This window comes from Microbacterium sp. CFSPD4_SD4, from assembly GCF_057364585.1.
This window is the reverse complement of record NZ_JBNFOC010000006.1, coordinates 112,738-169,407: the sequence shown is the minus strand read 5'-3', so window position 1 is coordinate 169,407 and position 56,670 is coordinate 112,738. Positions and strand designations below refer to the sequence as shown.

Annotated in this window: 49 protein-coding genes and 2 pseudogenes (2 of these 51 cut by a window edge); 30 read left to right on the top strand and 21 right to left on the bottom strand. The window is 71.4% G+C overall.

What is annotated here, in order from left to right; translation table 11 throughout:
- The 7 genes in view from AC2W7E_RS11240 to AC2W7E_RS11210 are tightly spaced (at most 49 nt apart) and all read left to right on the top strand, a layout consistent with a single transcriptional unit that may run on beyond the window.
- Positions 1–240 carry the 3' end of a Gfo/Idh/MocA family protein gene (locus tag AC2W7E_RS11240; RefSeq protein ID WP_210677098.1) on the top strand. 747 nt of this gene lie to the left of the window's left edge, so the window shows 240 of its 987 coding nt (coding positions 748–987); the start codon falls outside the window, past its left edge; it ends in the stop codon at positions 238–240.
- Positions 241–243: 3 nt separating this feature from the next.
- Positions 244–1,404: a glycosyltransferase gene (locus tag AC2W7E_RS11235; RefSeq protein WP_210677099.1), complete on the top strand. Its 1,161-nt coding sequence runs from the start codon at positions 244–246 to the stop codon at positions 1,402–1,404.
- Between the two features lie 48 nt (positions 1,405–1,452).
- A complete protein-coding gene (locus AC2W7E_RS11230) occupies positions 1,453–3,234 on the top strand; it encodes an ABC transporter ATP-binding protein (protein ID WP_485989115.1) in 1,782 nt (593 codons plus the stop codon).
- Positions 3,231–4,322, top strand: coding sequence for a glycosyltransferase (locus AC2W7E_RS11225; RefSeq protein WP_485989114.1), 1,092 nt, complete (start codon positions 3,231–3,233; stop codon positions 4,320–4,322). The genes AC2W7E_RS11230 and AC2W7E_RS11225 overlap by 4 nt, the downstream gene beginning before the upstream one ends.
- The gene (locus AC2W7E_RS11220) at positions 4,315–5,475 is read left to right on the top strand and encodes a glycosyltransferase (RefSeq protein WP_485989113.1); all 1,161 of its coding nucleotides are present in this window, start codon (positions 4,315–4,317) and stop codon (positions 5,473–5,475) included. The genes AC2W7E_RS11225 and AC2W7E_RS11220 overlap by 8 nt, the downstream gene beginning before the upstream one ends.
- Positions 5,472–6,593, top strand: a complete 1,122-nt coding sequence (locus tag AC2W7E_RS11215) for a glycosyltransferase family protein (protein ID WP_485989130.1) — start codon at positions 5,472–5,474, stop codon at positions 6,591–6,593. The genes AC2W7E_RS11220 and AC2W7E_RS11215 overlap by 4 nt, the downstream gene beginning before the upstream one ends.
- 49 nt (positions 6,594–6,642) lie before the next feature.
- Positions 6,643–8,823: a glycosyltransferase gene (locus AC2W7E_RS11210; protein WP_485989112.1), complete on the top strand. Its 2,181-nt coding sequence runs from the start codon at positions 6,643–6,645 to the stop codon at positions 8,821–8,823.
- A gap of 19 nt (positions 8,824–8,842) precedes the next feature.
- Here the strand turns inward: AC2W7E_RS11210 and AC2W7E_RS11205 are convergent, their stop codons facing one another.
- Positions 8,843–10,504 carry a cell wall-binding repeat-containing protein gene (locus tag AC2W7E_RS11205; protein ID WP_485989111.1) on the bottom strand — a complete coding sequence of 554 codons (1,662 nt, stop codon included), beginning with the start codon at positions 10,502–10,504 and terminating at the stop codon, positions 8,843–8,845.
- Between AC2W7E_RS11205 and AC2W7E_RS11200 the strand changes: the two genes are divergently transcribed.
- The 6 genes from AC2W7E_RS11200 to AC2W7E_RS11175 are packed head-to-tail and all read left to right on the top strand — an operon-like array spanning position 10,479 to position 16,610.
- Positions 10,479–11,708, top strand: a complete 1,230-nt coding sequence (locus AC2W7E_RS11200) for a glycosyltransferase (RefSeq protein ID WP_485989110.1) — start codon at positions 10,479–10,481, stop codon at positions 11,706–11,708. The genes AC2W7E_RS11205 and AC2W7E_RS11200 overlap by 26 nt on opposite strands.
- Positions 11,709–11,710: 2 nt before the next feature.
- Positions 11,711–12,514, top strand: coding sequence for an acyltransferase (locus tag AC2W7E_RS11195; RefSeq protein ID WP_485989129.1), 804 nt, complete (start codon positions 11,711–11,713; stop codon positions 12,512–12,514).
- A gap of 51 nt (positions 12,515–12,565) precedes the next feature.
- Positions 12,566–13,861 carry a nucleotide sugar dehydrogenase gene (locus AC2W7E_RS11190; protein WP_485989109.1) on the top strand — a complete coding sequence of 432 codons (1,296 nt, stop codon included), beginning with the start codon at positions 12,566–12,568 and terminating at the stop codon, positions 13,859–13,861.
- A 49-nt stretch (positions 13,862–13,910) separates the two neighbouring features.
- The gene (glf, locus tag AC2W7E_RS11185) at positions 13,911–15,047 is read left to right on the top strand and encodes a UDP-galactopyranose mutase (RefSeq protein WP_485989108.1); all 1,137 of its coding nucleotides are present in this window, start codon (positions 13,911–13,913) and stop codon (positions 15,045–15,047) included.
- A 10-nt stretch (positions 15,048–15,057) separates the two neighbouring features.
- Positions 15,058–15,876: an ABC transporter permease gene (locus AC2W7E_RS11180; RefSeq protein ID WP_485989107.1), complete on the top strand. Its 819-nt coding sequence runs from the start codon at positions 15,058–15,060 to the stop codon at positions 15,874–15,876.
- Positions 15,876–16,610, top strand: a complete 735-nt coding sequence (locus tag AC2W7E_RS11175; protein WP_210677111.1) for an ABC transporter ATP-binding protein — start codon at positions 15,876–15,878, stop codon at positions 16,608–16,610. The genes AC2W7E_RS11180 and AC2W7E_RS11175 overlap by 1 nt, the downstream gene beginning before the upstream one ends.
- Before the next feature lie 28 nt (positions 16,611–16,638).
- Here AC2W7E_RS11175 and AC2W7E_RS11170 read toward each other — a convergent pair whose 3' ends face one another.
- The 3 genes from AC2W7E_RS11170 to AC2W7E_RS11160 are packed head-to-tail and all read right to left on the bottom strand — an operon-like array spanning position 16,639 to position 20,110.
- Positions 16,639–17,238, bottom strand: coding sequence for a hypothetical protein (locus AC2W7E_RS11170; RefSeq protein WP_485989106.1), 600 nt, complete (start codon positions 17,236–17,238; stop codon positions 16,639–16,641).
- A gap of 2 nt (positions 17,239–17,240) precedes the next feature.
- The gene (locus tag AC2W7E_RS11165; RefSeq protein ID WP_485989105.1) at positions 17,241–18,203 is read right to left on the bottom strand and encodes a glycosyltransferase; all 963 of its coding nucleotides are present in this window, start codon (positions 18,201–18,203) and stop codon (positions 17,241–17,243) included.
- The gene (locus AC2W7E_RS11160) at positions 18,200–20,110 is read right to left on the bottom strand and encodes a glycosyltransferase (RefSeq protein WP_485989104.1); all 1,911 of its coding nucleotides are present in this window, start codon (positions 20,108–20,110) and stop codon (positions 18,200–18,202) included. Before AC2W7E_RS11160 ends, AC2W7E_RS11165 begins: the two co-directional genes overlap by 4 nt.
- Before the next feature lie 146 nt (positions 20,111–20,256).
- Between AC2W7E_RS11160 and galE the strand changes: the two genes are divergently transcribed.
- Entirely contained in the window at positions 20,257–21,246 is a 990-nt protein-coding gene (gene galE, locus AC2W7E_RS11155; protein WP_485989103.1) for a UDP-glucose 4-epimerase GalE, read from the top strand.
- A gap of 10 nt (positions 21,247–21,256) precedes the next feature.
- Here galE and AC2W7E_RS11150 read toward each other — a convergent pair whose 3' ends face one another.
- Entirely contained in the window at positions 21,257–22,555 is a 1,299-nt protein-coding gene (locus AC2W7E_RS11150; RefSeq protein WP_231729425.1) for an O-antigen ligase family protein, read from the bottom strand.
- The gene (locus AC2W7E_RS11145) at positions 22,552–23,967 is read right to left on the bottom strand and encodes an O-antigen ligase family protein (RefSeq protein WP_338565784.1); all 1,416 of its coding nucleotides are present in this window, start codon (positions 23,965–23,967) and stop codon (positions 22,552–22,554) included. Before AC2W7E_RS11145 ends, AC2W7E_RS11150 begins: the two co-directional genes overlap by 4 nt.
- Before the next feature lie 68 nt (positions 23,968–24,035).
- Here AC2W7E_RS11145 and manA point away from each other — a divergent pair, with 68 nt between their 5' ends.
- The 4 genes from manA to AC2W7E_RS11125 all read left to right on the top strand — a co-directional run bounded on the left by manA (position 24,036) and on the right by AC2W7E_RS11125 (position 30,153).
- Entirely contained in the window at positions 24,036–25,163 is a 1,128-nt protein-coding gene (gene manA, locus AC2W7E_RS11140) for a mannose-6-phosphate isomerase, class I (protein WP_249521540.1), read from the top strand.
- Between the two features lie 154 nt (positions 25,164–25,317).
- Positions 25,318–25,635 carry a WhiB family transcriptional regulator gene (locus AC2W7E_RS11135; protein ID WP_025103032.1) on the top strand — a complete coding sequence of 106 codons (318 nt, stop codon included), beginning with the start codon at positions 25,318–25,320 and terminating at the stop codon, positions 25,633–25,635.
- An 82-nt stretch (positions 25,636–25,717) separates the two neighbouring features.
- Complete coding sequence (locus AC2W7E_RS11130; protein WP_485989102.1) at positions 25,718–28,774, top strand: glycosyltransferase; 3,057 nt, start codon at positions 25,718–25,720, stop codon at positions 28,772–28,774.
- Positions 28,771–30,153, top strand: a complete 1,383-nt coding sequence (locus AC2W7E_RS11125; protein WP_085607147.1) for a DUF5719 family protein — start codon at positions 28,771–28,773, stop codon at positions 30,151–30,153. Before AC2W7E_RS11130 ends, AC2W7E_RS11125 begins: the two co-directional genes overlap by 4 nt.
- 18 nt (positions 30,154–30,171) lie before the next feature.
- Here the strand turns inward: AC2W7E_RS11125 and AC2W7E_RS11120 are convergent, their stop codons facing one another.
- Entirely contained in the window at positions 30,172–30,597 is a 426-nt protein-coding gene (locus AC2W7E_RS11120; RefSeq protein WP_249521541.1) for a hypothetical protein, read from the bottom strand.
- 77 nt (positions 30,598–30,674) lie between these two features.
- Here AC2W7E_RS11120 and AC2W7E_RS11115 point away from each other — a divergent pair, with 77 nt between their 5' ends.
- On the top strand, positions 30,675–30,881 hold the full coding sequence (locus AC2W7E_RS11115) for a DUF3499 family protein (protein WP_025103036.1): 207 nt from the start codon (positions 30,675–30,677) through the stop codon (positions 30,879–30,881).
- A gap of 43 nt (positions 30,882–30,924) precedes the next feature.
- Here the strand turns inward: AC2W7E_RS11115 and AC2W7E_RS11110 are convergent, their stop codons facing one another.
- Positions 30,925–31,734 (bottom strand): RDD family protein, encoded by an 810-nt coding sequence (locus tag AC2W7E_RS11110; protein ID WP_025103037.1) that lies wholly within the window; start codon positions 31,732–31,734, stop codon positions 30,925–30,927.
- A 16-nt stretch (positions 31,735–31,750) separates the two neighbouring features.
- Here AC2W7E_RS11110 and AC2W7E_RS11105 point away from each other — a divergent pair, with 16 nt between their 5' ends.
- Entirely contained in the window at positions 31,751–32,743 is a 993-nt protein-coding gene (locus tag AC2W7E_RS11105; RefSeq protein ID WP_025103038.1) for a stage II sporulation protein M, read from the top strand.
- Between the two features lie 18 nt (positions 32,744–32,761).
- Here the strand turns inward: AC2W7E_RS11105 and AC2W7E_RS11100 are convergent, their stop codons facing one another.
- From AC2W7E_RS11100 to AC2W7E_RS11080, 5 genes are all read right to left on the bottom strand, one after another.
- Positions 32,762–34,069, bottom strand: a complete 1,308-nt coding sequence (locus AC2W7E_RS11100; protein WP_025103039.1) for a DUF58 domain-containing protein — start codon at positions 34,067–34,069, stop codon at positions 32,762–32,764.
- Positions 34,070–34,993 (bottom strand): AAA family ATPase, encoded by a 924-nt coding sequence (locus tag AC2W7E_RS11095; protein WP_231729611.1) that lies wholly within the window; start codon positions 34,991–34,993, stop codon positions 34,070–34,072. It lies immediately after the preceding gene.
- Positions 34,994–35,090: 97 nt separating this feature from the next.
- Positions 35,091–36,182, bottom strand: coding sequence for a DUF4350 domain-containing protein (locus AC2W7E_RS11090; RefSeq protein WP_485989101.1), 1,092 nt, complete (start codon positions 36,180–36,182; stop codon positions 35,091–35,093).
- 91 nt (positions 36,183–36,273) lie between these two features.
- Positions 36,274–36,915 (bottom strand): DUF4129 domain-containing protein, encoded by a 642-nt coding sequence (locus AC2W7E_RS11085; RefSeq protein ID WP_485989100.1) that lies wholly within the window; start codon positions 36,913–36,915, stop codon positions 36,274–36,276.
- Entirely contained in the window at positions 36,912–38,246 is a 1,335-nt protein-coding gene (locus tag AC2W7E_RS11080; RefSeq protein WP_485989099.1) for a glycerophosphoryl diester phosphodiesterase membrane domain-containing protein, read from the bottom strand. The genes AC2W7E_RS11085 and AC2W7E_RS11080 overlap by 4 nt, the downstream gene beginning before the upstream one ends.
- Positions 38,247–38,341: 95 nt before the next feature.
- Between AC2W7E_RS11080 and mtrA the strand changes: the two genes are divergently transcribed.
- The 5 genes from mtrA to hpf all read left to right on the top strand — a co-directional run bounded on the left by mtrA (position 38,342) and on the right by hpf (position 43,951).
- A complete protein-coding gene (gene mtrA, locus AC2W7E_RS11075; RefSeq protein ID WP_025103044.1) occupies positions 38,342–39,022 on the top strand; it encodes an MtrAB system response regulator MtrA in 681 nt (226 codons plus the stop codon).
- Positions 39,023–39,029: 7 nt separating this feature from the next.
- Entirely contained in the window at positions 39,030–40,709 is a 1,680-nt protein-coding gene (mtrB, locus tag AC2W7E_RS11070; RefSeq protein WP_025103045.1) for an MtrAB system histidine kinase MtrB, read from the top strand.
- Positions 40,706–42,424: an LpqB family beta-propeller domain-containing protein gene (locus tag AC2W7E_RS11065; RefSeq protein ID WP_485989098.1), complete on the top strand. Its 1,719-nt coding sequence runs from the start codon at positions 40,706–40,708 to the stop codon at positions 42,422–42,424. The genes mtrB and AC2W7E_RS11065 overlap by 4 nt, the downstream gene beginning before the upstream one ends.
- 91 nt (positions 42,425–42,515) lie before the next feature.
- Positions 42,516–43,163, top strand: a complete 648-nt coding sequence (locus tag AC2W7E_RS11060; RefSeq protein ID WP_485989097.1) for a ComF family protein — start codon at positions 42,516–42,518, stop codon at positions 43,161–43,163.
- 131 nt (positions 43,164–43,294) lie between these two features.
- Positions 43,295–43,951 (top strand): ribosome hibernation-promoting factor, HPF/YfiA family, encoded by a 657-nt coding sequence (gene hpf, locus AC2W7E_RS11055; protein WP_025103048.1) that lies wholly within the window; start codon positions 43,295–43,297, stop codon positions 43,949–43,951.
- 64 nt (positions 43,952–44,015) lie between these two features.
- On the opposite strand, the gene AC2W7E_RS11050 is transcribed toward hpf, so the two are convergent.
- Both AC2W7E_RS11050 and AC2W7E_RS11045 read right to left on the bottom strand, forming a co-directional pair.
- Positions 44,016–45,341 (bottom strand): coiled-coil domain-containing protein, encoded by a 1,326-nt coding sequence (locus tag AC2W7E_RS11050; protein ID WP_338565793.1) that lies wholly within the window; start codon positions 45,339–45,341, stop codon positions 44,016–44,018.
- 80 nt (positions 45,342–45,421) lie between these two features.
- Positions 45,422–46,036, bottom strand: coding sequence for a PadR family transcriptional regulator (locus AC2W7E_RS11045; RefSeq protein ID WP_485989096.1), 615 nt, complete (start codon positions 46,034–46,036; stop codon positions 45,422–45,424).
- Between the two features lie 188 nt (positions 46,037–46,224).
- Here AC2W7E_RS11045 and secA point away from each other — a divergent pair, with 188 nt between their 5' ends.
- Both secA and AC2W7E_RS11035 read left to right on the top strand, forming a co-directional pair.
- The gene (gene secA, locus AC2W7E_RS11040) at positions 46,225–49,038 is read left to right on the top strand and encodes a preprotein translocase subunit SecA (protein ID WP_485989095.1); all 2,814 of its coding nucleotides are present in this window, start codon (positions 46,225–46,227) and stop codon (positions 49,036–49,038) included.
- Positions 49,039–49,094: 56 nt separating this feature from the next.
- Positions 49,095–50,321 (top strand): pyridoxal phosphate-dependent aminotransferase, encoded by a 1,227-nt coding sequence (locus tag AC2W7E_RS11035; protein WP_062635128.1) that lies wholly within the window; start codon positions 49,095–49,097, stop codon positions 50,319–50,321.
- Here AC2W7E_RS11035 and AC2W7E_RS11030 read toward each other — a convergent pair.
- From AC2W7E_RS11030 to AC2W7E_RS11020, 3 genes are all read right to left on the bottom strand, one after another.
- Positions 50,212–51,492, bottom strand: coding sequence for a CpaE/TadZ family protein (locus AC2W7E_RS11030; RefSeq protein WP_485989094.1), 1,281 nt, complete (start codon positions 51,490–51,492; stop codon positions 50,212–50,214). The two genes, AC2W7E_RS11035 and AC2W7E_RS11030, sit on opposite strands and share 110 nt — an antisense overlap.
- Complete coding sequence (locus tag AC2W7E_RS11025; RefSeq protein WP_303708222.1) at positions 51,489–52,112, bottom strand: SAF domain-containing protein; 624 nt, start codon at positions 52,110–52,112, stop codon at positions 51,489–51,491. Before AC2W7E_RS11025 ends, AC2W7E_RS11030 begins: the two co-directional genes overlap by 4 nt.
- A gap of 381 nt (positions 52,113–52,493) precedes the next feature.
- Positions 52,494–53,105, bottom strand: coding sequence for a hypothetical protein (locus AC2W7E_RS11020; protein ID WP_126894370.1), 612 nt, complete (start codon positions 53,103–53,105; stop codon positions 52,494–52,496).
- 154 nt (positions 53,106–53,259) lie between these two features.
- Between AC2W7E_RS11020 and AC2W7E_RS11015 the strand changes: the two genes are divergently transcribed.
- Positions 53,260–53,646: an Rv3235 family protein gene (locus AC2W7E_RS11015; protein ID WP_485989093.1), complete on the top strand. Its 387-nt coding sequence runs from the start codon at positions 53,260–53,262 to the stop codon at positions 53,644–53,646.
- A 24-nt stretch (positions 53,647–53,670) separates the two neighbouring features.
- Positions 53,671–55,153: pseudogene (locus AC2W7E_RS11010) on the top strand (sensor histidine kinase).
- 58 nt (positions 55,154–55,211) lie between these two features.
- Here AC2W7E_RS11010 and AC2W7E_RS11005 read toward each other — a convergent pair.
- Complete coding sequence (locus tag AC2W7E_RS11005; protein ID WP_017203224.1) at positions 55,212–55,460, bottom strand: WhiB family transcriptional regulator; 249 nt, start codon at positions 55,458–55,460, stop codon at positions 55,212–55,214.
- A 230-nt stretch (positions 55,461–55,690) separates the two neighbouring features.
- On the opposite strand from AC2W7E_RS11005, the gene AC2W7E_RS11000 reads away from it, so the two are divergent.
- Positions 55,691–56,077, top strand: coding sequence for a hypothetical protein (locus AC2W7E_RS11000; protein WP_085607177.1), 387 nt, complete (start codon positions 55,691–55,693; stop codon positions 56,075–56,077).
- 15 nt (positions 56,078–56,092) lie between these two features.
- Here AC2W7E_RS11000 and bcp read toward each other — a convergent pair whose 3' ends face one another.
- Positions 56,093–56,566: a thioredoxin-dependent thiol peroxidase gene (gene bcp / locus AC2W7E_RS10995; RefSeq protein ID WP_102208316.1), complete on the bottom strand. Its 474-nt coding sequence runs from the start codon at positions 56,564–56,566 to the stop codon at positions 56,093–56,095.
- 9 nt (positions 56,567–56,575) lie between these two features.
- Positions 56,576–56,670: pseudogene (rsgA, locus tag AC2W7E_RS10990) on the bottom strand (ribosome small subunit-dependent GTPase A) (it continues 972 nt past the right edge of the window).

Here is a 56,670-nt window from a genome sequence, read left to right as displayed (position 1 = left end):
AACGGCACGATCCCCCTGGAATGGGAATCCGTGTCCTCTTTCCGCGGGGTCTCCGAAGGAGACGTCACGCGCTACGCGTTCGCCAAGCGCGAGCCGCTGCGCGTCGAGCATGAGGCCTTCCGCGATGCTGTGCTCGGGCACCAGACCGACGTCGTCACGATGGAGCAGGGACTGCGCACGCTCGCCGTGGTCGAGGCGGCGCTGGAGTCGTCTCGGACCGGCGCGGCGGTCGCACTCTAGGTGATGCGCCTCTCGATCGTCAGCCGCATCTTCGCACCGGAGCCGAGCGCCGCCTCGTTCCGGCTGCGTGCCGTCGCGGATGCCGCTGTCGGTGAGGGCCACGCGGTCGACGTGGTCACGTCGCGGGCGCCGTCGACCCTCGAGGGTGCGCCGGACGGTGTCGACCCTCGCGTCCGTGTCCGCCGCGCCCGCGTGCTGAGAGACCGCTCCGGGTACGTGCGCGGCTACCTCCAGTACCTCAGCTTCGACGTGCCGCTTGCCTTCCGCATGCTGCGGGGGCCGAGACCCGACGTGGTCCTCGTCGAACCGCCGCCCACCACCGGCACGGTCATGCGGATCGTGTGCGCGGTGCTTCGTCGCCCGTATGTGTACTACGCGGCGGACATCTGGTCGGACGCGGCCGGTCTGACCGGCGCGTCGCGACCCGTCGTCGCGGTCGTGCGCGCGATGGAGAGGTTCTGTCTTCGTGGGGCGCGTCGCGTCCTCGCCGTGAGCGACGGTGTCGCCGCGCGCCTGCGGGAACTGGGCGTGGAACGGATAGAGACGATCGGCAACGGCACTGATCTCAGCGACTTCGCGGTCGACGGACCGGACATGGGCGCGCCCGGGCCCTACTTCGTGTACACCGGTACGGCATCCGAGGTGCACGGCGCGGTGGTCTTCGCGGAGGCGTTCGCCGCCGTGTACCGAGACCACCCCGACGCCCGCATCGTCTTCATCGGTCAGGGGACGGACTGGCCTGTCATCACCGAGATCGCGGGCGGTCTGCCGTCCGGTGTGATGTCGGTTCTCCCGCGCACGGAGCCGAGCGAGATCGCACGATGGCTGCGGGGCGCGACGGCGGCCCTCGCCTCGGTCGCGCCGGGAAAAGGGTACGACTTCGCATTCCCGACCAAGATGTACGCGGCCCTGGCCTGCGGTACTCCGGTGCTCTACGCGGGCGTCGGGCCAGGGCGGGACTTCGTTCAGGCCACCGGGCAGGGGCTCGCCGCCGCCTACGGTGTCGAGGAGGTGGCGGCCGCGATGCGGCGGTTCCTGTCCCTCCCGGTCCGGACGGCAGAGGAACGCCACGCGGCGGCGCGGACGGCCAGGGAGGTCGCGGACATCGACGCCGTCGCGACACGGGCTGTCCGGGTGCTGGAGTCGGCGGCAGGGAAACGTTGAGGTTGATGTGATGAGGTATCCGGTGGTTCTGATCTCGGCGGGAGCAGCATGAAGCTCATATGGAAGACCTTGCGGTCGATCGTGCCGTTGCTGCCCGCACGCGCGCGACGGTTCCTCTGGATGTATGTGGTGTCGACGAGCGCCCTGGCGATCCTCGATGTCGCCGCGCTGATGCTGCTGGCGGTCTCCGTGACCTCCATGGTCCAGATGGAGGACGTGAATCTGCCGGTGATCGGCACGATCACCAGTGACGGCTACATCTGGATCATCGCGACCGTCGCGATCCTCATCATCACCAAGTCGGCGCTGGCGGTGACGCTCCAATGGTTCGCGACTCGACGGTTCGCGACGTTCGAGCTGGAGATCGGTGACCGCCTGTTCGATGCCTACATCCGGGCGCCGTGGACCGAGCGACTCCAGCGCAACACCTCGCAGCTCGTGCGCCTGGCGGACGTGGGAATCGCCAACGTCACCTCCGGCTTCCTGCTTCCCGTGCTCGGACTGCCGCAGCTGCTGTGCACATCGGCCGCCGTCATCGTCGTGCTCGTCGTGGCGAACCCCGTGACAGCGGTCGTGACGATGGTGTACCTCGGCTTCATCGCGCTGATCCTGTACTTCTGGATGTCGCGCAAGTCGGTGGAAGCCGGCCGGGTGAACCGCGACTACTCCTTCCGTGTCGCCTCCCTGATGACCGACATGGTCGCGGCTCTCAAGGAGATCACCCTGCGCAACATGGCGCCGGACGTGGCGAAGGTCGTGCATGACAACCGCATCCACACCACGCGCGCCCGAGCGAACCTCGGCTTCCTCGGCGCCTTCCCCCGGTTCGTGCTGGATGCCGCCCTGATCGGTGGCTTCCTCCTCGTGGGCGGCGTCGCCTTCATCGGTGGCGGTGCGGCTCAGGCGATCTCAGCGGTCGCCGTCTTCGCGGTCGCGGGATTCCGTCTCGTCCCGTCGCTCACCGGTTTCCAGGCCGTGCTCACCCAGGCCACGTCGAACGTCCCGCACGTCACCGCTGTCATCAGCGACATCGAGGCCGCGGAGGGGTACCTCGAGCGCGCAGAGCGGATCGGCCATGATCCCTTGGCGGCCGATCCCCGGCAACTCGTGCTGCAGGGCGTGGCGTTCACGTACCCCGGCAGTGACCATCCCGCGCTGAGCGGGGTCGATCTCACTCTCCCGATCGGCAGCACGCTGGCGCTCGTCGGTTCCTCGGGTGCGGGCAAGTCGACCCTCGTCGACCTCATCCTCGGCCTGCTGGAGCCGACCGAGGGCACCGTCCGCCTCGACGAGCAGAACCTGCATGACGTGATGGCGGCGTGGCGGTCGAAGGTGGGCTATGTGCCTCAGGACGTCGCGCTGTTCGATGGGACGATCGCCCAGAACGTCGCGCTGTCCTGGACGACGGAGCTCGACCGGGATCGTGTCGAGACGGCGCTGCGCCGAGCCCAGCTGTGGGACATCGTGAGCAAGCGCCCCGGTGGCATGGACGGCCGCGTCGGTGACCGCGGAATGTCGCTCTCGGGAGGGCAGCGTCAGCGACTCGGAATCGCTCGTGCCCTGTACAGCGATCCGCTGGTGCTGGTGCTGGACGAGGCGACGAGCGCGCTCGACACGAAGACGGAGGCTGACGTGACATCGGCGATCCAGGAGCTTCGCGGGGACGTGACGCTCATCTCCGTCGCCCACCGGCTGGCCACGGTCCGCGACCACGATCAGATCTGCTTCATGCGCGACGGGGGGATCGTCGCGAGCGGGACCTTCGACGAGGTCGTCGCCGGCGTCCCCGAGTTCGCTGTGCAGGCGCGCCTGGCGGGGCTCGTCCGTTGACCACACCGCTTCTGGAGGTCGTCATCGCGGTGCACGCCGTCACCCGTCCGATCGATCGGGCGGTGTCTTCGCTGCTGAGCGGCGAGCCGGCGTCCGGAGTGCGCGTGACGGTCGTGTGTCATGGCATCGACGCCTCCGAGATCGCGGCCGTCGTCGGTCGGCCGGAGAGCGCGTCGCTCCGATACGTCGAGTACCGCGACGGCGTGCCGAGCCCGGCGGGTCCGTTCAACCACGGCCTGCGGTCGGCGGAGGGGCAGTACGTGGCCATCATGGGTTCGGACGACTATGTCGAGCCCGGAGCGGTGCGCGCATGGACGGAAGCGCTCCGGTCGCGTCGTCCGGACGTCGCGTTGATGCGCCTGCGCCGTCAGGGCGGTCCCGTGCTGGCCAGCCCCCTCACACGGATCGGGCGCACTCGTCGACTCGACGCCGTGAAGGACCGCCTGTTCTATCGGACCGCTCCTCTCGCGTTGATCCGGCGTGACCTGCTGACGGATCGCGCGCTCTCCCTCACCGAGGGACTGCTGACCGGTGACGACATGGCGATGTCCGCACGGCTCTGGACGGAGGCACCCCGGGTCGACCTCCTCCACGACGCGCCGTGCTACGTGATCGGGGCCGACGCGGGTGATCGCATCACGGAGGCGTCCATGACGGTGGCGGAACAGCTGCGGGCTGTGGAGCTGCTGGTGGGCGACGGTTGGTGGCGCGCGCTCGCTCCTCGTGTACGGACGTCGCTGGGTGTGAAGCTGCTGCGCGTGCACGTGCTGGACGCGCTCCTCGGTCGTCCCTCGGTCGACGCATGGGCGCCCCGCGAGCGGGCCGACCTCGCGCGGGTCGTCCGAGCAGTCCTCGCCGATGCCCCGGCCGCTGTGGAGCCGCTCTCCCGTGCGGACCGCGTACTGATCGAGACCGCGTCCGGCGAACCCCCTGCGGAAGAGCTCGTGGCCGCCATCGCGCGGCGGAAGAACGCCGGCCGGCTCGACACGATCCTTCCGCGGCGCCTCAGGAGGATGTTCGACAGGGAGAGCACGCTGGTTCGCTTCGTGCTCTATCGGGTGAGAAGAGGAGGAGCCGAGCGTGGCTGATTCGATCCGAGGGCAGGACGACCGTCCCTGCGTGCTGGTGCTGTCGTTCTCCCCGATCCGGCGAGACGCGCGCGTGCTCAAGCAGGTCCGTCTGCTCGAGAAGGACTACCGCGTCGTCACGTGCGGCTACGAGGGGGCGCCGAGCGACGAGGCCGAGCACATCGAGATCCCCGCAGAGGCCCGCGTGGACAACCCGTACGGCAGATTCGTGTCTCTCCGCCAGTACTCCCTCGCGTACTGGCGTCTGTCCGGTGTGGAGTGGGCCCGGCGGGCTCTCGCCGCGCGCCGATTCGATCTGATCATCGCCAACGATGTGCAGGCTGTGCCGCTCGCGCTCTCCCTGAAGCCGGGGGACGGAGTGGTCGCCGATCTGCACGAGTACTGGCCGCGTCTGCACGAGGAGAACCCGGCGTGGATGCGCTGGATATCGCCCTACTACCGCTGGATGTGCCGCCGCTACGTGCGTCGCGCATCGGCCGTCACGACCGTCAGTGCTGGGCTGGCACGCGAGTACGAGCGGGAGTTCGGTTTCGTCGCCGAGGTGGTCACCAACGCCACCCCCTATGCCGAGCTCGTGCCTTCGGATGTGCGTGCCCCGTTGCGCCTCGTGCACAGCGGTGCGGGCCTGCGCAATCGCGACATCGGGTTGATGGTCGAGGCCGTGCAGCGGACCTCCGCTGACGTGACGCTCGATCTGTACCTCACGCCGAACCATCCCGACTACCTGGAGGAGTTGCGGGTGCGCGCCGGGGAGTCCGACCGCGTGCGGCTCCGGGAGGCCGTTCCCTACGACCGTCTCGTCTCCACCTTGAACGAGTACGACGTCGGCATCTTCGTCCTCCCGCCCGTGAACTTCAGCTATGCGCACGCGCTGCCCAACAAGTTCTTCGACTTCGTGCAGGCACGCCTGGGCGTGATCGTCGGGCCGTCGCCCGAGCTCGGGCCGTACGTGGAGGAATACGGGCTTGGCCGCGTCACGACGGGCTGGGACGTCGACGCGTTGACCGCGGCGATCGAAGGGCTGACGGAGGACGATGTGCGCGCCTTCAAGGCGGGGGCCGCGCGGGCAGCGCACGCCCTGTCCGCAGAGGAGGCCGTGGGCCCGTGGGCCGATGCGGTTCGGCGTCTCACGGGGAAGGGCGGGTGGCGATGAAGACCCTGCTGATCCTCTCCTTCTCCGACATCTCCGCGGACGCGAGGGTGCTCAAGCAGGTCACGGCGTTCCGCGACCGCTACGAGGTGACGACCTGCGGGTACGGTCCGGCACCGGAGGGCGTCGCCCATCACGTGCAGCTGCCGTCGACCGAGGAGGTGTGGCGATACTCCCGGCGCCTGCTCCTGCTCCGGCAGTACGCGCGTGCCTACCGGGAGAACGGGGCGATCCGCGCCGCGACGGAGGCGCTCGCCGACCGGCGTTTCGACGTGATCCTCGCGAACGACGTCGATGCGGTGCCTCTCGCCCTGAGCCTGCGACCGCGGGCGGGCGTCCATGCCGACCTGCACGAGTTCGCGCCGGCGCAGAAGAGCGAACTGCTGCGGTGGCGTCTGTTCGTCTCCCCGTTCATGGCATGGCTGTGTCGCACCGCGGTCACGCGCGCCTCGAGCGTGAGCACGGTCGCCCACGGGATCGCCCGCGAGTACCGGCGCCGCTTCGGCATCACCGCGAGCGTGGTCACCAACGCCACGCCGTACGTCGACCTCGAGCCGACGGCGGTGCACGATCCCCTCGCGCTCGTGCACAGCGGCGCCTGCTTCCGCAACCGTCATCTGGGCATCATGCTCGACGCGGTGGAGAAGGCACGGACGCCGGTCACCCTCGACCTGTACCTCACTCCGAACGACCCCGCCTACCTCGCCGAGCTCCGGCAGCGAGCGCAGGGACTGCCCGGCGTCCGTGTGCACGACCCGGTCCCGTACCCGCAGCTGGTCGCCACGCTGCACGACTACGATCTCGGCGTCTTCATCCTTCCGCCGGTGAACGCCAACTACCGGTGGGCGCTGCCGAACAAGCTGTTCGACTTCATCCAGGCTCGACTCGGCGTCGTGGTGGGGCCGAGCGCCGAGATGGCGGAGCTCGTGCGCGCCGAGGGCTTCGGGCTGGTGACGCCGGACTTCGGCGGCGACAGTCTCGCCCGTATCCTCGATGGGCTGACGCCCGAGCGGGTCGCTGCTCTGAAGCAGCGATCGAACGAGGTGGCTCGGCCGTTGTCGAGCGAGACACAGCTCGCGGGCTGGGTCGCCGCCGTCGATCGCCTCGTTCGGAACGAATGAGAGGCCCGGCCTTCGAAGGAGGTCGGCGCGGACTGCTAGCGTCGAGAGCATGAAGGTTCTCGTCGTCTCGACCTGGTTCCCCAGCGAGGAGGCGCCGCAGACCGGAACGTTCGTCGCCGACGACGTGGCGCTGCTGGCGGCCGATCACGAGCTGACGGTCCTCCATCTCGCACCGCCGAGCCAGGTGGCGGAGGAACGGACCGACGTCGTCGACGGCATCACCGTCGTGAGAGTGCCGATGGCGCCTTCCCGTGTCGACCATCTGCTCCGGGTCGCGCCGGTGCTCCGCCGCCATCTCGCGGCAGCCGAGGTGCTGCACACGATGGCGCTGTCGTCACTGCTGCCTTTCGCGACCGTCACGGTGCGCGTCCCCTGGGTCCACACCGAGCACTGGTCGGGTCTCATCGCGCCGGAGACCGTGCCCGCCGCGATGCGGGCGACGCTCCCGCTGACCGCGCGTGCTCTCGCGCGTCCCGATGTCGTCGTGGCGGTCAGCAGACGGCTGTCCGAGCGTGTATCGGCGACCCGTCGCGGACCGGTCGCCGTCATTCCGAACCATGTGGAGCCCGCGCCGCCCGAGGGGAGCCGTCGCCGTGACGACAGTGGTGTCCGTCTCGTCGCGGTCGGGGGACTGGTCGCGCACAAGGGCCCGCTGCTCGCCGTCGGCGCGCTCGCCGAACTCCGCAGTCGCGGAATCGACGCCTCACTCACCTGGCTGGGGGACGGCCCCCTCCGCGCGGAGATCGCCGAAGCCGCGGCCGCGGCCGGTGTCGCCGACCGTCTGCGGCTGGACGGAGCCGTTCCGCGGCAGGCTGTCATCGAGACGCTGCGGGAGTCGGACGTGTTCATCCTGCCGACCCGATCCGAGACCTTCGGCGTCGCCATCGCCGAGGCGCTCGTGGCGGGTGTGCCGGTCGTCGTCGGTGCTCGCGGTGCGCAGAGCGAGTTCGTGAGCGAGCCGGACGGGGTGCTCGTCACCGAGCGCACGGCGGCCGCATACGCGGACGCCGTCCAGCGTGTCATCGACCTCAATCGCGGACGAGGGCCGGCCGACATCGGGGCCGCAGCGAGAGAACGGTTCGCGCCCTCGACACGGAGGCAGGCGTATCTCGACGTCTACGCCGACGCGGGGGCTCCGCTCACGGGACGGCCGCGGGTGGACGTCGTCATCCCCGTGCACGAGCAATCCCGACCGATCGAGCGCGCCGTCGCGTCGGTGCTCCGCAACACCCTCGCCGTACGGGTCACCGTCGTCGCTCACGATCTCGACGCTGACCTCGTCCGGCGACGACTCGCGGCTCTCGCCGATGACGCCAGGGTGCGGGTCGTGGAGCATCGCGACGGCCTGCGTCGTCCCGCCGGCCCCTTCAACCACGGACTGGATCTCGCGACCGCCGACTATGTCTCGGTCATGGGCTCCGACGACGAACTGGAGCCGCACGCCGTGGACTCCTGGTACCGCCGCGCTCGACGTGACGGCGCGGATGCCGTCATCCCCGTCCTCGCCCGGGCCGGTGGAAGCCCGGTTCCCACTCCGCCGACCCGGCCGCTCCGGACGCGCCGACTCTCCCTCGTCCGCGACCGGCTGTCGTATCGGAGCGCGCCGCTGGGTCTGGTCGCGCGGGCGGCGTTCCCGGACCTGCGTTTCGATACGACGGTGGCAACCGGCGAGGACATCGGCTTCGTGACCGCCGTCTGGTCCCGTGCCCGGGGCGTGAGCTTCGATCGTCACGGTCCGGCCTATCTGGTCCACTCCGACGCCGAGACCCGCACATCGACCGCGACGAGACCTGTCGCCGATGATCTCGGTTTCATCGCTCCGCTGCTGGCATCCGACGATTTCCGAGCACTCGCGCGCGACGGTCGCGAGAGCGTGGTTATCAAGATCCTGCGCGTCAATGTGATCGGGGCCGTGCACAACCGGCGTGATGCCGTGCTGTCGGAGGCTGATCGCGCCGCTCTGGCTCGCGCCATCCGGGAGCTCCGCGGGGCCGCGCCCGCGGCCGAACGCCCGCTGTCGCTGATCGACCGCCGGCTCCTCGACCTCGCTGCCGACCCCGGCTCTTCGACCGCGGCGCTGAAGACGATGGCGAAGCGCCGGGAGAGACGGCTGGCACCGTCGTCGCTCGTGGCGCGGAGCCTCGCCGGCACTCTGCACCGGGAGGGTCCCGTGCGGATGGCGGCGGCGTCCGTGCTCGCCCTGCGGCGGCTCCGGGCAGGGCGCGGCTAGAAGGTACGCCGCCGCTTCCTCAGACCTTCGATGCGCGATAGCCGGCCGCGCGCGCGGCGGCTTCGGTGCGGAAGCAGTCCTCCGGGTCCGTCTTCGCATAGTCGCGTCCGGAGGGAAGATGGTAGATCCACTCGCCCCGGCTGTTCCGGTTGCCCTTGATCGGCGCCCAGGAAGGACATGTGGACACCGTCGCCGGGGCCGTGCGGTCCGGGTAGGGGACGCGCGGCGTCGCTGCCGCGGCTCGCGCGACGGTGGTGTAGCCGGGCTGGCTGCCGGTCACGCGCACCGAGAGGGTCTTGTTGACGTAGGACGTGGTGACCGAGAGCGTCGGCCCGGTCGCTCCGCTGATCGCCACGCCGTTCGCGAGCCACTGATACGTGAAGACCGTACCCGGCGTCCAGGACCCCGGAGCGGCCTGCAGCGTGTACCCGACCCGCGCCGTTCCCGTGATCCAAGGGGTCGCGGAGGAGAGACAACCGGTTCCGGCCGCGGCCGTGGCGGTGACCGACGCCGTCCCGCCCAGGATGACCCGTGAGGTGATGCCCAGCGCGGCGGAACCGGTGCGCACGGATTCGGGCAGGCAGGCGGGCGCCGTCACATAGAGCGGAGCACCCAGGCGTCCGGCCAGGGCGGCCCCGGAGAGGGCATCGGGGAAGGTGATGCCCGTGGCGAAGAAGGCGGTCGCGGCGCCGGTGCCGAAGTAGGCGGCATTGATCCCGGCCGCGACGGCGTACCGATCGGCGCCTCCGAAGCGTCGGACGCTGTACCCTTCGGCGCGGAACTGGTTCTCGATTCCCGTCGAGACGGACGCGGGTCCGCCGGCGATGGAGACGACGCTGGTGCCCAGATCGCGTAGCAGGGCGAGGGTGGCCGGCGGCAGCGTCGCCCTGGTCCCGTCCACGAGGATGACCGGGGCGCCGACCTTGCCGGCGGCGCCGGATGCGGCGAGGGCGTCCGCGAAGGTGCGTCCCGTCGCGATCATGACTTCGCTGGAGGGTCCGATGCCCTCGAAGGCGGCGCGACTGATGTTCCGGCTTGCGTCGTACCGGTCCGTACCGCCGCGCCGTGTCGTCGGGGCGATTCCGGCGAGCTGCGCCTCGACCCCGGACGCCACCGATCCCGGGCCGCCGACGACGACGATGCGCTCGGGGCGCAGACGCTGCAGCTCGGCCCGCACGGACGGATGCAGCTGATTCGTGGGTGTGAGCAGCAGGGGTCCGCCCTCGAGCGCGGCGGCCGCGGCGGCGGAGAGGGCGTCCGGGAAGTCGGAGCCCTTCGCCACGTACGCCACGGGAACCCCGGGTTCGTACCGGCGCGAGATCTCCACGGAGACTCCGTAGCGATCCGCGGCGCTGAGTCGCGTGACGCCATCGGGGAACGGTGTGATGACGGGGGCGGCGGCCGGGGCGCTCTGCGCGGCTGGCAGGGCCTCCGCGCCGTGGGGCGACGCGATGCTCGCGGCGGGGAAGAGGAGGGTGAGCCCCACGGCCACGGCGGTGGCGAGTGGGACGAGGGCGGTCTTCGACATGACGCTCCAGCGCGTGATGAGAGGGGGACGACGCGCGGCAGCGGAGCCCGGCCGAGGGCGCTCGGCTGCGCCCAGCATACGATGGATCGCGGCGGCGCTCCGCGCCGCCGTCCCGCGAAGGAAGGCGATGATGACGCGACTGCTGCTGTTCACGAACGAGTACCCCTACCGCACGGGCGACGTCGTGTTCGTGGAGAAGGAGATTCGCGACCTCGCAGCCGCTTTCGACGACGTGGTCGTCTTCTGTCACGCGCGCGACACGTCCGCCGGGATGGTGGATCTGCCGGCGAACGTGACGTTCGGATCGAATCTCTTCCTGCCGGCACCGGAGGACAGCCCGCGAGCGATCCTCCGGCCCCACGCCCTGAGGATGCTCCTGGCCGCAGCCTGGCGAGAGCTCCGCGCCGGGCGACTGCGGCAGCACGCCCTGCCGTTCCTCCTGGGCGCGCGCATCGGGCTCACCCAGGCGCATCGTCGGGCGGTCCGCGCGGCGATCGACGAGGCGGAGGACGTGGTGGCGTACGCCTTCTGGGGCATGGGTGGGGGACAGGCGCTTCCGTGGCTCCGCGGGGTGCGTCGTCGCGTCGCCCGGGTGCACGGGTACGACCTGTATGAGGAGCGCGCCGCCTCCGGGTACCTTCCCGCGCGCCCCTTCTACTACGGCAGAGCAGACCGCATCCTCACGATCTCGGAGCACGGCCGCGCATACCTCCTCGATCGTCTTCCTGCGCTCGACCGTGCCGACACGGTGCGGCTCAGCCGGCTGGGAGTGGCCGGCCCCGCGGCTCTCGTGCGCCCTGTGCGGGGCGAGGGACTCGTCGTGGTCTCGTGCTCGACCATCAGCGCCCTCAAGAGGGTGCCCTTGATCCTCGATGCGGTCGCCGCGTTCGCACGTGCGGACGGCCGCCCGATCGAATGGGTGCACTTCGGAGACGGGCCCGAGCACGAGGCGGTCGCCGCGCGAGCGGCCGACCTTCCGGAGAACCTCACCGTGACACTGCGCGGGAGCACGCCGAACTCCGACATCCTCGCGTTCTACGGCGCGCGGCGCGTGGACGTGTTCGTGAATCTCAGCACGACCGAAGGAGTCCCGGTCAGCATCATGGAGGCGATATCCTACGACATCCCCGTCGTCGCGACCCGCGTCGGCGGTACGCCGGAGATCGTGGGGGAGGAGCATGGTACCGGTCGGCTCGTCGCCGCGGACCCCGGCGCGGAAGAGGTGGCCGGTGCGCTCGCCGCCGTGGTCGACGCGGCGGAAGGCGAGTTCTCGCCGCGGGCACGGTGGGAGGCGGAGTTCGATGTGCGAGTGACGGGTCCGCGTGCTGCCGCCCTCGTCGCCGGGCGCGACGCGTGACGATGCCGCAGCGAGGCGACGTCGCCCCGGCGTCGGACGGTGTGGCGGCTCCGGCCCGTCGGTGGGCTCTGGACGTCCTCCGGATCGTGTCGGTCATCGGTGTCGTGGCGATCCATGTCTTCGGGAACATGGTGGGCAACGACGCCGTCCGTGGCAGCGGTCGGTGGTGGGGAGGGGTCATCGTCGACCTCGGCTTCGTCTGGGTGGTGCCCGTCTTCGTGATGATCAGCGGCGCGCTGATCCTCGAACCGCGCCAGTTCGCCAAGGGTCCTGCGGACTTCTACCGCCGACGCCTGCTCAGGCTCGGGCCCGCATTCGTCTTCTGGCCCCTGTTCTACGTGTTCGTCGTGAGCAGCGTCATGGCGGGTCAGCTCGCGGACGTGAAGGGCTTCCTGCTCGGGGTCATCGACGGCCGCAGCTACACGCATCTGTACTTCCTCTGGCTGATCGTGGGACTGTACGTCGTCGCACCGGTGCTCGCCGCGTTCCTCCGTGACGGCGGTCGGCGCCGCGCGCTGATCTTCGCCGGATCTGCGCTCCTCGTCACCGTCGGCGCACTGATGTCGGCGACCGTGCTGACCGCCGCGGGATACGAGCGCTCGCTGTCGCAGAGCGCCATGACGCAGTGGCTGCCCTACGTGGGGTTCTTCCTCGCCGGGTGGGCCTTGCGCGACACGGTTCTCCGCGGATGGCGCCTCGCAGCCGTGACGCGGTCGCCGTCGCTGGGACGGGCGCCGTCATCCTGCAGTACGGGTGGCAGGATCGTCTTCCTGTCGTCAACGCGCTGCGGCGGATTCCCTGGGTGAACCGGCTGGTGTGACGATCGACGCGCCCGAGACGGCCATAGACTAGAACCCATGCGCATTGCTGTCGTCGCCCTCGGCAAGATCGGGCTTCCCCTCGCCGTCCAGTTCGCGTCGTCCGGTCATGAGGTGATCGGCGTCGACGTCAACCAGACGGCCGTCGATACGATCAACGCCGGGATCGAGCCGTTCCCCGGTGAGGCGGAACTGCAGGAGAGACTGTCCGAGCTGGTCCCCGCCGGTCGGCTGCGCGCGACCACGGACTACGCCGAGGCGATCCCGGGTGCGGATGCGGTCGTCCTGGTGGCGCCGGTCTTCGTGGACGATGACACGTGGGAGCCGGACTTCCAGTACATGGACTCCGCGACGAGGTCGCTCGCCGAACACCTCACCCCCGGCACGCTGATCTCCTACGAGACGACGCTGCCCGTGGGCACGACCAGGGAGCGCTTCACGCCGATGCTCGAGGAGGGGTCGGGCCTCACGGAGGGTACGGACTTCCACGTGGCCTACTCGCCGGAGCGCGTGCTCACCGGGCGGGTCTTCGCCGACCTGCGCAAGTACCCGAAGCTCATCGGCGCGCTGTCCGACGAGGGGAACCGTCGCGCCCGCGAGTTCTATGAGGCGGTCCTGCAGTTCGACGAGCGTCCCGATCTCCCTCGCCCGAACGGCGTGTGGGACCTCGGCACGACGGAGGCGTCGGAGATGGCGAAGCTCGCCGAGACCACGTACCGCGACGTGAACATCGGCCTGGCCAACCAGTTCGGGCTGTTCGCCGCTGCACACGGGATCGATGTCTACAAGGTGATCGAGGCCTGCAACTCGCAGCCCTACAGTCACATCCACCGCCCGGGCATCGCCGTCGGCGGGCACTGCATCCCGGTCTATCCGCGGCTGTACCTGTCGACGGATCCGGATGCGGACATCGTCCGGGTGGCGCGCCAGCTCAACGCCTCCATGCCCGAGCGTCTGGTCGCGCAGGCCGAGGGCATCCTGGGCGACCTCACCGGTCTGCGAGCCGTCGTCCTCGGTGCGGCCTACCGCGGCGGTGTCAAGGAGACGGCCTTCTCCGGCGTCTTCCCGACGGTGAAGGCGCTCCAGGACCGCGGCGCGCAGGTCGTGGTGCACGATCCGCTGTACAGCGACGAGGAGCTCGCTCGCCTCGGCTTCGACGCATACGCGATCGGCGGCGAGGCGGATCTCGTGATCCTGCAGACCGATCACGCCGACTATCGCGAGCTCACCCCGGCAGACCTGCCGGGGGTGCGTCTGCTCGTCGATGGCCGCAACGCCACGGATGCGGCTCGCTGGGCGGGTACCCCCCGGATCGTGGTGGGCGCGGCAGCCTGACCGGCCCGGCGAGCCGACCTCCCAGGCGCGCCCCGATACGATGGAGCACATGGATCTTCTCGTCGTCGGGTCGGGTTTCTTCGGCCTCACCATCGCCGAGCGTGCCGCGGAAGCGGGCCGCACGGTGACCGTCATCGACCGCCGCTCCCACATCGGCGGCAACGCCTACAGCGAGGCGGAGCCCGAGACCGGAATCGAGGTGCACCGGTACGGCGCGCACCTGTTCCACACGTCGAACGCGACGGTGTGGGAGTACGTCAACCGCTTCACGTCGTTCACGAACTACGTGCACCGCGTGTACACGACCCACAAGGGTGTCGTGTTCCCGATGCCGGTGAACCTCGGCACGATCAACCAGTTCTTCCAGGCCGCCTACACGCCGGACCAGGCCCGTGCGCTCGTCAGGGAGCAGGCGGGCGAGTTCGACGTGAAGTCCGCGACGAACTTCGAGGAGAAGGGCATCGCGCTCGTCGGGCGCCCGCTGTTCGAGGCGTTCTTCCGCGACTACACCGCGAAGCAGTGGCAGACCGACCCGCAGAAGCTCTCCGGTGACATCATCAGCCGGCTCCCGGTGCGATACACCTACGACAACCGCTACTTCAACGACACGTGGGAGGGTCTGCCCACCGACGGCTACACCGCGTGGCTCGAGCGCATGGCCGACCACCCCAACATCGACGTGAAGCTGGACGTCGACTACTTCGACGAGTCCCAGCCGCTGAACAAGAAGGCCACCGTCGGCCAGGTCCCGGTGGTCTACACCGGTCCCGTCGACCGCTACTTCGACTATGCCGAGGGCGCGCTGAGCTGGCGGACGCTGGACTTCGAGCAGGAGGTGCTGGACGTCCGTGACTTCCAGGGCACCAGTGTCATGAACTACCCGGACATGGACGTGCCGTACACGCGCATCCACGAGTTCAAGCACTTCCACCCGGAGCGCAAGGACGTCTACGAGTCCAACAGGACCGTCATCATGCGGGAGTTCTCCCGCTTCGCCGAGCGCGCCGACGAGCCCTACTACCCGGTGAACACCCCGGCCGACCGCGAGGGCCTGCTGGCCTACCGTGAGCTCGCGAAGGGGGAGAAGGACGTGCACTTCGGCGGACGCCTGGGCACGTACCAGTACCTCGACATGCACATGGCCATCGGGTCGGCGCTGTCGCTCTGGAACAACACTCTCTCCTAGACTCGGAATCGTGAGTCACGCTGCTGTCGGGGCGCCCGGGACGCCCCGGCGCTATCTGCATTCGCTGTGGCTGCTGTCGGCCCGCGACCTCAAGGTCCGGTATGCGACGAGCTTCCTCGGCTACGTGTGGTCTGTTCTCGACCCGCTGGTGATGAGCGCGATCTACTGGTTCGTGTTCACCCAGGTGTTCCGTCGCGACGTGGGGGAGCAGCCGTACATCATCTTCCTCATCAGCGCGCTGCTGCCGTGGGTGTGGTTCAACAGCTCCGTGTCGGACTTCACGCGGGCGTTCAAGAAGGACGCCCGTCTCGTCCGCTCGACATCCATCCCGCGCTCCATCTGGGTGAACCGCATCGTGCTCAGCAAGGGCATGGAGTTCCTGTTCTCACTGCCGGTGCTGGTGCTGTTCATCGTGGTCAACGTCCTGTTCGAGAGCCATCCCGACCAGGTGGTGCAGATCGGCTGGGGCGTGCTCTGGGTGCCGGTGGCGATCCTCATGCAGACGGTGCTGCTCGTCGGCCTCGGCCTGCTGGTCGCGCCGCTGTGCGTGCTCTACACGGACCTCGAGCGCACCACGGCGCTCATCCTCCGGGCGATGTTCTACGCCACCCCGATCATCTACAACGTCACGGACCTGCCCGGTGTCTTCCAGACCCTCGGCGCCTTCAATCCGCTCGCCGGGATCTTCATGCTGTATCGCATGCCGTTCTTCCCGGACCAGTGGAACCCGTTCACGCTCACGGTCAGCGCCGTGATGTGCCTGCTCATCCTCGCGCTCGGCGTCTGGGCGTTCCGGCGTCTCGAGCGCCCCGTGTTGAAGGAGCTGTGATGGACGCCGCGATCGACGTGCAGGGCCTCGGTGTGCGCTTCCGCCGCAACCGTCGCGGGCAGCGCAGCTTCAAGGACCTCTTCGCCGGGGCGTCCCGGCGCTCGCGTCCCGGGGAGTTCTGGGCACTCCGCGACGTCTCCTTCACCGTGCAGCCGGGCGAGTCGATCGGCGTGGTCGGACGGAACGGTCAGGGCAAGTCGACGCTGCTCCGCCTCGTGGCCGGTGTGCTGCTGCCCGATGAGGGCTCCGTCAGCGTCAACGGCGGCGTCGCTCCGCTCATCGAGATCACCGGCGGCTTCGTCGGCGATCTCACCGTGCGCGAGAACGTCCGGCTCACCGCCGGTCTGCACGGGATGTCCAAGGACGAGGTGAGTCGCCGGTACGACGACATCATCGCCTTCGCCGAGCTCGCCGGGTTCGAGGAGACGCCCTACAAGCACCTCTCCAACGGCATGAAGGTGCGCCTCGCGTTCTCGGTGGTGTCGCAGCTCGACGAGCCGATCCTGCTCGTCGACGAGGTCCTCGCGGTGGGGGACAAGGCGTTCCGGGAGAAGTGCTACAAGCGCATCGACGAGCTGCTCTCGGACGGCCGCACCCTGTTCTTCGTCAGTCACAACGAACGCGATCTCCGTCGCTTCTGCGAGCGGGGGCTCTACCTCGATCGCGGCGCGCTGGCGCTCGACGCACCGATCGGCGAGGTCCTCGACCGGTACAACGCGGACTACTCCGCCTGAGGGTCGTGCGGCCTCGGCCCCTGCGTGGTCAGAGTCCGACGAGGCCCTTCAGCTGGGCGGTGGCGGTGCGGGCGGCGTCCACGCCTCCCGCGACGGCGGTGCCGTTCTCGATCGCGGTACGCAGCGCCGAGAGGCGCTGGGTGTACGTCTCGACCCCGGAGCGCCAGGCCTCCTGGATCGAGGAGGGCGGCAACGCGTCCCCCAGCCGTTGCGCATCCTGCTGGAGCGAGTCGACCACGGGCAGGGCATCCTGCCCGCTCGCGCCGGCGATGATGTCGAGGCCCCGGTCCGCGGAGGTGAGCCACCCGGACACCTTGTCGCGGAACACGTCCATCGTCGGGTCGCCCACCGGTGGCGCCGTCGTGATCGGGGTCGGGGCCGGCGAGGCGGATTCCGTCGGTGCGGTGGTTGGTGTGGGCGCGGGCGTCTCCGACGGGCTGGCGGTCGGGGACGGCGAGGCGCTCTCACCCGGCGTGGGGCCGCTGTCGCGCGGAAGGAGGAAGAACAGCAGCACGCCGACGATCGCCAGCCCCGCGACGGCCAGGCCGACGATGAGCCAGATGCGGCCGGTGCGCTTCGGCGCGGCGGGAAGCGGGGCCCACCGGAGTTCGGGCTGCGGTTCGTCCATCGTCACGCCTCCAGCGGGCTCATCGGCTCCCAGGAGCGGTCGCGACCGATGCGACCGCCGTCCCGGAGACCGCGGAAGAGGTTGCTCGTCCCGCGCACGGTGCGCTCGACGAACACGAGCCGGATCAGCTCCTTGAAGAACGTCGCGGTCGTCCCGAGTCCGAACAGGACCGGGTTGTAGACGCCGTGCACGCGGTAGTACTGCTTGATGAACGCCCGGTTGCGCATGATGTAGTACCGGTACGCGTTGCTCGACGCGTTCATATGCCGGATCCCCATGTCCCACTGCCGGATCTCGCGGGTGCGACGCAGGACGAACTCGTCCACGATCACGGCGGTGGTCAGGCGCGAGGCCAGCCAGCCGTACATCTGGTCGTCCCAGTAGATGAAGAAGCGGGGGTCGGGGAGGCCGATCTGCTTCACGATCGAGCGGTGGATGAACATGCCCTCGAAGCAGCCGCTGTTCATCTCCTTGTAGCCGGAGGAGCCGAAGCCGGCCGGTGCGAAGGGGATCGGGATGCCCATGCGCTCCGCGATGCGGTACTGCCAGTAGAACTCGCTGCCGTCGTAGTCGTAGCGGCGTCCCTGGATGCTCTTGAAGCGGGGCGCCCATGCCCCCATCCGGGCGAGACCGTCGGGGAGGACCTCGACGTCGTCGTCCATCATCCAGATCCATTCGGAGCCGAGGTCGTACGCGGTGCGCATGCCCTCGCTGAATCCGCCGGAACCGCCGGTGTTGACATCCAGGCGCCGGTAGACGAGGTCCGTGCCGATGTCGTCGCGGAAGGACTCCACGACATCCGTGGTGTCGTCCGACGAGGCGTTATCGATGACGACGACACGGCCCGGCTTCGGGTCCATCGCGGTGATGCTCGTGAGCAGCCCGGACAGCAGGTGCGACCGGTTGAAGGTCACGATGACGATCGCCGTGCTCGCGGGATCGAACGCGGACGTCTCGGCGGTCATGCCTTCTCCTCGAAGATCTGCTGCCAGGCAGCGGGCGAGACCAGCTCCGGCAGCGCCTCCCGGTACTGTCGCTGCAGCTCCGGCCACCGCCGTCGCAGCTCGGCGTGCAGACGGACCGTCTCGCGGAGCATCCGGCGGTACTTGGCGCGGTCGCGGGTGTAGACGTTCTTCCCGGAGCCGTCGGCGGCGCTCACGAGTGTGCTGTCGAAGTGCGGGACGCGCCACCAGTGCGCGTCGCCCTTCCCGAACTCCACCTCGGGCTGCGCGATGTTCGCGGGATCAGGGCGGTGGAACCAGTGTGAGACGAGGGTCTTCAGCGTGAAGATCCTCAGCTGCAGGCCCGTCGGACTGTCGAACTCGTTCTTCGGCAGACGTTTGAACACCTGCCGACCGCGGCGGGAGTGCAGGACCCGCGCCGGGTCGCGGTGGACGACGGTCTCCGGGTACTCGGCGGCCAATGCGCGTGCCGCGGGCATCGCGGTCGCGAGGTTCCGGCGCATGTGGTCGGGACCCGACAGCACATCCCGCAGGGCGCGTGCCCGGAGGGCCACCGGGTAATACTGCATCATCATGAGGTGCTTCAGGTCGACTCGGCGACTGTGCACGATCAGGCGCCCGCCATGCGGCACGTTCGAGTGCAGGAGACCGGCGACGATGCGGTTGCGAGCGTGGAAGTAGGCCTGCCAGTCGATCGAGTCGTCCTTGTTCACCCACGAGACATGCCACAGCGCGACGCCCGGCATCGAGACCGTGGGGAAGCCCGCCTCGCCGGCGCGGAGGCAGAACTCTGCATCGTCCCACTTGATGAAGGCCGGCAGGGAGAGCCCGACCTTCCGGACCGCGTCGAGCGGGATGAGGCACATCCACCAGCCGTTGTAATCGGAGTCCATCCGCATGTGCAGCAGCGGGGACTGCCGGAGGTTCGAGACCCCGAAATCGTGGGGCATCTTCTCCTGGTAGAGGTTCCGCCACATGAACGGCCCCTCGTCGACGACCTCGGCCCAGCCGTGGAGCTTCGGGCGGTCGAGGAGGTCGAACATGTGCCCGCCGACGAGGACGGGCGTGGTCGCGAACTGTCCGAAGACGATCGAGCGGCGCAGCGACTCCGGCTCGATGCGGACATCGTCGTCGAGGAGCTGGACGAAGTCGCTCTCGGGCCGCTGCAGGGATTCGTGCATGGCGCGGGCGAAGCCGCCCGATCCGCCGAGGTTGCCCTGACGGATGACCTGGAGGGTCTCGCCCAGGCGCTCGGCGACCTCGGCGTAACCGTCCTGGTCAGCGACGAGCTGCGTGCCCTGGTCGACGAGGAAGATGCGGTCGACGAACTCCAGCGCATCAGGAGAGGAGGCGAGTGCCCTCAGGGTCTCGACGCAGTAGTCGGGCTTGTTGTATGTCGTGATGCCGAGGGAGGCCTTCCCGGTGCGGGTGGGAGCCTGCTCGGTGGTCCACTCCGCGCCTTCGAGCACCGCCGGCTTCTCGTCCGCGACGATGTCGAACCAGATCCACCCGCCGTCGCTGTACTGGGTGAGGTCGAGGTCGAACGAGGTCGTGGCCTCGCCGGTCACCTCGCGGGTGGCCACGCGCTGGCGCACACCGCCGCCGTTGGAGCGGTAGACGAGGATGGTCGCCGGCCCCGTGGTCCGTACGGTGAGCTGCACCTCGCGGACGCTCGTCCAGTGCTGCCAGTACGACGCGGGGAACGCGTTGAAATAGGTGCCGAGGGAGACGCGCCGACCGGCCACGATCCGGGCGCGGTGCCGTCCCAGGATGTTGCCGAGATGCGCGCGGCTGGAGACCCGGACCGGTTCCTCCTCGATCACCGACCACGTTTCCGGATCCGCGTACAGCGGGAGCAGATCGGGGTCGCGATCGAGCGGGAAGACGACGTTCTGAAGGACGTGGGCCACAGGGAGGTTCTCCGTTGTTGATGCCGCGGCCGCTGCCGGAGGGCAGCGCGGGACTCGACGAGCAGTGAGTAGCCTACCGGTGGTCGCCTTCGGATCTGCGGAGAGCCGATCCCCTGCGCTCGGCGTGGCTGGCTAGACTGACCGCGATGAAGGTACTGATCACCGGCGGGGCCGGCTACATCGGATCGACCGTGGCGACGGCGTGCATCGAGGCCGGGATCCAGGTCGTGGTGCTCGACAATCTGTCCACCGGGCTGGCGGCTTTCGGCGAGGGACGCAACCTCTACGTCGGCGACATCGCCGACGCCGCCGTCCTCGATCGGCTGCTGGCGGACCACCCCGACATCGATGCCGTCGTGCACTGCGCCGCCCGTATCGTCGTGCCGGAGTCCGTCGCCGATCCGCTCGGCTACTACGACAGCAACGTCGGCAAGACGATCACGCTCCTCCGCCGCCTCCGGGACGCCGGGATCGGGCGCATCGTGTTCAGCTCCTCCGCCTCGATCTACGCGGGGGAGACGGGGGACGGGGTCGACGAGAGCGGGCGGCTCGCCCCCTCCAGCCCCTATGCGACCACCAAGGCGATGGTCGAGCAGATCCTCGCCGACGCCGCAGCGGCCGGCGACTTCCGCGCCATCGCGCTCCGCTACTTCAACCCGATCGGCGCCGACCCGCAGCTGCGGACCGGACTGCAGAACCCGACTCCGTCGCACGCGCTCGGCAAGATCATGCAGGCGCGGGCGGCGGGGGAGCCGTTCACGATCACCGGCACCGACTGGGCAACCCGCGACGGATCGGGCCTGCGGGACTACATCCACGTCTGGGACCTCGCGCTCGCGCACGTCGCGGCGGTGACCCGGTTCGACGATGTCGCGACGCCGGAGCAGCCGTATCAGGTGATCAACCTCGGCACCGGCGACGGGGTCACCGTCCGTGAGCTCGTGCAGGCGTTCGAGCGGGTGACCGGCGCCCCGCTGCCGGTCGTCGAGACCGAGCGGCGGCCGGGGGACCAGGCCGGCGCCTTCGCGGTCGTGGATCGCGCGCGCGACGTGCTGGGCTGGCGCGCGGAGCGCTCCGTCGACGACGGCGTGCGCGACGCGCTGGCCTGGGCCGAGAAGCTCCCGACGGTCCGCTGAGCCCGACGCCTCACTCCTGCGGGCGCAGCGTCGGGATGGCGCCCGTATGGGCGGCGTCGATGTTCTCCCGCCACGACCGGGACTGTCCGGCCCGCAGGGCGCACAGCACGAGCATGAACCAGCCTGCGTCCACGAGCGTGAAGCTCTCGAACATCGAGTCGACCGCCAGGGTCACCAGCGTGATCGGCGTCCACGCGTAGACGACCGAGCGGCGCACGCTCGCGACCAGCCACGAGCGGATCAGCGCGATGCCGCCGAGCAGGAGGAAGAGCACCAGACCCGCGGCGCCGAGCTGCAGCAGCACGTCGAAGAACGCGTTCAGCGCGCTCTGGTGGCGGTCGTCGAGCTGGAAGTTGATGAACGTGAACGGGTATTCTCCACGCGCCCAGTCGCCGAACCACCCCCACCCGGTGATCGGCTTGACCGCGACGAAGTCCAGGATCATGTTCCACAGCTCTGCGCGCATGGAGAAGTCCGAGCCGGCGTCGAGGAGGGCGATGATCTGGTGGCGCAACGCGAACGCCACCGTGAGGGCGAGCGCGACGAGCACCCCCAGGGCCCACTGCACGACGTTGCGACGCGCCGGCGGGGTGTGGCGGACGATGGTGAGGGCGACCGTGACCACCCCGACCGCGCCGGCGAGCACCAGCACGGTGGGCGACGCGGACAGGAACGCGAGGCCGCCGGCGAGGGCGACAGAGCCGACGGCGAGGGGCGGGTCGACCGACTGCGTGCGCCATTCGATCACGAACGTGATGAGGGCGAGCACGGCGATGAAGCCGAGCATGTTGCGACTGCCGAACAGGCCCTGGATGGGTCCGCCGGCCGCGAGGTTGCCCTGGATGCCGAGGAACGCGAAGGGGAGGTCGAGGAGGATCCCGGACAGGATCTCGACCCCGAGCGAGATGCCGAGGAGCACGCGGAGGGTGTCGCCCAGCGCCCGCACGGTCTGCAGGGTGTCGCGGACGTGCCCGATGGTGATGGCGAGGAAGGCGTAGCCGAAGAGCGACAGCCAGCCCAGGATCGTGTCGGAGCGGTCGGTCGTCCACAGCAGGCTCACGAGCGCCCACGCCAGGAACGCCAGCAGCGAGGACGGCGCGATCCGCAGCGCGGACAGCTCCTCCCGCCGCACCCACAGGATCGCCGCGCCGAGCAGGCAGAGCGCGGTGATGACGGTGGCGAGCGTGACCGCCGACGTCATCCGCTCGATCGCGAACGAGCCGAACACCGCCAGCAGCGCCGCGAGCGTGAACGCCCTGGCCATCTCCGCCGAGCCGAGGAGGCGGGCGAGGCGATGCCCCGTCGTCACGGCACCCGCCGCGGCGTCGCGCCGCGCTCGAAGACGAGGTCCCGTTCGCCGACGCCGACCAGCGGCACCGACTTGAGCTTGAAGGACAGGAGCACCAGGAGCAGCCAGCCCCACAGCATGATCGGGGTGGACTCCGTGAGCCCCTGCACCAGCAGCACGACGGTGAACAGGCTGGGCAGCAGCGTCAGCGGAGAGTAGGGGCGATGCGCGTCGAGATCCCATCGCGGCCGGTCGACGGCGAAGAACCAGGAGCGCCAGAGCAGGCTGCCGTACGCGACGGCCATCAGCACGAGGCCGACGATGCCGAGCTGCAGCAGCACGTCCAACCACATGTTGTGGGCGTGGAAGACGGTGATGCCGTGGTCGACGATCCAGCCGTCGAATGCCGGGTCGGTGGGCACCCAGGGGCTCGAGAACCCGTTGCCGATCACGGGGTGCTCCGCGACGCGCTCCAGGACCTTCTCCCAGATCTTGCTCGACCGGCCGGTCAGATCCGCGCTGCGGCCGAGCAGGCCGAGCAGCGGTTCGCGCAGCAGCCAGAGCACGAGGGCGCCCACGGCGGTCGACCCGATCGCGATGACGTAGATCCGGGTGCGCGCGCCCGGTGAGGCGGCGCGCCGCATGAGCAGGCCGACGAGGAGCACGACGGCGGTGGCCCCGGCGCACGCGAGGGCGGTGGCCGACGCCGTGCGGAACAGGAAGTACGCGGCCAGCAGCATCCACAGCGCGAGCGTCGTGCGCCAGCGCGACCTCGCCGCGAACAGCACGCCGAAGGTGATGAGGGCGAAGAGCGACACGATGCCGAGCAGGTTCGCGTTGCCGAGGATGCCCTGGATGCGCCCTCCGTCGAAGAGGTTGTCGCGGACCCAGTACCACTGCGGGTCGATCTTTCCCGGCGGGAGGTCGACGAAGTTCGGCAGCAGCGGGCCGTGCAGGACGAGCGAGACCCAGAGCTCGAGGGCGAGGGACAGCCCCAGGATCCACTTGAACGCGGAGGACAGCGCGCGGACGATCTCGTGCCACGTGAGCACGTGCGCGATGAAGAGGCCGTTCACGGTGACCGCGGCGAACAGGACGCCCGTCGCCACGGTCGGCACACGCCACTGCGACCAGACGACGGAGAGGAGGGCGAGGGCCGCGTAGCCGAGGGCCGCCCACGGCAGCCGGCGCCAGCGGAACGGCTGCGGACGGTTCCGGGCGAGCATCGGGATCCCGATCGCCAGCGTGGCCGCTGTGAAGAGCGCGAGCGTGATCGCCGCGCCGACCTCTCCCAGCAGGTTGTAGACCGCGGAGTGGGCGAACGCCACGAAGAGGACGGCGATGACATACCCGCGCAGCAGGAGGTGCCCCGTGGATTCGCGCTCGGGCGCGGTGGGCGGGGCGGCCACCGGGTGCTTGGTGTACTGGGCCATCGCGACTCAGGCTACCTCGACGGGCCCGGATCCGACCCGTCCGTCGCCCCGGGCTCTACGCTGGGGGCATGCTGCGCAGCCTCACGAACGTGCCCCGCGACTACGCCTGGGGGTCGCCGTCGCTCCTCGCCGAACTCGAAGGGCGCGTGCCGTCCGGGGCGCCGGAGGCCGAGGTGTGGTTCGGCGACCACCCGGGCGACCCCGCCGACCTCGACGGCGGAGGGACGCTGGACGAGGTGACGGGTGGCACGCTGCCCTACCTGCTGAAGCTGCTCGCGGCCGCGCGGCCGCTGTCGATCCAGGTGCACCCGACGAAGGAGCAGGCGAGGGCCGGCTGGGCGCGGGAGAGCGCCCTGCCGCTCGACGACCCGCGACGCAACTACCGCGACGACAACCACAAGCCGGAGCTCCTCGTCGCCCTCAGCGAGCGCTTCGAATCGCTCAGCGGTCTGCGTCCGGTCGCCGACACCCTGCGTCTCCTCGACGCCCTCGACGACGTCCCGGGGGTCCGGTCCCTGCGCGAGCGGCTCACGGGCGCGGCGGACCCGCTCGGAGACGCGATCGGGTGGCTGCTCGGGGGAGAGGCGCAGGCCGCGGTGGACGAGGTCATCGCCGCCGTCCGCCGTGCCGCGGACGGACCCGCGGGTCAGGAGCACCCGTCGCTGCGCGCCGTCGCCGCCATCGCCGAGACCTCGCCCGGAGATCCGGGGGTCGTGGTCGCTCTGCTCATGAACCATCTCGTGCTGCGTCGCGGCGAGGGCGTCTTCCTGCGGGCGGGCCTGCTGCACGCGTACCTCTCCGGTCTCGGCGTGGAGATCATGGCGGCCAGCGACAACGTGCTCCGCGGCGGCCTGACGCCCAAGCGCATCGACGTGCCGGAGCTGCTCGCGATCCTGGACACCACGCCCGGCGAGGTGCCGGTGCTGCGGCCGGAGGGCGACGAGGCCGTGACGACGTACTCCGTGCCGGTGCCGGACTTCGCCCTCCGCCGGGTGCGCCTCGACGGTGAGCCGATCGCCGTGGAGGTGGACGGCCCGACGATGGTGCTGGCCACCGGCGGTGCGGTCCGCGTGGCCACGGAGTCGGGAGCGGACATCGCGCTCCGGGTCGGTGCGGTCGCCTTCGCCGATGCCGAGGAGCGCCGCCTGACGCTCTCGGGCACGGGGGAGGCCTTCGTGGCCACCCCCGGGCACTGATCCGCGCGGGCGCGACACGCCGAGAGACGTCCATGAACCTTCAAGAATCGCTTGAGGGTTTACGATCCGCGACTTGACCGGAGCGAATGACACGGGTGTAATTAGGTGAGCACGGCCCGCCAGGGGGGCGGTTTTTGAAGGGTTGGAGGTCGAGATGACGGGATACCGTTCCGATGTGCCGGAGAACTGGTTCGTCGATCCGGTCAACCTCGGTGTCCCCGGGGTCCGCCGGTCCGACCCGGACGACGACAACGCCCTCGCGTGGCAGAGCGACGCCCTGTGCTCGCAGACCGACCCCGAGGCCTTCTTCCCGGAGAAGGGCGGCTCCACGCGCGACGCCAAGCGCATCTGCACCTCGTGCGACGTGCGCGGCGAGTGCCTCGAGTACGCGCTGGCCAACGACGAGCGCTTCGGCATCTGGGGCGGCCTCTCCGAGCGCGAGCGTCGCAAGCTCAAGCGCCGCGCCAGCTGACGCCTCTCCGCCGCGCGGCTTCGTGGGCGCGCCGGGAGCGGTGCGCTACCCGGCGTGACAGCGCGCATAGGCTGACCACGTCATGCCAGCCCGAGTTCATGCCCTCATCGTCGCGCGCCCCGGCCCCTCCGCACGCGCCCAGCTCCTCCGCACGCTCGACGCCGTGCGCGCCCAGACCGTCCCGCCCGCGGCCGTCACGCTGATCATGTGCGGCGACGCCGCCACCGCTCGGGAGAGCGAAGCGGTCGCCGCCATGGTCGAGGGCATCATCGAGGCGCGGCCCTCGACGTCCTTCGCCGAGGCCATCGACCTGGCGCGCCCCCGCATCCTCGACGGCTCCGCGATCTGGATCCTCGCGCAGGACACCGCGCCGCACCCGCGCGCCCTGGAGCGCCTCACCGGCATGCTGGAGCGCTCGCCGTCCGCCGCGATCGTCGCGCCGAAGCTCGTCGCCACCGACAACGACCGCGAGATCGTGTCCCTGGGTGTGAGCATGACCACCTTCGGCCGCGCGGTGGAGCTCGCGGCGGGGGAGCTGGATCAGGGCCAGCACGATCGGATGGACGACGCTCTCGGCGCCGACATCCGCGGCCTGCTCATCCGCGGCGAGGTGCGCGAGGCCCTGCGCCCCGACCCCGCCCTGGCCGGCGCGGACGAGGGTCTCGATCTCGGCGTGCGCGCTCGGCTCGGAGGCGGTCGGGTCGTGCTCGCCCCGGCGGCGCGGGTCTCCGCCGCTCCGGACGGTCCGGCGGCACTGCCGACAGGACGATCCCGCCGTGCCTTCGTCACCCGTCTCGCGCAACTGCATCGGCGTCTCGCTTACGCCCCGGCGGCCGCAGTCCCCCTGCACTGGCTGACCTTCCTGCCCCTCGCGCTCTGGCGCTCCCTCGCCCATCTCGTCGGCAAGCGGCCGGAGGCGGTGTTCCCGGAGTGGGGAGCCGCCCTCACCGCCATGCTCCGGTTCGGGGCCGTCGCCCGATCGCGGGCTCGGATCCGGTCCTTCCGCTCCTCCACCTGGGCGAGCATCGCCCCGCTGCGGGTCACGCCGTCGCAGTTGCGACGCCGGCTCGACGACGGGCACGGCAGCGAGCACGGAGCCGTCAGCGAGCTCCGCTTCTTCTCCGGCGGCGGGGCGTGGGCGGTCCTGGCCGCTCTCGTGGTGAGCATCGCCTCCTTCACCAGCCTCCTCGCCTGGCCGGCGCTGGGCGGGGGCGGCCTGCTTCCGCTGCGGGAGACGGTCGGCGCGCTGTGGCGGGACGCGGCCTGGGGGATGCGCGGGGTCGGTCTCGACGTCGTCGGCCCCGCCGATCCGTTCGCCGCCGTCGTCGCCCTGCTCGGCTCGCTGTGGCCCGGTGCGCCCTCCTTCGCGGTGGTCCTGCTGTGGATCCTCGCGCTTCCCCTCGCCGTCCTCGGCGGGTGGTTCGCCGCCACCCGGGTCACCGATCGTGCCGGTCTGCGCATCTTCGCCGGTATCGCGTGGGCCCTCGCGCCGACCTTCCTCACCGCGCTCGTCGACGGCCGACCGGCCGCGGTCCTCGTGCATCTGCTGCTGCCGTGGCTGTTCCACTCCGCGGTCGTCGCACACCGCTCCTGGGGCGCCGCCGGCAGCGCGTCCCTGCTCCTCGCAGCCGTCGTGGCGTGCGCACCGGTGCTCGCGCCGGCGCTCGCCGTGCTGTGGGTCGTGGCGCTCGGGATCGTGCTCGGCACCGCGCAGTTCCGCGGCGCCGGCCGCCTCCTCTGGCTGCCCCTGCCCACGGCTGCCCTGTTTGCGCCGCTGATCTTCTGGCAGCTCGCCCACGGCACCCCCCTGGGCCTGTTCGCGGACCCCGGGCTGACCTGGCTCGGGCCGCAGGCCGCGGCCGATGCCGCCGGGCGTCTCGCCCTCGCCACCGGGTTCCCGACCGAGGATCTCGCCGGCTGGGCGACGGTCGTCCCCGGCACCTGGGCGGCACTGCTGTGCGCTCCGCTCGCGCTGCTCGCCCTCGGGTCCGCCGTGTCCCCGCGGTGGCGCGCCGGCATCACTCTCCTGGTCGTCGCCCTGACCGGCCTGGCGACCGCGTTCCTCGCCGTGGGCGTCAGCGTCGCCTTCACGCAGGGCACCGCCGTCCCGATCTGGCCGGGCACCGGATTGAGCCTCGCGTGGATCGGCGTGGTCGGCGCCGCGACGGTCACCCTGGACACGGCCTTCCCGCTGCCTCGGCTCCGCGTCGCCGCGACGGGTGTGGCGGCTCTCGCACTCGTCGCCTGCGCCGTACCTGCCCTCACCGCGCTCCACACCGATCGATCCGCGCTGACCAACGGTCCCGAATCGACGCTTCCGGCGTACGTGCGCGCACAGGCGGCCGGAGACCAGCCCGTCGCGACCCTCATCCTCACGCCGCAGAACGACGGCGGGCTCGCCGTCGAGGTCGTCCACGGCGCCAGTGAGACCCTGGGCGCACAGACGACGATGCTCTCGACCGCGGTCGAGCCCCAGGGCGACGACGTCTCCACCCTCGCGGTGGACCTCATCTCGGCCCGCGACTTCGACGCGCCCTCGGAACTGCTCGACCGGGGGATCAGCTACGTGCTCCTCGCGGCGGTGGACGATGAGGGGGATCGGGCCCGGTCGCTGCGGACCGCGTCCGTGGCGGCCATCGACCAGCGCGCCGGTCTCATGCAGGCCGGGTCCACCGACCGCGGCGTCCTGTGGCGTCTCGAGGGGGAGCCCGCCGCGCCCGCCGAGCTGAGCGGGAGCGCGGAGGGCACGGCGCGCCTCGTCGTGACCGTCCAGCTGCTGGTCGTCCTCGCCGCCCTGCTGCTGTCCATCCCGACCCGTGCGTCGCGGCGCGCCGCGCGGGCGCGGTCCCGCATCGTCGGCCGAGCGCCCGAGGAGCCGCTGGTGCTCCCGCGGCACGCCGAGGATCGCGAGCCGGAGACCGTGGACGAGCCCCCGGTGGGTGCCGTGGAGGACCCGCAGGACGAACCGGCTCTCCGCGACGAGGCCCTTGCCCCGATCGCGGACGCCGAACCAGGGGACGACGGCGCGGATCCGCCGCAGGCGGCGGATGAGGACGACACCACGGGTGCTCCCGACGCGCACGGCGGCCCGGTCGCCGCACGCCAGGACGACGCCCGCACGGCGGAGGAGGACCGATGACCGGCACGCGCGCATTCCGAGTCGTCGCCACGAGCGCGCGCCTCGCCACCGGCGTCGTGGTCGCGGCGGCGTGCGTCGTCGGGGTGGTCGCGGCGGTGCACGCCCCGTGGCCCACCGTGACCCATGAGCCCGCACAGGAACAGGTGACGCCGCTTCCCGGGGACAGCGTCCTGCTGTGCTCCGGCGACTTCCGCGCCCTCGGTCGGAACACGGCGGCGCCGCTGGAGATGCGCGCCGCGGGCACGCCACGGGTGACCGCGGGAGGCACGTCGGGTGCACCGACGTCGTCCGGGCTCGCCGCCCCTGACCTCGTGGACGGCGACGACGTCCCCGTGCTCACCGGCGCGGTGGAGGGCCGGTCGGCGCCGCTGATCGCCGGAGCGGAGTCGGTGAGGCTCGCCGCCGACGACCTCGCGGGCCTCGCGGCCTCGCCCTGCGGCGTGCCGCGCCTGGAGTCGTGGTTGATCGGCGGGTCCGTCGGCACCGGTGCGGAGGACGTCGTCCTGCTCGCGAACGCCTCCGATGTCGCGGCGACCGTGACGCTCGCCGTCTACGGGACCGCTCGGGGCGGCCGCACGGTGATCGTGCCGCCGCGCACGCAGACCGCCCTTCCGCTGACCTCCGTCGCGGCGGGCAACGACGTGCCCGTCGTCAAGGTCAGCGCCGTCGGAGCCCCCGTGCGTGCTGTGCTGCAGTCCGCCCTGATGCGGGTGCTCGACCCCGTGGGCGCGGACCAGCAGGAGGCGGTCGCCGGCCCGCAGCAGCACCTCGTCCTCCCGGGGGTGCAGGCCTTCGAGACCGAGGGCGACCAGGGCGACATGACCGTTCTCCGCCTGCTCGCCCCCGGAGCGGACGCCACGGCGCGCGTGCGGGTCACGGGGCAGAGCGGTGCCGCCGGACTCGACGAGTTCGTCGTGCCGCTCACCGCGGACGAGCCGACGCAGGTGTCGCTGAGCGGACTGGAGCCCGGGACCTACACCGTGGAGATCGATGCGGACGCACCGGTCGTCGCCGGAGTCCGGCAGCAGGACGGCTTCGGGGCGGACTCCGACTTCGCCTGGGTGACGCCCGCACCGCAGATCGACACCGAGGTGGCCTTCGCGGTCCCCGCGGGGCCGAGCCCGAAGCTGCAGCTGGCCAACCCCGCGGACGAGGAGGTCACGGTCACCCTCCGCACGATCGAGGGAGACGCTCCGCAGGAGATCACCGTTCCGGCCGGCGGCACCCGCGCGGTCGAGGTCCGCGCCGATCGGTCCTACCTGCTCCAGCCGGCGGGGCCGGTGCACGCGGCGGTGACGCTGACGGGAGCCGGGGCGCTGGCGGTCCTGCCGGTCCCCGCGCCCGCCGGGGTGGAGAGCTCGATCACCGTCTATCCCTGAGCAGGGCGGGCGGCGCGTTCAGTGATCGTGCCCCAGGTCCCACGGCTCGCGGCCGACGTATTCGGCCGCGGCACGGAAGACGGCGCTCTCGATCGCCAGCCGGCGATGGGTGGCGTCGTCGTGGCCGGGGGGAAGGAGGCGCTCGATCGGGATGCGGAAGAGCACGATCCTCCGCCGGTCCCGGTCCAGGTGCCAGCGGGGCACCTCGCCGTCGGCCTCGGCGCTCGGCAGCGCACCGATCTCGAAGCGGACGTCCTGGAGCTCCGGCCACGTGCCGCGGAGGAACTCGACGGCGGTCCCGACGGTGAGGTCGAAGCGGTCGATGCGCCCGTCCAGCGGGGCGAGCGGGGGCTTCACGACCTCGCTGCGGCCGAGCCGTCCGTGCCGGCCGTGTCGCGCGCCGCGACGGACACCGGAGACGGAGGCGGATCGACGACGGGGCATGCCGAAAGTCTAGGCGCTGCGTACCCGCCCGGCGCGGCACCGCCGCCCGCGCGGCCGGGAGCCGTACGCTGACGGTGATGGACGGACGACTGTGCTCGAAGGTCGGCTGCGCGCGCGAGGCCGTGGCCACCCTCACATATGACTACGGCGACCAGATGGCCGCGCTCGGCCCGCTCGGCGCGGCCAACGACCCGCAGGCGCACGATCTGTGCGCCCCGCATGCCGATCGGCTGTCGGTTCCCGCGGGCTGGCTGGTCGTGCGCCACGAGGCGCTCCGCGCCTGACCGAAGACCGCCGCTCGAGGAGAACCACGGGTGCGGGCCGCCCTCAGACGCCCAGGCGCCGCCCGGTGAGCTTCTCCGCCCGACGGTCGGCGTTCTCCAGCGCCCGCCGCTCCCGCTCCCGCCGCAGCACGGTGACGCCGACCAGGACGAGCTCCGCGGGCGCGGCCGGCACGGGGGAGACGTACGGTGTCGCCTCGGCCAGCAGGTCGGCCGCCACGCGCTCGCGCGCCGCCGGGAGCATGCGCGGGGCGCTCACGAGGAACTGCGAGATGCGGCGGGCGAGGCGGTCGGGGAGACGGGCCACGTCGGCGACCTGCGCCCACCCCGCCAGCGCGGGAGGCAGGACGGGAGCCGGGGTGAACAGCTTCGGCGTGCGCACCCGCTGGCTGTAGGTGCCGGCGACGAGGTCGCCCAGCCGCTGGGATCGCGCCGTGAAGGCGCCGACCAGGACCGCGAGGCCGCCGAAGGTGAGGTAGATCTCCAACACACCGAGCAGGGCGCGGATGAACGCATGCCGGAACCCCGCCGCGCCGCCGTCCATCCGCACGATCCGCCCGCCGACCGCGAGCTTGCCGAGGCTTCGGCCCTTGAGGGCCACCTCCATCGTGATCGGCAGGACGACGAAGCTGACGACGAGGGAGGCCACGAGGGCGATGCGATCCGTGGCCGGGTCGAGCACGCCGATGTCGAGGAGCCAGAGGCGCAGGAAGATCGATCCGACGAAGACGGCGTAGCCCAGCAGCATGTCGATCACGGCCCCCGCCGCCCGGAGGAGGAACCCCACGGGCTGCACGTCGATCGCGACCGCCTCTCCGGAGAGCACCTCGTCGGAGACGTCGATCTGCGCGGACATGAGTACAGTAAATCAGGTGGATGCCGATGCCCTCGCCGATGCGCGCCGGTCCGAATGGGAGCGGTTGGACGCCCTGAGCCGGGCTCGTCTCGACGGCGCCGGCGTCGACGAGCTCATCGTGCGCTATCGCGCCGCCTCGGCCGACCTCGCGGAGCTGAAGACCTCCATCGGCGAGTCGCCGCAGGGCGCCTACCTCTCCACGATCCTCGTGCGCGCGCGACTCCGTCTCACCGGCGCCGCGGACAGCATCCTCACCCAGACGGCGCGCTTCTTCCGGCTGCAGCTGCCGGCGGCGCTGTACCGGCTGCGATGGACGACCCTCGTCATCGCTCTCGCCTTCGTGGCCGTCGCCGTCGGGACCGCCGCCTGGATCGCGAGCGATCCCGCCCTCGTCGCCACCCTCGGGCCGCCCGACGCCCTCCAGCAGTATGCCGACGAGAGCTTCACCGGGTACTACACGGAGAACCCCGCCGCGGTGTTCATGGGCATGGTCTGGACGAACAACGCCTGGATCGCGATGCAATGCGTGCTGTTCGGCGTGACCGGGATCTGGCCCGTCTACATGCTCGTGCAGAACGCCCTGGGCCTCGGCACGTCCGGGGCCGTGATGGCGATCCACGACAAGGCCGACCTCATGGTCCTCTACATCCTGCCGCACGGCATGCTGGAGATGACGTGCATCTTCGTCGCCGCGGCCGCCGGCCTGCACATGTTCTGGGCGTGGGTGGTGCCCGGCCCCCGCACGCGCGGTGAAGCGCTCGCCGCGGAGGGGAGGGCGCTGGCCACGGTCGCCCTCGGACTCGTGTTCGCGCTCTTCCTCTCCGGACTCGTGGAGGGCTTCGTCACCGGCTGGGCGCTGCCCTGGCCGGTCAAGATCGGCATCGGGGCGGCGGCGCTCGCGGTGTTCCTCATCTACATGCTCGTCGTCGGCCGCCGGGCGCACCTGCGGGGCGAGACCGGCGATCTGGTGGAGTACGAGTCGGGCACGCCACGGCTCGTCGCGGGCTGACGCCTCCGCGGACCGCGGTCAGAGCCGTCCCGCCGCCTTGAGCTCGAGGTAGCGGTCGGCGATCCGGGGCGGCAGATCCTCCGGGTCGGCGGCGATGGCCTCCCCGCCCGCCCGGCGGATCGCGTCCGCGACGTTCTCGGCGTCGCGAAGCGTGCGCTCGGCGGCGGCGGCGAGGTAGACCTCCTCGCGGGACCCCCGGGCACGGGCGAGCGCGGCGATGCCGTCATCGGTCACCGACCCGACGAGCACCGTGGTGGCCCGGGAGGCATCGGGGAAGGCCCCGAGGAAGCCCCGGGCGGACTCGGCCGCGTCCTGAGCGGTGAGCACGACGATGAGGGAGGGGCGGGTCGTCAGGGTGCGCACCGCCGCGAAGGCCGCGTGCCAGTCCGTGTCGACGAGACGGGCGTGCACCGGGGCCATGGCGTCGGTCAGCGCGGGCAGGAGCCCGGTGCCGTCCACGCCGGTGACCCGCGCCCGGGTGACACGGTCGTGCATGAGCAGGTGCACGTGATCACCGGCGCGGGAGGCGAGCGCGGAGAGCAGCAGGGCCGCCTCCAGCGCGGCGTCGAGTCTCGTGCCGTCGCCCACGCGTGCGGCCGCCGTCCGTCCGGTGTCGACGATGAGGACGACGTGCCGATCACGCTCCGGGCGCCAGGTGCGGAGCATCGTGGTGCCCGCGCGTGCCGTCGCCCGCCAGTCGATCGAGCGCACATCGTCGCCGCGCACGTACTCGCGCAGAGAGTCGAACTCCGTGCCCTGGCCGCGTACCTGGATGCTCGTGTTCCCGTCGAGCTCGCGCAGGCGCGCGAGCCGCGACGGCAGGTGCTTGCGCGAGGAGAACGCCGGCAGCACGCGGATCGCGCCGCGGACGGGGTGCCGCGCCTGGCGGCCGGCGAGGCCCAGCGGGCCGCGGGAGCGGAGCACGACGAAGGCGCTGACCAGCTCGCCGCGGCGTCGCGGACGGAGCGGGATGTCCACGCGCCGGCGCTCGCCAGGCGGGATGCGCAGGTGCTGTCGCGACTCCGGCGCGCCGGCGGTGGGCTGCCAGGCGTCGCGGAGGAGGACGTCGAGCAGTCGGGCCCCGCGGTTCTCCACCGCCACGCTGACCGGGATCTGCTCGCCGAGACGCGCACGCGCCGGGACGCGCCGGGTGACGGTCGCCGCGCGGGGGTCACCCGCGAAGACGAGATCGACCACGACGAGGAGCACGCAGAGCCCGATCCATCCGCCCAGCACGGCGTACGGCGGGTACCCCGCCAGTCCCGCGAGGACCAGCGGCACGATGCCGACGGCGAGGGCGACGGCGAGGCGGCCCGTGACGAACACCTAGATCGGCACCCGGGTCTGCTGGACCACCGACGTCAGCACGGCGTCGGCGGACACGCCCTCCATCTGGGCGTCGGGGCGGAGCTGCAGGCGATGCCGCCACACCGGGACGAGCATCGTCTGGACGTGGTCCGGGGTCACGGCAGTGGAGGCGTTGAGCCACGCCCATGCCTTCGCCGCGGCGAGCAGGCCGGTCGAGGCCCGGGGACTGGCGCCGAGCTCGACGGAGGGGGACTGCCGGGTCGCGCGGGCGAGGTCGACCACGTAGCCCAGGACATCGTCCGTCACGTCGACCCGCGCAGCCGCCTGCTGCGCGGCACGGATCTCGTCGGCGCCGATCACCGCCTCGACGCCGGTGAGCTCCCGCGGGGAGAAGCCCTGGGCGTGGCGTCGCAGCACGGACACCTCCGCGTCCCGCTCCGGCATGCCCACGACGAGCTTCATCAGGAAGCGGTCGAGCTGCGCCTCCGGCAGCGAGTACGTCCCCTCGTGCTCGATGGGGTTCTGCGTCGCCGCGACGAGGAAGGGATCGGGCAGCGCGCGGCTGACGCCGTCCGCGGAGACCTGGCGTTCCTCCATCGCCTCCAGGAGCGCCGCCTGGGTCTTGGGAGGCGTGCGGTTGATCTCGTCCGCGAGCAGGATGTGCGTGAACACCGGTCCGGCGCGGAAGTCGAACTCCCCGGTCCTGGCGTCGTACACGAGGGATCCCGTGACGTCGCCCGGCATCAGGTCGGGGGTGAACTGGACCCTCTTGGTGTCGAGCCCCAGAGCCCGCGCGAACGAGCGCACCACGAGGGTCTTCGCCACTCCGGGCACCCCCTCGAGCAGGACGTGGCCGCGGGCCAGGAGCGAGACGAGCAGGCCGGTGACCGTACCGGCCTGGCCGACCACCGCCTTGTCGACCTCGGTGCGGACGCGGTGCATGGCCTGGCGCAGCGCGGCGTCGTCGGCGGGACTGTTCTCGTCGGTCACGGGGTCTCCTCGGCTTCGGTCGGGAAAGGGATGCGGGGTGGGCAGGTGCTCATGCGTCGCTCCGCGGGGTCTGCGCGCTCGTCTCCACGGCGGTCTCGAGCTCGTCGAGGCGTCGGGCGAGGGCGACCAGTGCCGCGTCGTCGGTGGGCGGCGGTCCCGCCAGCAGGCTCTGCAGCGTGCCGCGCGGGATCCGCAGCCGGTCGGCGGCGGCGTCCGCCACCTCGTCCGCACTCGCGTGCACGGCCAGTCCCAGCCGCCGCGCCAACCGCCGACGGGTGCCCTCTCGGAGCGCCTCGGCCGCGTGCGGGGCGTCGGCCGCCCTCGCCGTCAGACGGGCGCGTCCGTGCATCGTCTCCGAGGCGCGCACGGTGACCGGCAGGGTCTCGGCGACGAGCGGACCGAATCGTCGGCCCCGGGCCACGGCCACGGCCAGGCCCGCGGTGAGCAGCAGCAGGATCGCCGGGGTGACCCAGTCCGGGGTGAGCGTGCCGAGCGTATCGGGGGTCGCGCCCTGGATGTCGGTGTCCTCGTAGGACGGCACGTACCAGACCACGCGCGCGGTCTGTCCGAGCAGGGCGAGACCGAGCGCGGCGTTGCCATCCTCGGCGAGGGTCGCATTGCTGAAGAGCTTGACGCCCTCGACGACGGCTCGGTGTCCGTCACGGTCGTCCACGAGCACGGCGGCCGCATCGCCGTCGGCGAAGCAGCCGGTGACACCGTCGGCGGGGGCGAAGAGTCGATCGGGACGGATGTCGCCGACCTCGGCGAACGCGGGCACGGCGCACGCGGCCGGCCGGGGGGCCGCCGAGCCGGAGGCATTCTCGCCGATCGCCAGCTCGGAGAGGAGGTGCGTGCCGGTGGAGAGGAAGACCACACGGTCGGCCGGCGCGAGCAGATCCGCCAGAGCCTCGTCGGAGAGCGTGTAGGGGTTGGTCAGGGCGAGCGTGCTGTCCTCGTCGAGGGCGGCCGCGGCTGCCGCCCGGGAGCGGACGACCTCGACCTCGACGCCCTGATCCCGGAGGAGCTCGGCGAGCGCCAGGGCGCCGGTGTCGGACCGGCTCTCCGGGTCGAGCGCGCCCCGCGCACCGGGACCGGTCGCGGCGAGCTGCGAAGCCGCGAGGGCCACGGCGATCACGAGCACCGCGACGAGGACCCATCCCCACAGGGACGCGGTGCGACGCTTCGGCGCTCCGCGGTGGTGTCGACGGCCTCGTCGGGAGGGGCGGTCGTCGTCATGCCGGCACCGCCTCTGGGCGGTGGGCGCGGAGCCGCTCGTCGGTCGCGGCGAGGTGGCGGTAGTCGTCTTCGGCGGCGGGATGGCGCAGGTACCGCACATCGTCGAAGGACGCGGCGGCGCGGCGCAGGGACTCGGCCTCCTCGGCGAACACCGCGCTCGCGGACCGGGCGATCGACTGCGCGGTCGCGCCGGGTGCCGGATCGATGAGATCGCGCTCGAGCAGGCTGCGGGCGATGGCCCGATAGCGCAGCACGACAGCCGTGTCCCAGTCGTTCTGCCGTGCGCTGCGCTCGGCATCGGCGCGGAGCTGCGCGGCGCTGCGATCGTCGGCGGCGCCGAGCAGGTCGCCCTGGGGGCGGCGGATCGCTCGCGGCCGTCGGGGGCGTCCCCAGACGAGCAGAGCGGTGACCAGGGCCGCCGCGATGAGCACCGTGACGACGATGAGCGCGGTGGGGCCGACGTTCGCCCCGTTGTCCCCGCTGAAGAGGTCGCCGAGGAAGCGCATCACGTCGCGCGCGAACAGATCGAACCAGGTGGGCTTCGCGTCCGCGTACCGCGGGTTGGACAGCTCCTCCTCGGCCCAGCGCCGTGCCTCCTCCCCGTCCGGGACGAAGACGTCGTCGAAGCGCCGCATCATGGCTGCGGGGGGCTGCCCGGAGCCGTCCATCCGCCTCCCGCATCGGCATCGGCGGGGGGCGAGGCCGGGGGCGCCGGCGCGGGTGGGGGCGGCGGGGCGAAGGAGGGAGGCGCCGTCTGCGCACCCGGCGCCGGATACCCGGGAGCCCCGTATCCGGGGGCGCCGTACCCGGGGGCGCCGTATCCGGGGGCGCCGTATCCGGGGGCGCCGTACGCCTGCGTCATCATGACGTGCTCCGGCACCTGACGCGGCGGGGGAGCGCTGGTGACGGCCCGTGAGGGATCGACCGCGAACGGATCGCCGAGCTGTTCCTCGGGGACGCCGAGGTCGCGGCGCTCGACATGGGAGAGGAGGGCCTGGTCGAGACCCTCGTAGCGCATCCGGCAGTCGAGGTAGACGAGCACGCCGCCGGTGCTCTGCACGACGATGGCGATCGCCTGCAGGATCAGCAGGAGAACCTGCGGGGCGAGGAGGGCGAAGACGTACCCGACCACCGCGCTCGGCTCGCTGGCGCCGGTGGGCGCGATGACGGTGCCGAGGAACGAGGAGAGCATGGCGGTCGGGAAGCTGACCACCTGCATCGCCAGGCCCATGATCAGGCTGATGAGGAAGGTCACGCCGAATGCGACCCAGAAGCGGCCGCGGGTCAGGCGCCAGGACCGCACGAACGCCTCGCGGAACCGGGCGCGCTCCAGCACGAGGATCGACGGGACGAGCAGCAGCTTGGTCGACAGCCACACCGTGAGCGGGATCGCAGCCAGGCCCAGGAGGACCACGACGAGCACGACGATGCCGATCATCTCCGGGGTGCCGCCGAGGCCGCCGGCGATGAGCGCGCCGATGACGCCCGCGACGATGGCGAGGCCGCCGAAGAGGGCGAGCACCGAGAGGGAGGCGAATCCCGCGAGCCGCCAGAACGCCGGGGCCATCCGGCGCCACAGCATGCGCAGCGTGGCCTTGACGCCGACCGTGGCGTAGCCGACCTCGGCGGCCACGACGCCCTGCATGATCGCGGTGAACGCGATGGACGCGAGCCCGACGAGGAGCCCGGCGAGGAGGTTGATGGCGATCGTGCCGGCGAACACGGCCTCGAAGTCGGGGGAGGAGGGGGAGACCGTCTCCAACCGGGAGAACGTCGTGAACAGGACGACGCCCATCACCCCGGCCGTGGCGATGACCACGATGAGCTGGATGACGACGGCGAACCCGAACAGGACCTTGGGGTTGTGCCGCAGCGCCGCGAAGGCCTTGCCCAGCAGCATGCCGAAGGTCAGCGGGTGAAGGGGGATGATGCCCTTCCGGGGAGCTGGGGTCCACGTCTGGCCGCTCACGGGCCTCCCTCCGTCGTGCGCTCCCATCGTGTCATATCCTCGCGCTGAGGCGCAGACCTGCGGAGGGCGGGACTCGGTGCCATAAGGTAACAGTTATGACCTCACGCATCCTTGTGGTCGACGACGACACCGCGCTCGCCGAGATGATCGGCATCGTGCTGCGCACGGAGGGATTCGAGCCGGTGTTCTGCGCGGACGGCGCGCGCGCCGTCGACGAGTGGCGCGCGCAGCGTCCCGACCTGGTGCTCCTCGACCTGATGCTCCCCGGTATGGACGGCATCGAGATCTGCACGCGGATCCGCGCCGAGTCGGGGGTGCCGATCATCATGCTGACGGCACGCAGCGACACGGCCGACGTGGTGCGCGGTCTCGAGGTCGGCGCCGACGACTACATGGTCAAGCCGTTCAATCCCAAGGAGCTCGTGGCCCGCATCCGCACCCGGCTGCGGCCGACACCGCAGGCCTCCAGCGAGCAGCTGCGGATCGGCGACCTCACCGTCGACGTGGACGCGCACGAGGTGCGCCGCGGGACGACGCCGATCGCCCTCACGCCGCTGGAGTTCCAGCTCCTCGTGGCCCTCGCCTCCAAGCCGCAGCAGGTGTTCTCCCGCGAGATGCTCCTCGAGCAGGTCTGGGGCTACCACTACAAGGCCGACACGCGGCTCGTGAACGTGCACGTGCAGCGCCTGCGGGCGAAGGTCGAGCTCGACCCGGACAACCCCAAGATCGTCATGACGGTCCGCGGCGTGGGCTACCGCGCCGGCAGCGTCACCTAGAGACCCCATGGCCGCGACGACAGCGACCACGGCCGTCGCCGTCCTCCGCGACTGGCGCGGCTGGCCGGACGTGCTGGCGGCGCTGTGGCGACGGTCGCTCCGGTTCCGCACCCTCGCGATCACCCTGGTCGCCACGTCGCTGGCGATCTTCATCACGTGCGTCACGATGGCGCTCGTCATCCAGAACGACCTCTTCGTGTCGCGGAAGAACGTCGCGCTGGAGGATGCCCGCCGGGCGGTGGACCAGGCGCAGTCGCTCCTGGACGTGGCGGAGGTGGGCGACGACCCCGCGGCGCTGACCGATCTCTGGAACGGCATCCCGGACACCCTCTCGCGCACGTCGAGTGCCGACCAGCTCGCCGGCTTCAAGATCCAGGACGGTTCAGGGACGGTACGGCTCAACGGCTTCACCGCCGGGCTGACGCCGGATCTGCTGAGCCCCGAGCTGCAGGCCCGGGTCCGCGAGTTCGACGACCGGCAGGCCTGGCAGTCCGTCGCCCTGCCCACCGAGGATGGCGGCGTCGTGCCGGGCATCGTCGTGGGGCAGCAGCTCCAGGTGCCGCAGGCCGGATCCTTCGAGATCTACTTCGCCTACGACCTCGCCGACGCCGACCAGACCCTCGTCTTCGTGCAGAGGACCCTGTGGATCGCCGGCATCGGGCTGGTCGCCATCGTCGCGGCCATCTCCTGGATCGTGCTGCGGACCGTGTCCACCCCGATCGTCCAGGCGGCGGAGACGAGCGCACGGCTCGCGGCGGGCGATCTCGGCGTGCGGCTGGAGGTGCACGGCGAGGATGAGCTCGCGACCCTCGGCCGCTCCTTCAACGCGATGGCCGACAGCATCGAGGCGCAGATCAAGGAGCTCGGCGAGCTGTCCATGGTGCAGCAGCGCTTCGTGTCCGACGTCTCGCACGAGCTCAGGACCCCGCTGACGACGATCCGCCTCGCCGCCGACATGCTCAACGACCAGCGTGACGAGTTCGATCCCACGACCGCACGCACCGCCGAGCTCCTGCACGCGCAGGTGCAGCGGTTCGACACGCTGCTGGCCGACCTGCTGGAGATCAGTCGCTACGACGCGGGGTCCGTGCAGCTCGAGCTGGAGGCCACGAGTCTCGCGCAGCTCGCGGAGGACGTGATCGAGCAGATGCGGCCGCTCGCGGAAGGGCACGGCACGGAGATCCGTCTTGTGGCACCCGGCGGCTACTCGCCGGTCGACATGGACCCGCGCCGCGTGCGGCGGGTGCTGCGCAACCTCATCGGCAACGCGATCGAGCACGGCGAGGGACGCCCGGTCGTCGTCACGGTGGACAGCAACCAGCACGCGGTGGCGGCCGGCGTCCGCGACTTCGGGCTGGGCATGGACCCCGGAGACGCGGAGCGGGTGTTCGACAGATTCTGGCGCGCGGACCCGTCGCGACAGCGCACCATCGGCGGCACCGGGCTCGGGCTGTCGATCGCCCTCGGCGACGCCACCCTCCACGGCGGAACCCTGGCGGTCTGGTCCGAGCTCGGCGTCGGCTCCCACTTCGTCCTCACCGTGCCCCGCCACGACCGGGTGCTCGACGGACCCAGTCCGATCCCGGTGGAGCCGCAGGAGCCCCTCGCCGAGCTCGGTGATGCCACGCAGCCGATCTCCATCGCCGAGACGTACTCTGATCTCCTCGACGGGAAGGACCAGTCATGAGCACGCGCGCGTCACGTCGCCTCCTCCGCGCCGCTGCCGTGGCGGTCGTGGCCCTGCTGCTGCCGGCCTGCGCGGGGCTGCCGACGAGCGGAGACGTGGCGGTCGGCCTCGAGCTCGGGGAGTCGCCGGACGACGTCGACGTCCTCCCCGTCGCCTCCGGACCGATCGCGGGTGCGGGGCCGGAGGAGATCGTGGAGGGCTTCCTCGAGGCGGGCATCACGACCTCGGACAACTGGGCCACGGCGCGCGAGTTCCTGGCGCCGTCGCTGCAGCGGAGCTGGCGCCCATCGGCGGGCGTCTCCATCGACGGCGGAGCGGAGGCGCGGACCCTGACCTCGAACGTCGCCGACGACCAAGTCGAGGACGCCGACGAGGCCGAGGTGCAGGTGCTGCTCGAGCTGGTCGCGAGCGTGGACGACTCCGGGGCGTACAGCGGCGCCCCCGGGGATTCGAGCATCCCGTTCGCCCTGGCCCGGGACGAGGACGGCGAGTGGCGCATCACCCAGGCACCGGACGGCGTCGTGATCGACGAGGCGCGGTTCCCCAACGTCTTCGAGGGGTACTCGCTGCAGTGGTTCGATGCAGGCTGGTCGCGACTGGTCCCGGACATACGGTGGTTCCCCCGCCGTCAGAGCCCGGCGACCACGGTGACCCAGGCGCTCGTCGCCGGAACCCCGGCGGAGTGGCTCGATCCGGCGGTCCAGACGGCCTTCCCCGCCGACGTGCAGCTGGCGCAGGACGCGGTGCTGATCACGGCGCAGGTCGCCGAGGTGTCGCTGACGCGTCCCGCGGCTGGTCTCGACCGGACGACCCTGGCGCGCATGCGCACCCAGCTGCAGGCCACGTTGAGGGCCGCCGGCGTGAACGTCACCCAGGTGCGCTTCAGCGTCGACGGGAGGGCTCTCGACGCGGGGGTCGTCGAGCTCGCCGACTCCACGCCGGAACCGGGGACGCTGGTGCTGAAGGACGGCGTGTTCGGGCGCATCGTCGGCGACGAGATCGCGTCGATCCCCGCGATCAGCCCGCAGATCCAGTCCGTGTCGCAGCCGATCGAGGCGATCGACGTCGCCGCGGACGATGCGAGTGCCGCGCTCCAGCTCGACGACGGCCATGTGTACCTCGTGGGCAAGAGCTCGCGCGACGAGCTGGATGCTCGTCCGGGCCTGGTGCAGCCGTCCCTCGACCCCTACGGCTACGTGTGGTCGGTCCCCGCCGGCGCGCCGCAGGCCGTGCAGGCCGTCGGTCCGGACGTGGTCGCCCACAAGGTCGCCGGTGCCTGGCCGAGCGCCTCCTCCATCTCCGACCTGCGGGTGGCGGCGGACGGCGCCCGCGTGGCGGCGGTGATCGTGGTCGGCGGCCAGCGCTGGCTCGCGGTCGCGTCGGTGGTGCGGGACGGGTCCGGTGTGCCGACGGACCTCGGCGAGATGCGCCCGCTGCTCCAGCTCACCGAGGCGTCGACGGGACTCGCCTGGCTGGGTCCGGATCGCCTGGCCGTCCTGACCGATTCGTCCACCCCGCGGCTCCTGGTGCAGCCGGTCGGCGGTCCCGGGTCGGCGGAGACCGCACCCAGCGACGCCGCGTCGGTCGCCGGCGCCCGCACTCCCGCGGGCGTGCGCATCCTCGATGCCGATGGTCAGCTGTTCGCTCACGCCGGCTCGGCGTGGCGCGAGGTCGCGGAGGGCGTCGCGATCCTCGCCACCCGCGCCGGGGAGTGACTACTCCTGCACAGCGGCGGGTGACGTCCGTCCGCCCCCACCTCGTCCCCTTCGTGGTCCGCGCGGCGGCTCCGGGCGACAGGATGCCCGCATGGGGATCACGACACGGACGCACGCGCTCCTCGCCGAGATCGGCGCCCTGCTGCTCGCCGCGCGGTGCGCCGGGTGCGAGCGTCCGGGGACGCTGCTCTGCGACGACTGCCGGAACGCGCTCGATCCGTCGCCGCGCGAGGTGCGCACGCCGGCGGGCCTGCGGGTCCGAGCCGCGCTCGCTCTGGAGGGTCCCGCAGCGTCCTGCATCCGGCGGATGAAGGGGGAGGGCGAGACGCTCCTGGCCCGGCCGCTCGGCGCCGCGCTCGCCGCTGTCCTGACGCCCGTCCTCGTCCCCGGGGCCTGGGTGATCCCGGTGCCGACCTCGCGCGCCGCGTTCCGTCGTCGGGGCACCCGCGTTCCGGAGCTCCTCGTCCGGCGCGCCGGAGCCGATCCGCAGCGCGTCCTGACCCTCACGCGCCGGGTGCGCGACCAGCGCGAGCTGGCTGCCCCGGACCGCGCCGCGAACGTCCGCGGGGCGATGATCTCGCGGCGCCGGGGACACGGGGCCCCGGCGGTGGTCGTGGACGACGTGGTCACGACGGGAGCCACGCTCGACGAGGCGGTCCGGGCGCTCGTCGCCGCCGGGTTCGTGGTCGTCGGGGCCGTCGCGCTCGCCGCCACGCCGAAGTCGCCGGAATCCGGATGAGGTTCATCGAAGACTCACCGGAGACACAGGGTCGTGGGCCGTGACATCCGCCGCGCGTCGGACTACGGTGGGGTGTCACAAGGCGACCACGGTCCGCCCTTGGCCGGGTGGACCGGGACAAGGAGGCAGCAATGGAAACGAGCATCGTGGGCGTCGGAGTGGGCATCACCGATCGCTTCCGCACCGTCGTCGAAGAGAAGATCGCCAAGATCCAGACACTCGCCGCCAAGGCGCAACGTCTGGACGTGAAGGTCACGCACCGGGTCTACCGCAACGGGCGCATCCCGGACGAGACGGTCGAGCTGACGCTGGTCGGCAAGGGCCCCGTGGTCCGCGCCGAGGCCGTCGACGGCGACAAGTTCGTGGCTCTCGACCTCGCGATCGACAAGATGACGGAGCAGCTGCGCCGAGCGAAGGAGAAGCGCGTCGACGGACGACAGCATCCGCGCGGCCCGCACTTCGAGAAGGGCAGCGGTTCGCTCGAGGGCATCGACGTGCAGCCGGCCTCCGCCGAGGTGCTGCACGCCGTCGCGACCGGCAGCATCCCGGTGCAGAGCGAGGAGGAGGAGGACTACTCGCCCGTCGTCATCCGCACGAAGAGCTTCGAGGCGGAGTGGATGACGGTGGAGGAGGCCGTCGACCGGATGGAGCTCGTCGGGCACGACTTCTTCCTCTTCGTCGATGCGCGCACCGACCACCCGAGCGTGGTCTACCGCCGCAAGGGCTGGGACTACGGTGTCATCGCTCTGAGCACGCAGGCTCCGCCCGCCGAGGCGCTCGCCTCCTGATACGACCGAGAACGGCCCGACCCCCGCGGGGGTCGGGCCGTTCTCGTGCGAAGACCGGACGGCGTCAGTCGAAGATGCCGTCGAGGATGCTGCCGATGACGAGCCCGCCGAGGATGCCGGAGGCGAGGTCGCCGCCGCCCATCCCGCCGCCGCGACGAGGACCGCCGCCCCAGCCGCCGCCCCAGTCCTGATCCTGCGGGCGGGACGAGTCGATGTCGCGCTGCGCGAGCTGGAGGGCCTCCGCGGCGAGGTGCGCGACCCGGCGGGCCTGGGCGAGCGCCGCCTCGCGGGTCTCTTCGGCAGGAAGCAGGGCCGGGAGATCGACGCGGAGTCGTTCCGCCTCGGCGAGACGGGTGCGCGCATCGGCGCCGATCCATCCGCGATGCCCGGCGATGAGCCCGCGGGCGACGCCCAGCTGGCGGTCGGCGTCGTCGATCGCGTGCTGGACCTGCGCGATGCTCGGCAGCGGATTCTCGGCGCGATGCCGGGCCGTGGCGATCGCGTCGTCGAGGCCGGCGTTGGCTTCGCGCAGACGCGAGAGCTCGGCGAACGGGTCGTTGGGCTGGCCCGAGGGGGTGAGGGCGGCCAGGGCCGCCTGCAGCCGGGCGACGGCCTCCGCCACGGCGGGCGTGGAGGGAGCGGTCCGGGCGGCGATGAGGTCGTTACGGGAGTCGGCGATGACCTCGGCCAGGGTCGACTCGGCGCGCAGGGCCTCGATCTCGAAGTCCTCCACCGCGTCGAGCAGGGCAGCGGCGCGACGCGTCGCCTCGGTGGCCGTCTCCAGCGCGAGGTTCGCCTCCTCGTTCTGCTTCGCCGCGCGGCGACGCTCCGAGATGTCGGCGCTGTGGGTCGCGAAACGGATCAGCTGCTCCGCCTCGGCCGCGCTGGCGGTGATCTGATGCATGGCGGAGTCGGAGTAGCGGGCGGACAGCCGGGACACCGTCTCGTCCGTCTGCGGGATGCGGGCGCTCAGCGCCTCGGCGTCCGCGCGGACCTGGGCGATGATCTCGGGCGCGCGCCGCACCTTCGCGACGGACTCCGCGAGCACGGTGGTCTTCTCGTCCAGGAGGTCCTGGGCCCAGTCGCAGAGCTGCAGGATGCGCGCGTTCCGCGTGCGCAGCTCCTCGTCGGTGTCCGGGATCTCGTCGTGGTTGAGCTGGTGGAGCTGGAAGGCCTCCCGCAGGTGCGTGCGCACCGACAGCAGCGCGGCCTTGAGGTCGGCGGTCAGGGACTCGCCGAGCTCAGCCTCCGCGAAGACGAGCTCGTCGGAGGTGGTGCGGATGCGCTCGTCGGCGGCGACGAGTGCCTGTTCCGCACGCCGGGCGAGGTCCGCGTCCTGTGCGGCGAGTTCTTCCTGTTCGCGTTTGCGTCTGCCCCAAAATCCAGCCATGTGCCGATCCTAGTTTCCCGGGCGCGTGCGCGGGCTGAGCATCCGCTCCAGGCGAACGGCGGGCATCGTCGGCTGGTGCGTCAGGCGGGGAGGGCGACGGGGGAGGGCGTCGCCTTCGCGGGGCGTCCTCGCTTGGGGCGTTCGGTGGTCAGCTCCAGGGCCATCTCGGGATGGGGGTGTTGCGCGAGTCGGGCCTCCGCCTGGTCGAGCCACCGGAGTTCGGCCTCCGCGGCGCAGACGAGCGCGTCGAGGACGAGGGACCACGCGAGATCCTCGGGGCTGCCGGCGGCGAGGCCGGGGGAGGGCGTGCGCCGCAGGTCCTCGAGCCGCTGCCGCGAGGCGTCCCGCTGGCTGCGGAGGATGGCGGCGGCATCGACTCCGGGCAGCGTGGCCGCGACGGCGAGCTTCACGGCGAGCTCCTCGCGCGTCGCGGGAGCGCGGAGCACGGGGGTGGTGAGCCAGCGTGCCGCCTCGGCCGAGCCCGCGGGCGTGATTCGCCAGTACACGTGACCGTGGTCGTCGGCCTCCCCGCGCTGGACCAGTCCGTCCCGCTCGAGCCGCTCCAGGGTGTTGTAGATCTGGCCGACGTTGAGCGGCCAGGTCGATCCGGTCCGGCGGTCGAACTCGTGGCGGAGCTGGTAGCCGTAGCAGGGGCCCTGGTCGAGGATGGCGAGCAGGCTCTGGCGTACGGACATGACCGGTCTCCCGAGGATGGCGGATGGAAAGCAGTGCCGAGTATATGCATACCCGGCAATTTCCCGGACGCGGCGCGGCGGACCCATGCAGGCGACGTGGAGGTCACAGGCCGGTAACATGGCAAAGTATGCCTGGCGCTCGCCTCACGGCGGCCGGCGAATGACCCAATGACAGGGAGATGACATCCGTGGCGAATCCTCTTGAGAAGCTGCTGCGCGCAGGTGAGGGGCGGATCATCCGCCGTCTGAACCAGGTGGTGAAGGCGGTGAACGCCCTCGAGGAGGACATCTCCCAGCTCACGGACGACGAGCTGCGCAACGAGACCGCCGAGCTGCGCGCCCGCTACGAGAAGGGTGAGACGCTCGACCAGCTCATGCCCGAGGCCTTCGCCGCGGTGCGCGAGGCCGCCAAGCGCACGCTCGGCATGCGCGCCTACGACGTGCAGATCATGGGTGGCGCCGCCCTCCACCTCGGGAACATCGCCGAGATGAAGACCGGTGAGGGCAAGACGCTCGTCGCCACCTTCCCCGCCTACCTGAACGCCATCGCGGGCAAGGGCGTGCACGTCATCACCGTGAACGACTTCCTCGCGAGCTACCAGGCGGAGCTGATGGGCCGCGTCTACCGCGCCCTCGGCATGACGACAGGCATCATCGTCTCCGGCCAGACACCCGCCGTGCGCCGGGAGCAGTACGCGGCCGACATCACCTACGGCACGAACAACGAGTTCGGCTTCGACTACCTCCGCGACAACATGGCCTGGCGCAAGGAGGACCTCGTCCAGCGCGAGCACTTCTTCGCGATCGTCGACGAGGTGGACTCCATCCTCATCGACGAGGCCCGCACGCCGCTCATCATCTCCGGGCCGTCCTCGGGCGAGGCGAACCGCTGGTTCGCGGAGTTCGCCAAGATCGCGCGCACGCTCGTCGCCGGCGAGGACTACGAGGTCGACGAGAAGAAGCGCACCGTCGGCGTCCTGGAGCCGGGCATCGAGAAGGTCGAGGACTACCTCGGCATCGACAACCTCTACGAGTCCGCCAACACGCCGCTCATCTCGTTCCTGAACAACTCGATCAAGGCGCTCGCGCTGTTCAAGAAGGACACCGACTACGTCGTCATGAACGACGAGGTCATGATCGTCGACGAGCACACCGGACGCATCCTCGTCGGACGCCGCTACAACGAGGGCATCCACCAGGCGATCGAGGCGAAGGAGGGGGTGCCGGTCAAGGCCGAGAACCAGACCCTCGCCACCGTCACTCTGCAGAACTACTTCCGCCTCTACGACAAGCTCGCCGGCATGACCGGTACCGCCGAGACCGAGGCCGCCGAGTTCATGTCGACGTACAAGCTCGGCGTCATCCCGATCCCCACCAACAAGCCGATGATCCGCAAGGACCAGCCGGACCTGGTGTACAAGAACGAGGCGGCGAAGTTCGCGCAGGTCGTCGAAGACATCGCCGAGCGCCACGCGAGCGGGCAGCCGGTGCTGGTCGGCACCACCAGCGTCGAGAAGAGCGAGTACCTGTCGCGCCTGCTCGCCAAGAAGGGCGTCAAGCACGAGGTCCTGAACGCGAAGAACCACGCCCGTGAGGCGGAGATCGTCGCCCGCGCCGGCCGCCTCGGCGCCGTGACGGTCGCCACGAACATGGCCGGCCGAGGCACCGACATCATGCTCGGCGGAAACGCCGAGTTCCTCGCGGTGCAGGAGCTGAAGGCGAAGGGACTCGACCCGGTGGAGACGCCGGAGGAGTACGAGGTCGCCTGGGACGAGACCTACGAGACCATGAAGAAGGTCGTCGAGGAGGAGGCCGAGAAGGTCATCGAGGCCGGTGGCCTCTACGTGCTCGGCACCGAGCGCCACGAGTCGCGCCGCATCGACAACCAGCTGCGCGGTCGGTCCGGTCGTCAGGGCGACCCCGGCGAGAGCCGCTTCTACCTGAGCCTCACCGACGACCTCATGCGGCTGTTCCAGTCCGGCGCCGCCGAGGCGATCCTCGCCCGCACGAACTTCCCCGACGACGTGCCGATCGAGTCGGGTCTCGTGTCCCGGGCGATCCGCAGCGCCCAGTCGCAGGTCGAGGCCCGCAACGCCGAGATGCGCAAGAACGTCCTCAAGTACGACGACGTCCTCAACCGTCAGCGCGAGGCGATCTACGCCGACCGCCGCCACATCCTCCAGGGCGACGACATCGCCGATCGGGTGCAGCACTTCATCGAGGACGCGATCAGCGGCGTCGTGAAGGACCACACCGGCGAGGGCCACAACGAGAGCTGGGACTTCGACGCCCTCTGGACCGAGCTGAAGACCCTGTACCCGGTGAGCGTCACGATCGACGAGGTCGTGTCGGAGGCCGCAGGACGCAAGGGCGGCATCACCGCCGAGGGCCTGACGCGCGAGCTGCTGTCGGACGCGAAGATCGCCTACGAGAAGCGCGAGGAGTCGCTGGGCGAGGCCGCGACCCGGGAGCTCGAGCGTCGCGTCGTCCTGCAGGTGCTCGACCGCCGCTGGCGCGACCACCTGTACGAGATGGACTACCTCAAGGACGGCATCGGCCTCCGGGCGATGGCGCAGCGCGATCCGCTCATCGAGTACCAGCGCGAGGGCTACGCGATGTTCCAGTCGATGATGGGCCAGATCAAGGAGGAGTCGGTCGGCTACCTCTACAACCTCGAGGTCGAGGTCCGTCGCGCCGGCGACGCCGAGACGGCGGAGGTCGAGGCCAAGGGGCTCGCCACCGACGGCGGAGAGCAGCGCCTGGAGTACTCGGCGGCGAACGACGCCGGCGAGGTCGAGGTCCGCAACGACCGCGGGCAGGTCCAGCAGGCCGCGACCGACCGGATGCGCCAGGCCGCGGCCCGGGCGCAGGCTCCGCAGCAGGCCGAGCCGGAGGAGGCCCGCGCGGCGCCTTCGGCCAGCGCACGGAGCCGGCCGCCCCGGCGGCGGGCAACCGCGAGCAGCGCGCGCGCAGAGCAAGAAGAAGAAATAGCCTTCGGGTGACGAGGAGGGCCAGTCCGTGCGGATTGGCCCTCCTGTCGTCCCTGTAGGCTTGATCGATGACACCATCGCGCACCTTCGACCAGTCGTCGAAGCTCAAGAACGTCCTGTACGAGATCCGCGGAAACGCCCTCGTTGAGGCGGCGCGATTGGAAGCAGAGGGCCACCGGATCCTCAAGCTCAACACCGGCAACCCCGCGATCTTCGGCTTCGACGCCCCGCACCAGATCGTGCACGACATGCTCGCGGCGCTCCCCACGGCCCACGGCTACAGCGACAGCAAGGGCATCATCTCCGCCCGGCGTGCCGTCGTGAGCCGGTACGAGGAGATCGACGGGTTCCCCCGATTCGATCCCGACGACGTCTACCTCGGCAACGGCGTGTCCGAGCTGATCACCATGACCATGCAGGCGCTGCTGGACGAGGGGGACGAGGTCCTCATCCCCGCTCCCGACTACCCGCTCTGGACAGCCATGACGAGCCTCGCGGGCGGCACGCCCGTGCACTACCTCTGCGACGAGGAGCAGGGCTGGCAGCCCGACCTCGAGGACATCCGGTCCAAGATCACGCCGCGGACCAAGGCGCTCGTGATCATCAACCCGAACAACCCCACCGGCGTGGTCTACTCCCGGCAGGTGCTGGAGGGCCTCGTGCAGATCGCGCGCGAGCACCAGCTGCTCATCCTCTCCGACGAGATCTACGACCGCATCCTGTTCGACGACGCCGTGCACATCCCGACGGCGACCCTGGCCCCCGACCTGCTCTGCCTCACGTTCAACGGGCTCTCCAAGACGTACCGCGTGGCCGGCTACCGGTCCGGCTGGATGGTCGTCACGGGACCGCAGGACCACGCCAAGGGCTTCATCGAGGGCATCACGCTGCTGGCCTCGACCCGGCTCTGCCCGAACGTCCCGGCGCAGCACGCCGTGCAGGCGGCGCTGTCCGGGGTGCAGTCGATCGACGCCCTGATCGCCCCGACCGGGCGGCTCCACGAGCAGCGCGACATCGCCTGGGAGGGGCTGGAGGCCATCCCCGGCGTGTCCTGCGTGAAGCCCCAGGGTGCGCTCTACGCCTTCCCGCGACTGGACCCGAACGTGCACGAGATCCGCGACGACGCCAAGCTCGTCTACGACCTGCTGGTATCCGAGCACATCCTGCTCGTGCAGGGGACGGGCTTCAACTGGCCGACGCCGGATCACCTGCGCCTCGTGACCCTGCCAGAGCCGCGAGTGCTGAGCGAAGCCGTCGAGCGACTCGGGAACTTCCTGTCGAGCTACCGGCAGTAGCCTCCGCGGGCACGGACGCATCGAGGTCGGCCGCCAGCCGGCGCACGGCGGCGACCATCGTCGAGCGCGGGGCGACGTCGGAGATCGGCCGGGCGTGGAGCAGCGCCGCATCGACGGCACGACGGTCGTAGGGCAGGAAGGCGATGTCGGTGAGGCCGGCGAACCTCTCCAGCGTGCGACGGATCTGACTCCGGGCGTCGAGGCCGAGGGGTCCCGGTCGCACCTGATTGACGACCACCGTCATCGGCGTCCGCCCCACGAGGCGGCGGACCTCGGCGTGGCCGCGGAGGAAACGGCTGATCCCCACCGGGTCGGCGGGAGCCACCGCCACGACCCGGTCCGCTGCGCCCAGTGCCGCGGTGGTCGCGGCGTGCCGACGGGGGCCGACGACATCATGGGTGGCTTCGTCGTCGGCGTCGATCGCCGCGGAGACGTCGACGATCGTCTCGTCCCGCCAGGTGCGGCAGGCCTCGAGGGCCGCCCGCAGCCGCGCATCCGACAGCTCCGGCCAGCGGCTCGGACGGTTGAGCCCGGCGAGTACGTCGACCTCGGTGCCGCCGGCGAGCAGCCGGACCGAGAGCCGGGAGAGCTCCGCGGGATCCAGCGCCCCGGTCCCCGCGCGGCGGCAGGCTCCGGCGAGCCCCGGGGCGTCGTCGTCCATGCCCAGGAGCAGGGCGAGCGAGGGAGCCACGGTGTCCGCATCGGCCAGGGCTGTCCGCCGACCGCGACGGGCGAGCTCGACGGCGAGCTGGATCGCGACCGTCGACCGTCCGGGCGCCCCGTGCGGGCCCCAGACCGTCGTGATGCGCGACGGGGAGAGCGGCAGTCGCGGGGCGTCGAGCGCATCCGCGGACAGTGCCGCGGCGATCTCCCAGCCCGCCGCATCGGTGCGCAGTGGCGGGGCGAGCCCGAGCCGGGCCACCGCTCGGCTCTCCGGGTCGCCGAGCGTGAGGATGCGGACGCCCGCGCGGTCGCAGGCCGCCCGCAGCTCGACCGTCAGCGTCTCCCTGGTCGCGGGTACCACCACCGCCTCCACGTCCGGCTGCAGGCGCGCGATGAGGGCCGCGGGCGCGGCGGACGGCAGGGCTATCCCCGTGATGCCCTCCCACTCCAGCTCCGCCACGAGCGCATCCACGCGGGGTGCGGCCACGGCCAGGAGGACGACGCTCACGATCCGGACCCGACGGGGACGACGGAGAGCGCCGCCCCGCCGGTGACCGCGCCCAGCACGGCGGCGACGTCGCTGCGGTCGATCACGATCTCGACCTCCGCCGCCCCGTCGGCGAGGAGCCCGTCCGGTTCGAGGACGGTGCGGACCGCGACGTCCCCGACGAGGATGCGCGGCTCGTCGTAGGAGCGGCCGTCGTCGCGCAGCGGCGCCTGCCAGACCTCGACCTCCGTGCCGGTCGCCACATCCTCCGGGAGAGCGACGCTGCTCTCGACGACGACCGTGGTCGTGCGGCTGCTCTCCGCCCCGGCCGTCGCCGTCCGCGGCAGGAGCTCGCCCTTCGTCAGGGTGCGGGCCGCAATCCGCCCCGCGGCGAGCTGCTCCGGCCGGAGGTAGTCGTCGGAGACCGCCCCGAGCGCCACGTCGACGGTCTGGAAGTCGGAGGCACGGAGGACCTCGCCGCGGACGATCGTGCGCCGGGCCTGGAGCACGGGACTCGCCTGGTCCGCAGCGGTGACGATGGACCAGACGCCGGCGACCGAGGCGAGCACGAGGACGATGCCGACCGCGAAGCGGAGGTCGCCCCGGAGGCGGCGACGAGGGGAGCGGAAGAGCGGGGCCATGGCGACATCGTCACAGAAACGCCGTCCGGGGCGACCGAGTTATCCACAAGGTCCCGCCGATCTCCGACACCGTGCCGGACGGCCGCCCAGAATGAGGGCATGACACCCCCGCACCCGCAGACCCCCCGTTTCCTCGCGCCCGCCCAGGTCGCCGAGCTGCTGAGCATCGACATCGACGAGGTGATCGCCCTCGTGCACGCCGGGCATCTGCGCGGCGCCCCGCTCGGGGCACCCGCCCGGTGGCGCATCGAGGAGCCGAGCATCGAGGAGTATCTCGCCGCGCAGACGGAGGAGGCGCGGCGCATGGCGCTGTGGCGGCAGTCGCAGGCGGCCAGCTTCCCGGAGCTCTGGGTCGTTCGGTCACGCCCTTCGCGTGAGCGTTCAGATCGACGCGGTGCCGAGGACGCGCACCGCGGAGAGCGCGGCGTACGGCACCATCCGGAAGCCGTGCACCGCATCCGCGCGGCGGGCAGCGCCGCTGTCGTGCTCGGCGAGATCCAGGTGATCGACGGCGGCACGGTCGATGGTGCCGTGCAGGTCGTCCCCGACCAGCAGCCGGAGCTGCACGGGGAGGCGACGCCGGGCGAGGTCGCGGAGCACGAAGCCCAACGTCATCCGCTCGCGCAGCGTCGGCGCGCCGGGGCTCTCCGCGGCGAGGCTCGCCAGCATCGCCCCGTGGTCGACCGTGAGCCCGCGCACCGCCGCCACCGGGACCAGCAGGACGGCGCTCTGCAACCGTGCGCCCTGCGGCACCCGGGGGAGCGCGGCCACCCAGTCCACACCCAGCGACCGCAGCCCCACGGGCACCCTGGCGCCGTCGGCGAGGTGGAGGATCGCCTCGGCCTGCGCCGCGCACAGGTGCCGCAGACGCGAGCGGAGATCGAGCCGGGCGATGCGGAGGCGCTCGGACTCGGCGTCGCGAGCGGCGCGTTCCGCCTCCCATTCCGCGGCGAGCTGCCCTTCCAGGTCGTCGAAGAGGGATTCCCAGTGCATCCGACCGAGCGTACGGCCGCGCGCCGCCGCACCCGAGTTATCCACATCGGCACCGTCGCGTACGGGTTGTCCACAGACCTTCGCCGTCGTCCCCGCCGGCGGTCCACGCCGTGGTCTACTGACGTCTCGCCGACGCCTTCGAGGGGAGAACCCGATGATGCTGGCCGAGTTCTTCGGACCACAGCCCACCCCCGCCGATCAGCTTCCCGACCCCGCGCTCCTGGTCCGGAGTCTCACGCGCGGCGCGCTCGAGGCGCTCGCCGGGATCCGCGAGGTGGATCAGCTGGCGCGGTGGTTCAGCGAGGAGGCGTACCGCAGCCTCGTCACCCGTGCGAACCTCGCCGCTCGCGCCCGCAGCGCACGCGGGGTGCCGCCGGCCCGGCCGACCTTCGTCATCCGCACCGTGCGGGTGACCCATCCGCGCGACGGCATCGTCGAGGCGGTCGTCGTGGTGGCGGGGCCGGGGCGCACGCGCGCGGTGGCCCTCCGGCTGGAAGGGGTCGACCACCGGTGGCGCGCGACGTCGCTCGCCATCCTCTGAGGTGCGGGACTCTAGGCTGGGGAGGTGCCAACCCTCAGTGATCTCGCCCAGGCCCAGGGCCTTCTGACCGACGACGACGTGGAGTGGCTGCATCGGCTCGCCGGTGACGGACAGCTCCTCGCCGACCTCGCCTCCGCCGACATCGTCCTGTGGATCCAGACCGAGGACGGCTCCTTCATCGCCGTCGCGCACGCGCGGCCCAGTGGCGCGGCGACGCTGTTCTACCGCGACATCGTCGGCGAGCGCGTGCGGCCCCAGTGGCGGACGCAGGTGCAGGGCGCCTTCGAGTCCGCGGAGATCGTGGACTCGTCCTCGCCGGACTGGTTTGAGGAGACGCCGACGCGGGTGCGTGCGGTGCCGATCGTGATCGAGCGTCGCGGAGAGGACAAGGCTCCCCGCGTGATCGGCGTGGTGACGCGGCACACGAACCTCGGCGAGGTCCGCACCCCTTCCCGTCAGCAGATCACCTTCGACGAGTGCGCCAACGACCTGTTCCGCATGATCGCCGACGGGAGCTTCCCCGACCCGGCCGCGCCGACGTCGCCTCGACGCGGGCGCCCGCGCGTCGGACGGCCTGATCCGCATCGACGTCGACGGCATCACGACGTTCGCGAGCCCGAACGCGCTCTCCGCGTTCAACCGGATGGGATTCGACGACGAGCTGGAGGGGGAGTCCCTGGCCGAGGTGACCACCCGGCTCGTCCCGCCGTCCCGTCAGGTCGACGAGTCCCTGCCCGTCGTGGTGACGGGGCGCGCTCCCTGGCGCACCGACATCGAGGCGCGGGGGGTGACCGTCTCGCTGCGCGCGATCCCGCTGAAGGACCACGGCACGCGCATCGGAGCGATCGTGCTGTGCCGCGACGTCTCGGAGCTGCGTCACCAGGAGCAGGAGCTCATCACCAAGGACGCGACGATCCGCGAGATCCACCACCGGGTGAAGAACAATCTGCAGACGGTCGCCTCGCTGCTGCGGATCCAGGCGCGGCGCACGCACTCCGACGAGGCGCGCGACGCCCTCACCCAGGCCATGCGCCGCGTGGACGCCATCGCGGTCGTGCATGACACGCTCGCGCAGGGCCTCACGCAGAAGGTCGACTTCGACGAGGTCTTCCACCGGGTCCTCAAGCTCGTCGCCGAGGTCGCCTCGGCGCCGAACACCCGAGCGCGCACGCAGTCCACGGGGCGTTTCGGTGTGCTCCCCAGCGAGTACGCCACCCCGCTGGCGCTGGCGCTGACGGAGGTCGTGACGAACGCGGTCGAGCACGGTCTCGCCGGACAGGAGGGCGTCGTCACGATCGATGCGAAGCGCACGGAGGACAACCTCCGGGTGACGGTGCGCGACACCGGTCACGGGCTTCCCGAGGGTCGGGTGGGGCAGGGTCTGGGGACGCAGATCATCCGCACCCTCATCCAGGGCGAGCTCGGCGGCACCATCGACTGGCAGGGGAGCGAGGGCGAGGGCACCGAGGTGGTCATCGACATCCCGCTGCGCTGGCTGGAGCGCTGAGCCCGCCCGTGCACGCAGAAGCGGCCTGAGACCGGGTCTCAGGCCGCTTCCGTGAATCTCAGGAGGCGCGGCGGGCGCGGGCCGCGCGACGCTTGAGAGCGCGACGCTCGTCCTCGGAGAGGCCGCCCCAGACGCCGGAGTCCTGGCTGGTCTCCAGGGCGTACTGCAGGCAGATCTCGGTGACCGTGCAGGTCGCGCAGACCGTCTTGGCCTTCTCGATCTGGTCGACGGCTGGGCCGGTGTTCCCGACGGGGAAGAACAGTTCGGGGTCGACGGTCAGGCAGGCGGCCTTGTCACGCCAGTCCATGGGGGCTCCTCGGTGTGGATTTCATGAGATGTCGCGATGCGACCTCTCGATTCGGGTGACGGTTCGGGTTCCGCTACCCTGTTGAGATACGGGCGGATGCCCGCTGATTGTGATGCGAACGCGAACGTTCGCCCCACGCCGCTGTGGGAGCACATGACTTTCTCTATTCTGTTACATGAATACCCTGAAATCAAGGGTTTTCTCGTCATTGGATCCCCGGGAGGACACCCGTGCGCGCACCGGGAATCGCCCGCGCCGCCGCCGCCGTGCTGGCGGTGGAAGCCGTCGCCCTGCTCGTGTTCGCCGCGATCGAGATGGCCGGACTCGGGGCGGGGGACGCCGCGTCGCTGCCGACGGCCATCGCTCTCATCGTCCTGACGCTGATCGGCGCCGCCGCACTCGCGGCCTTCGCGTTCGGCACCCGCGCGGGACGCTCCTGGGCGCGCTCCGGGGGCGTGGTGTTCCAGGTCCTCGCGATCGCCCTGGCGCTCGGTGCCCTCACGCTGCCGCCCATCCCGTGGGCCTTCGTGCTCGGACTCGGCATCCCGGCCGTCGCGGGCTTCGCGCTCCTCATCGCGAGCGCACGCCGGGAGGGCTCACGCCGCGAAGCGGAGTGAGCGGGACCCGACCCTTCAGGCGTCGATGCCGAGCTGCTTGCGCAGCCGCGCGACGTGGCCCGTGGCCTTCACGTTGTACTGCGCGCTCGTGATGACGCCGTCCTCGTCGAGGACGAACGTCGAGCGGATCACGCCTTCGACGAGCTTGCCGTAGTTCATCTTCTCGCCCCAGGCGCCGTACGCCTCGTGTACCGCGTGGTCGGGGTCGCTGAGCAGCGGGAACGTGAGGCCGTCGCGGTCGCGGAAGGCGGCGAGCTTCGCCGGCTCGTCCCGCGAGACGCCGACGACCTGATACCCGGCGCCCTGCAGCGACGAGATGCTGTCGCGGAAGTCGCAGGCCTCCGTCGTGCACCCCGGCGTCATGGCGGCCGGGTAGAAGTACAGCACCGTCTTCGTGCCGCGGAGGTCGGCCAGGCGGACGGTGTTCCCGTCCTGGTCGAGCAGGGAGAAGTCGGGGGCGGCGGTTCCGGTTTCCAGGCGTTCGGTCACCCGTCCAGCCTATCGTCCGGGGGGCTGCTCCGCCTTGTCGGCGAAGGTCTGCAGGAGGCGCTGCAGGGAGTCCAGCCGGGCGCGCCCGTCTCGCTCAGCTCGCC

Bases quoted from the DNA above. Each gene is read 5' to 3' on its own strand.
- AC2W7E_RS11235 (WP_210677099.1), top strand. From the start codon at position 244: ATGCGCCTCTCGATCGTCAGCCGCATCTTCGCACCGGAGCCGAGCGCC.
- AC2W7E_RS11230 (WP_485989115.1), top strand. From the start codon at position 1,453: ATGAAGCTCATATGGAAGACCTTGCGGTCGATCGTGCCGTTGCTGCCC.
- AC2W7E_RS11215 (WP_485989130.1), top strand. From the start codon at position 5,472: ATGAAGACCCTGCTGATCCTCTCCTTCTCCGACATCTCCGCGGACGCG.
- AC2W7E_RS11210 (WP_485989112.1), top strand. From the start codon at position 6,643: ATGAAGGTTCTCGTCGTCTCGACCTGGTTCCCCAGCGAGGAGGCGCCG.
- AC2W7E_RS11200 (WP_485989110.1), top strand. From the start codon at position 10,479: ATGATGACGCGACTGCTGCTGTTCACGAACGAGTACCCCTACCGCACG.
- AC2W7E_RS11195 (WP_485989129.1), top strand. From the start codon at position 11,711: ATGCCGCAGCGAGGCGACGTCGCCCCGGCGTCGGACGGTGTGGCGGCT.
- AC2W7E_RS11190 (WP_485989109.1), top strand. From the start codon at position 12,566: ATGCGCATTGCTGTCGTCGCCCTCGGCAAGATCGGGCTTCCCCTCGCC.
- glf (WP_485989108.1), top strand. From the start codon at position 13,911: ATGGATCTTCTCGTCGTCGGGTCGGGTTTCTTCGGCCTCACCATCGCC.
- AC2W7E_RS11175 (WP_210677111.1), top strand. From the start codon at position 15,876: ATGGACGCCGCGATCGACGTGCAGGGCCTCGGTGTGCGCTTCCGCCGC.
- AC2W7E_RS11170 (WP_485989106.1), bottom strand. From the start codon at position 17,238: ATGGACGAACCGCAGCCCGAACTCCGGTGGGCCCCGCTTCCCGCCGCG.
- AC2W7E_RS11165 (WP_485989105.1), bottom strand. From the start codon at position 18,203: ATGACCGCCGAGACGTCCGCGTTCGATCCCGCGAGCACGGCGATCGTC.
- galE (WP_485989103.1), top strand. From the start codon at position 20,257: ATGAAGGTACTGATCACCGGCGGGGCCGGCTACATCGGATCGACCGTG.
- AC2W7E_RS11145 (WP_338565784.1), bottom strand. From the start codon at position 23,967: ATGGCCCAGTACACCAAGCACCCGGTGGCCGCCCCGCCCACCGCGCCC.
- manA (WP_249521540.1), top strand. From the start codon at position 24,036: ATGCTGCGCAGCCTCACGAACGTGCCCCGCGACTACGCCTGGGGGTCG.
- AC2W7E_RS11135 (WP_025103032.1), top strand. From the start codon at position 25,318: ATGACGGGATACCGTTCCGATGTGCCGGAGAACTGGTTCGTCGATCCG.
- AC2W7E_RS11130 (WP_485989102.1), top strand. From the start codon at position 25,718: ATGCCAGCCCGAGTTCATGCCCTCATCGTCGCGCGCCCCGGCCCCTCC.
- AC2W7E_RS11125 (WP_085607147.1), top strand. From the start codon at position 28,771: ATGACCGGCACGCGCGCATTCCGAGTCGTCGCCACGAGCGCGCGCCTC.
- AC2W7E_RS11120 (WP_249521541.1), bottom strand. From the start codon at position 30,597: ATGCCCCGTCGTCGATCCGCCTCCGTCTCCGGTGTCCGTCGCGGCGCG.
- AC2W7E_RS11115 (WP_025103036.1), top strand. From the start codon at position 30,675: ATGGACGGACGACTGTGCTCGAAGGTCGGCTGCGCGCGCGAGGCCGTG.
- AC2W7E_RS11110 (WP_025103037.1), bottom strand. From the start codon at position 31,734: ATGTCCGCGCAGATCGACGTCTCCGACGAGGTGCTCTCCGGAGAGGCG.
- AC2W7E_RS11095 (WP_231729611.1), bottom strand. From the start codon at position 34,993: ATGCACCGCGTCCGCACCGAGGTCGACAAGGCGGTGGTCGGCCAGGCC.
- AC2W7E_RS11085 (WP_485989100.1), bottom strand. From the start codon at position 36,915: ATGATGCGGCGCTTCGACGACGTCTTCGTCCCGGACGGGGAGGAGGCA.
- mtrA (WP_025103044.1), top strand. From the start codon at position 38,342: ATGACCTCACGCATCCTTGTGGTCGACGACGACACCGCGCTCGCCGAG.
- mtrB (WP_025103045.1), top strand. From the start codon at position 39,030: ATGGCCGCGACGACAGCGACCACGGCCGTCGCCGTCCTCCGCGACTGG.
- AC2W7E_RS11065 (WP_485989098.1), top strand. From the start codon at position 40,706: ATGAGCACGCGCGCGTCACGTCGCCTCCTCCGCGCCGCTGCCGTGGCG.
- AC2W7E_RS11060 (WP_485989097.1), top strand. From the start codon at position 42,516: ATGGGGATCACGACACGGACGCACGCGCTCCTCGCCGAGATCGGCGCC.
- hpf (WP_025103048.1), top strand. From the start codon at position 43,295: ATGGAAACGAGCATCGTGGGCGTCGGAGTGGGCATCACCGATCGCTTC.
- AC2W7E_RS11050 (WP_338565793.1), bottom strand. From the start codon at position 45,341: ATGGCTGGATTTTGGGGCAGACGCAAACGCGAACAGGAAGAACTCGCC.
- AC2W7E_RS11045 (WP_485989096.1), bottom strand. From the start codon at position 46,036: ATGTCCGTACGCCAGAGCCTGCTCGCCATCCTCGACCAGGGCCCCTGC.
- AC2W7E_RS11035 (WP_062635128.1), top strand. From the start codon at position 49,095: ATGACACCATCGCGCACCTTCGACCAGTCGTCGAAGCTCAAGAACGTC.
- AC2W7E_RS11025 (WP_303708222.1), bottom strand. From the start codon at position 52,112: ATGGCCCCGCTCTTCCGCTCCCCTCGTCGCCGCCTCCGGGGCGACCTC.
- AC2W7E_RS11020 (WP_126894370.1), bottom strand. From the start codon at position 53,105: ATGCACTGGGAATCCCTCTTCGACGACCTGGAAGGGCAGCTCGCCGCG.
- AC2W7E_RS11015 (WP_485989093.1), top strand. From the start codon at position 53,260: ATGATGCTGGCCGAGTTCTTCGGACCACAGCCCACCCCCGCCGATCAG.
- AC2W7E_RS11005 (WP_017203224.1), bottom strand. From the start codon at position 55,460: ATGGACTGGCGTGACAAGGCCGCCTGCCTGACCGTCGACCCCGAACTG.